Consider the following 57,671-nt stretch of genomic DNA (forward strand, 5'->3'; position numbering starts at 1 on the left):
GATTGCCGCACTCCGGCTCGGGAGGCTATCACGGAGGTACTAGCCGGTTCTGAAGAATGTTCGGTAATGCTCCAGATAATTTTTAGGTAGTTTTGGGTGCTCTCAGAAAGGTCAGCTAAAGACATGTTCTCTAGTTTAAGGCCTCTGGCCCCCCATAAACCTTTAGGCCCTGCCTTGCTTCTATTTTCACCGGAGAGATTTTCTGTATAGTCTGGTCAGGGGTGGGCGGCTAAAGAGGCCATGAACCTTGCTGGCATAGCTAGTGGCTGGGGCCAGCTGATAGGGGGCCTACCCTGTGGCAAGGCGATGCACCCGGTGCAAGAACCTGACCTGAGAGACGGAGATAGAGTGATAGACAGCATTAAAGATATGAAAACCCTGCCCTTGCGGCAGTCTGACTGGCGGAAAGAGCCGGGGGTCCACTACCTGGTGGCCCTTGACGTGGATGGGACCTTGGTTAACCACGATGGGAAGATGAGTGAAGCCGTCAAAGAAGCGACCAGACAGGTAGCTGAGGCCGGGCACCATGTAGTGATCTCCACCGGCCGCTCCCTAGGCGCTACCCTGCCTATTGCTCAGCTCATAGGCCTTGATAGGGGTTATACCGTATGCTCCAATGGGGCTGTTACTGTGAGCATAGATCCAGGGGCAGAGGGGGGCTATCGGGTCGTTAACAAGGTCAGTTTTGATCCTTCCTCAGCCATTACAACCATCAAGGAGCGTCTGCCTCAGGCATCTTTGGCTTTGGAGGCCCCCGACGGCACCGTTTATGCTACTGATAATTTTGAAGACTGGTCCTTTGGGGTTAAGACCACTAAAGTAAGCCGTACCCAGATGGCCGCTATGGACTCAGCGGTGCGCGTAGTTGTTTGTTCACCTGAGGACACTCCCGCCGATTTTAAGGAAGTCATTAGCAACCTGGGCCTCAGCGGGGTCAATTACGCTGTAGGTTGGAGCGCCTGGCTAGATATCTCTCCAGAAGATGTCTCTAAGGCAACAGCCCTCGAAGAGATCAGGCAAGGATTGGGCGTCAAGCCAGAGCACACCATCGCTATTGGCGACGGCCTCAACGACCGCGAAATGATTCAATGGGCTGCCCGTGGTGTGGCTATGGGTCAGGCCCTGCCAGAGGTCGCGGAGCTCGCTACAGATGTGACTTTATCGGTCTATGACGATGGCGTGGTGCCTATCATCCGGGAGCTACTCTAAGAGAGAAAATGCAGTGCTTTACCCGGAGCATACGGTGGAACCATGACCCTCAAAAGTGGGTAAAACTGTCCAGAAGAAAAAGTCGGTTGACCTGACAAGCTAGGTCGTTCTAGCGTCTGGGCCGCTGGTGGGTTCCCTGCGGGGCACGGTTGAGTTCATCCATGAGCTCGGCAAGCAGTACGCGGGAGGCCAACTCCTCATGCCAGTAGGCCCTGACCAGGGTCTTACTGACCGCCTGGGAACTGATACCGAGCGCTGCCGCTACTGCCTTCTGCTGGCCACGTACCCCGGGCACAATCAGGTCAAGAACACGCCACTCTGCTTCGGTGCGGGCCGCTGCCACCCGGTAGAGCAGACGCAGGAGGCCGGTTACCCGGTCGGCGCGGACGGCGGAATCACCGGCGGCGTGCAGACAAATACCGCGCGGTGGTGCACCGGTCTGTGCCTGCTCAACGGCTGACCGCGACAGGCTCAAAGCGGGCCCCGAACACTCCGGGGTACTTACCGCCCCCAGGGCGGCGGCAAACCGGGGCTGGGCTAGCTCACCGACACCAATACCCACCCAAAAACTCGCCTGACGCGCCCCCAAGAGGGCAGCGGCTAGAGAATCCTCGCTGGTGGCAAATGCGCCCTGTAGCTCATCCGGGTAGGTCTGAGTAAACGCTACTGCCGGGTGCAACTGATCAAGGCGGGACTCCAAGGCGGCCAAGTCAGCATGTTTCGAACGTGCAATAAAGGTCAGTACAAACACAATTCTAAGTATGCCCTACTGACAGCCCTATAGGGGGTTAGTTTTTGTCCCAAAAAAGGGTTTCAGCATCCACTCCGGCAAGAAAGAGTTCTTCTTCTAGCGGCCGCCGGCACTCTATCGGCAGGCAAATGCTGCTACAGGTCAGATCATAGCCCATATAGGCGACCATCCGATCAAAACCGGTTCGCTCCCGCGCCAGTTCGCGGCACAGACGGACTATCTGTTTAAGGTCAGGGGCAGAGCCAAAGACCCAGAAGGAGGTATTACTGGTCAGCTGGAAAAGCCCGAGCGGCTGATTACCGCCAGGGGTTTCCCGCACCCTCACCCAACCACCGGCAGGGTCTGGCTCACCGCCCCCCTCGTAGGGGGCAAGCGGGTCAATAGACCAAGCTCTAGAGCGTTCTAGCCAATCTGGTAGCTGGGGCATATAGAGGGTGTCATCGCAGCCTGCACCCCAGCTCGCGGCATTGAAAGCCCTAGCGTACATGGCAGACCAGAACTCACTACTGGCGCAATCCACGCCCACACTGTTGAGCTGGTCAGCCTTGCTGGGAAGATCGAACTGTTCGGCGGCGACGCTAAAGTTTTCGGGATTGGTCATAGAGAGATCAGCCAGGTAGGCCTGGTCCCAATAGGTGGGCCTGGTCCTGTAGCCTTGCTCGATGAGGCGCTCGTTAATGCGGTGCAGGTAGCGGGCTTCCCCCAGGGCCACGGTCTGACCCTCGAAGTGGAAGATGTAGGGGCCGCGTTTACGGCTGGTGGGTTTGAGGTTCACGTTAACTCCCGGTGGATGAGAAATCGGTCGTAGAAGCAGGCGGCGGAAGCGCAGGCAGGGATTGGGCAGCCTGTTCAAGTCGAATGAAAGCGCCGAGCTGGGCCAGGGATTCTGGGCTGGCAGGTAAGAAGTCGGTAAAACGGTCGGAGCAGACCACCACAGCCGCCCACATGCCACGGGACAGAGCGACATTCAACCTATTGGGCGAGAGCAGGAAGTCTGTTCCGCGGGGGCTATCCCCGGCACTGGATGCTGCCATCGACATAATCACCACAGGTGCCTCCTGGCCTTGGAACTTATCGACTGTACCCACACGGACACCCTTGCCTTCTGCGTCAGTTAATCCTGACTCAACCAGAGCAGAACGAATCATATCTACCTGTGCGTTGTAGGCGGCAACAACAATGATGTCCTCGGGTTCTAAGGGGCCTGCCTGCTCTGGTTTCTGACGGTTAGGGGTCCACATCTGCCCCATAAAACTTCGCGCCAGAGAAATAACTTCGGCTGTTTCCTCGGGCGAGAAAGTGGAGTTTCCGCTGTGTTCCACAGTGCGCAGGTAGACTCCAGGTGCCCAACCGTCCAGGTGACGCTGTTCCCCCACGGGTGCAGAAATCAGCTTACCCTCGTAGGAAAGTTCAGATACCGGGGCGCAGAGAGCCGGGTGCATGCGCCAGCTCATATCCAAGAAATAACCGAACTCAGCAGGTAACACGGACCGGCCTGCAGAGAGCCAGCCCAGGGCTGACTCGTCCACGGGGTAGGGGTGGGCACCCTGGGTCACCTGGGGGAGCTGGGCAGGGTCCCCCAGGAGCAAAAGGTTCTTAGCGGACCGGGCCACCGCCAGGGTATTGGCCAGTGAGTACTGGCCGGCTTCATCAATGACCAGCAGGTCAAGACTTTCCCCACGGAACTTACGGTCGGAGGCAAAGTCCCAGGCTGTGCCGCCAAAAATTCGGCCTCCGGGTTCGTCCATAAACCGAGTGACGTCCGCATTACTGACCTCCCGCCAGGGAAAGTCGGGGGTCTGGCTCTTACCCGCACCCTTGGCTACCGCATCGGGGTCAACCTGACCATTCTTGATACAGCCCAGGAGCATGTTCTCTACCACCGCGTGGGACTGGGCCACAATGCCCACCTTCCAGCCGGAGTCCACCAGCCTGCCGATCACATGTGACCCCACAAAGGTCTTACCCGAACCGGGCGGTCCCTGCACCGCCAGATAGGACCGCTTAAGCCGGCTCACTGCCCGGTAGATAGCCTGCGCCCCCGCCAGAGAGCCGTGGCTCTCCACGAACTCACTGGGCTGAGGTAGCTCACCACCGCCGGTCAGGCGGGGTGGGGTCCGCAGGATCAGGTCGGTACCCGCTGACTGCGGTAGCTCGGGCAAAGACCGTGCAGTCCGCAAGGCAAGCTCAGCTAGCGACTGCTCCTGAGCACGTGTAGGAATAGGCTGGCCAGGAGTAATCGCCAAGGGAAGCTGAGCATAAGGACTGGCAGCTTCCTCCCCAAAACCCCGTAGGGTTTCCCGTACCGTCAGCTTTACCAGGTGCGGCTGACCGGCCTGTTCCTCGGGAATTTCCGCAAGCTCCACAATCTCGGTATTAAATGCTCCCGCCCGTTCTGGCTCAACCGGCAGAACCCCCTCATGCAGAGCCGCATAGGTCAGAGCCTGCTGACGAGCCTCCACCTCCAGGAAAGGGGGAAAGGGACGCGCGTACATAGCAAACAGGTTACTGTTGCCCACCTTGACCGAAGACCCCGGAGCCAACCTTGCCACCCCGCTGAGCACACGCGAAACCGACCTGGCACCTTCGGGCTTATGCCAGTCACTCACGACAGACAGCCTGCCCAGCAGAAGAATGTCTCGGGTATCTTCCCAATCCTCCAGCGGGGCCGTGAGCCGGTTAAAGTGATCCCACCAAAACTGGCGGCGCTCGCGGCGGTGGTAGCCGGTCGCGGCGGCCACCATCGCGATAGCTTGCCTGGTGCCCTCTAACTGGGTGCCTTCTACCTGGCCCCCAGAATCAACAGCCTGTACAAACCGGCGGAGTTCGCGCTCTTCTGCGCTTTCATCTTCAGCTCGCCCAGCCTGCACCAGGAGGTCATTAACATCAACCAGGGGAGCAGGTTGGGCTATCTCCTGATCAACGGAGCGGCCCGCCAGTCCAAGGAGCCAGGCCCGCAACTGGAGTAGAGAGAGGCCGGTGCGGTAGGAATCACGAGACAGAGCGGCCTCCATCGCTGATACCCGCTCAACCTGACCATCGGCCTGCGCCTGACAGTAGTCGGCATAGACGGTAGCGGGTATGTCGAGTTTCTCTTCTAGTCCGCTCAGGTAGAGCGGTTCCAGCGCTGCCAGGTCGGATGTCCCGGTGCTGACCCGCATAGCCCGCCGCATGACCTCGGACAGATCCACCAGCACGTTCTCCCGTTGGAGGTCGGTCAGGTAAGCCTCCCCGGAACCGTGCAGGGACACGAGTTCTTGGAGGGTAGCCAAGGTAGAAGCGCCAAAATAGTAGACCCTCAGCCCGGGGTGGAGCTGACGCTGGTGGTGAATCATGCTGAGGGCATCGGTCAGCAGACGGTTTTCCGCTGACCTGCTCTGCGCCCAGAAATGGCTAAAACTGGGTTGCTCACCGGGATCTTCTGGCAGATGAACTGCCGCAAAAGAATAGGTGAGCCCCCACATCAGCACCGGGTTTGTAGCCTGCTCGTCGCGCCAGAAAGGATCGCTACGGAGGGATATAAAGAGATCTCCTGCGCTGGCACGGGGAAGCAGCCGCAGAGCCTGGCGAGGGAGAAGCTTGTAGGTGACCTCATCTTCGACACCATTACGGCGGAAAGTGGCTCGACCATCGGGTTGGGCTACCCCCGTTTGAAGAGCCGCCTGCTCCGCATAGCGGCGCACAAAGCCGGGGAGCTGCTTATTGCCGGCCAAAGTCGCCAGCTCATCGATGGTGGTGATACCGCACCTCTCATAGATGGCTTGCCGAGTGCGGGGGTTCATACCGGCGGTCAGGAGCATATCTCGGTGAAGACGCACCATTTCTAAGCAAATATCGCACCGCCCGCACCGGCTCAGAGCTGGCCCCAACCCTTGAGTCTGCCAGCTCACCGGAGCCTGGCCCTCTAGTCGATGGGCGGCGGTGAGGGACTGAAAGCGCTCTCGCTTCTCCTCAAAGACAGGGGTTATAGTTGCCAGCTCGTGCAGAGATTCAACACCGTTGCCCAGAATCAAGGAAACCTGAGGGTCAAGGCTTATACCCTCACGGTGGAGCTGGTCTGCATAGGCAGCTAGCTGAAGGAGGGCGGGCACACGGGCAGTACGAGCCAGTTTGCTATCAACTACACGATAGGTACCGTTTTCTTGTTTAACCAGAAAGTCTGCTCGCCCGTGGAACTCCCCATCAAAGAAAGAAGCCTGGAAGACCACATCTGCACCTGCATGCAGGGCCATGAGGGTCTCATCTCGCTTGGCCTGCAGATCTTGCCTGCTGTAGCTGGTAGGTGGCTCAACCTGATAGACACCGCTCCCTGTCAGCTCGTTCCAGGGGCCATACTGGTTAAGGAAGTCTGCCAGCACTCTTTCTTCATGGGCTTGGCCAAGGGCGGCGGCGCGGGATCGCTGTATATTTTCGCTTATCTCTATACGGGGAAGCCGGCCAAGTGCCTGATCGAGAGCGTAGAGAGTAGCAAACTGGCATTGGGCAGATAGAACTATATCTGTGGCTGAGTAGATGAGGTCTTGCCCGACAGGTTCAAGCCGCGCCTCTTGCTCTGCATAGGTAGTTTCTGAGTCAATAAAGAACATCTTGCTCCTTGGGTTTCCTGTACCCAAGGCTAGCAAGGGTGGCTGACAGTTTAAGCGTCTGGGTGCCATCAAAAGGTTCGGACCAATGCTATAAACATGGAACACTTGTTCTAATAATTTACTAATTGGTATCGAACATAAACTTAGAGACAATAACTCCTTTTATCAAACGGGATAAACACGTAATCCCTTGAATGGCTATGTCCTGCGCCACGAATCAATGCTTTCGGGCACCCTGTGGGTTGAATTGGGGGTGCCTTTATTTTGTTAAGCAGTTGTTGAAGGGGGAAATATTGATTGTGCGGAGCTTCGATGTTCTCGCATGTCAAGGGCTTATTGGCCTGCTTGAGAGGTGAGGTTTTGTATAGTCGCCACGCGGAAGTAGCTTTAATTTTTTGGTTAATTACCGTCTGCCAGGAATATATGTATAACTGCAGATTATTAGGCCCTGAAAAGGCAAAATACTCTCCAGGAGTCTTCTTCTGCGATTGGGGAGCTCTGAATGATTATGGTTCTAGACTCAAAAAATCATGTGAAAAGAGTAAAAATCAGGTCACGATTCTATAAAGTTGTGTTCAGAAAATTTATCTGCTCACTCATTGCACAAGAAAAAGGAGCCAGCATGAAGAGTCTTCTTAAAACTGCACGCGCAGTTCGGCCCACTCGTCGACAGGCTGCAATCCTTACTCTCTCCGGCCTGGCTGCCGGCTCTGCCATGACTTCTGCCTCAGCCGCTGCTTCAGATATCCGTAGAGTATCTCACGACCGGCTTGCTGCCGATCAGCAGACCCTACTCGACCTTATTAACGCCTACCGTGCCCAGTATGGGCTAGCTCCGGTTAAGCACTCGGCGACCGTGGCAGGAGTTATGGAAGGCGAGGCAATCCGCCAGTTCAAAGCGGGTTACTTCTCCCACGGTACCGAATTTATTTACAATGCTAAGGTTCAGGGCTATAGCTTCGTTCGTGAGGTTATTGCCCTCTCCTACAATGACGACCTCAACCAGCTCCTGAACTTCTGGAAGAGCTCTCCCCCTCACCGCGCTGCCATCCTATCCCCCTACGCAAACGTCATCGGTATTGGCTTCTGCTACGGCTACGGCAGCTCACTGCCTTGGCGTGTACTGGGCAATGTGGGTATCTACCGCTACGAATCAGGCCGCGGCCCCAACGACTACGTTTCTACCATCACCGCCGCTGAACCGGTAGGGCCAGTACCCGAACCGACTGAAGACAGTAGCTTGGTTAAGGGTGTCATTGGGCAGTACTACTACCAGCACGGTGGGGAAGGTGCTTTTGGGCAACCGCTAGGTGAGCAGTTCGGTTCAGTAGGTGGGGGCCTCATTCAGAACTTCTCCAAGCACCAAACCATCTACTGGTCCCCCCAGTACGGAGCCCAGCACGTCTACTGGCCCGGTGCGATTGGTAATAAGTTTGCCCGCAACCGGTACGAATTTAACTGGGGCTACCCCATGAACTCTGAGTACAGCTACATGGGCAGTATGCGTCAAGATTTTGCGCGCGGAGGTTACGTGACTTCTGTCTACTGGACCCCGCGTACAGGAGCACGTGCAATTGCTGGTCGGGGGGCAATCTCTCGTCGTTGGTATGCCATGGGCGGCCCTAGCGTTTTAGGTTTCCCTGTTACCGACGAGACTCGCTGGGCCGATGGGGTAGTTCGCGTCACCTTTGAAAGCGGTACTACCATCAACTGGACCTGGCGCAGCGGAACCTGGGTGAGCTAAGACCGGAACGGCCAAGGAATAAAACCCGCACCTAGACAAGTAGGTGCGGGTTTTTGTCTAGCGGTCGGTGAGTGTAGCGGCAAATCGGTCTATCGTGCTCTTAGCGGCTCTTGTATCGTCAAGATCGTTCATGATGACGGAGAAGACCAGCACCCGCCCTGAGCCGGTGACGGTGTAACCGGTGAGTGAGAGCACGCTGTTGAGTGTGCCCGTCTTTGCTCTCACCAGGCCGCGGCCGGCGACCTCATCGGCATCGTTGAACCGGGTAGCCAGGCCTAGCGTTCCGCTATAGCCTGCAACGGGGAGCCCTTCAAGGGCAAGGCGTTCGGAAGCGCTACCTATGACCGCCCGCAGGGCTAGCTGGGTGAGCAGGTCGCTGCTGACCCGGTTATTCATGGAGAGGCCGCTGATATCTTTTTGGGTGTATGAGGTGGGTAAACCAGCTTCAGCCAGAATAGTTCTAACGGCATCAATGGCACCTCGGGTAGAGCCGTCACCGCCTGTGACTACCGAGAGATTACGGCCCAGGTTTTCAGCCAGGCTGTTATCCGATTCCAGCATCATATGCGCTGACTGCTCAGCTAGGGTAGCTGATTCCACCGCTGCCAATTCTGTTCCTTGAAGGTGTTCCTCGGTGGTGAACCCGGCCGTAAAGCTCAGCCCTTCTGCCTGGCCCAGCCGGTTCAGGGCTGCTATGAAGCTCTGGTGGACCTCTGCGGGGGCATTCTTGGGGCGGTTGGTGCTGGCGGCTGAGCCGTCTGCTGTGGGGGAGTAGTGGGAGTAAAAAGCCAGGGGTGTCACGGCACTGATAAAACCTGACTCAATATCCTCTTGGGCCCACTCACTGTTAAAGGAGTCCCCAGCAAAGACCCCTATATCAAGGTTGACAGCCAAGCTCTGCTTGGTGGTTCCTTGAGCCTTGAGGGCATCGATAGTGCGCTGGGCGAGAGTCTCAATGCCGGCGTGACCGACAACAGCGGTTGGGGTTGATTCGCCGGGAACCAGGAGACTGTCACCGCCGGAGACCAGTGTTAGGGTAGCGGGGTCGTTGAGCTCAACAGAGGTTTTGAGGCGAGCTTGGGGCGCGGTTGCCAGGACGGCATAGTCCACCAGGAGCTTCATATTCGATGCGGGGATACGAGATGCATGGGCATCGCGACTGTAGAGTACCTGCCCACTTTCGGCATCAACTACCTGGGCTGAGACTGTTCCTTGGCCTAACGAACCCAGAACCTGGTCAATATCGGCCTTTAGAGTCGCAGTATCTACGGGGGTGCCAGCCGATACCGCTTCAAGAGCGGGTTGGGTGCTCTCAAGGGTGGGGGCTAGGGCCTGCTGCTGAAGACGGTCAGCCTCCTGCCAGCGGGGGAGCGCCCACATGCCCGCTGCGCTGCAACCGGCAATCAGCATACCGGTCAGTGCCCAAGCCAGAAGCGGGCGTTGGCGAGAAGCAGTCATATAACCTCCGTATGTATCGGTCCCTTAGCGCAGATGCGTGTCCTCTATATAGGTTATATGTAGCGGGCGTAAGCTACCGGCTGGCTTGCCCGGCCTGCTATGACAAACCGTTCCCGCGTAATACGGGTGACACCAGCGCGCCTATCAGGGGAAAAACACTGAGCATGCCTGTTCTCGGATAGACTAATAAGCTGGACCGGCCGCTCTTATGCGGACCTTTGTACACCACTCAACCAGGAGGTTCCCCTTGGAACTCGATGTCACTATTGAAATTAACCGTGGTTCCCGCGTCAAGTACGAAATTGACCACGAAACCGGCCGTCTGCGTCTGGACCGCGTACTGTTCACCTCCATGCAGTACCCCACCGCCTACGGCTACTTTGAGAACACCCTCGGTGAAGACGGCGACCCGCTGGATGCCATGGTCATTCTCGATGTTGACCTTGTTCCCGGCGTACTGGTTGAAGCACGCCCCATCGGTGTCTTCCGTATGACCGACGAGGCCGGTGGCGACGATAAGGTTCTGTGTGTACCCGCTGACAAGCGCTATGACCATATTCAGGAAGTCGGCGATGTTGCCGACCAGCTCAAGGACGAAATCAAGCACTTCTTTGAGCGCTACAAGGACCTGGAACCCGGCAAGTGGGTTAAGGGTGAGGGCTGGGAAGACCGTGCCTTTGCCGAGAAGCTGGTTGCAGAAGCCCAGGAGCGCTTCAAGCAGGAAGGCCACTAAGGCCTCTCTGTCTCTTACAGGGGAAACCCTAGAAGAGCCAAGGTTAAAGACCTAGATATTCAAGCCCATTGTGAGCCCAGGGGGACTGGCCACAATGGGCTTGATGTTTATGCGGTGAAATCAACCCGGTAAAGTGGGTTCTCATGAAGGCATCATCTAGCCCCGCTAAGCTCCCCGTCAATCTCTCTCTGGCCCACAAGGTCGCTGGTTTCCTGGCCCCGGCTGGCCCCCGCGCCCAGGCCCAGGCCAAGCGTAAGGCCGTCGAAGAAATGCGGTACGCGGCGGTAGCAGCTGTAGACCATGTGTACGCCATTACCGGCCTTGAGGCGGCCGCCAACCTGCACGATTCTGAGGTCCTGGTCCTTGACCGCCCCACCTGGGTTAAAGCTAATACCCAATCCTTTGACGTGATGCTGGGCCTGATTGCCCAGGAGGTACTGGGGGAGCGGCTATCCCGTCTATCGACTCTTGAACAGGCCTTCACTGAGACCGGTGGAGCAGCCGAGCTAGGTGGCGTCTTGGCTTTTCTTTCGACCCGTGTGCTGGGCCAGTACGACCCCTTTGCCGCTCTTGCCGGGCACGGGCCAAGCGGCGGCCGCCTGATGATCGTAGCGCCCAACCTGATGATGCTGGAAAAAGAGCTGAACCTTGACCCGGCAGATTTTAGGCTCTGGGTTGCTCTGCACGAGCAGACCCACCGGGTTCAGTTTGCCGCCGCCCCCTGGCTCCGCGACTATCTGCTCAACCTCATTCACCAGCTGGGGCATGAGCTGGGCCAAGCGACCGATAACCTGCCCGAGCGGATTGCCTCCGCCGCCACCGGCACGGTGCGTAGCATGAAAGAACACCAGGCCCCTGGGGAAGGCAAGGAACCCCGCCCCGCCGGGGCCACCCTGCTTCTGAGCGACCGGGGGCGTGAGCTCATGGAGGCAGTAACCGGTGTGATGAGCCTGATGGAAGGCCATGCCAATGTGGTGATGGACTCGGTCGATGCCAGCATCGTCCCCAGCGTCAAGACAATTCGCCGCCGCTTTGAACAGCGGAGCAAGAACCAGGGTTTCTTCCCGCGTTTTATGAGCAAACTTCTGGGTATGGATGCCAAGCTGGCCCAGTACAAGAACGGGCAGAAGTTTGTGCAGGCTCTTGTTGACCGGGTGGGTATGGACAGCTTCAACCGTATCTGGGAGGGCCCCGAGAACCTGCCCACGGTCAAAGAAATTCATGAGCCTATGCTCTGGGTTGAGCGGGTCCTTGGGCAGGAGACTAAGGCTGATGGCCAAGATGCGTAAGAGCCGCCTGAACCCGGTGGTGGGGGCCGCCCGCCGCGAAGTGGCCCGCGTCCTCGACAGTATTTTTGGTGTAGGCACAGTTGCACCCACCGGTAGTGCACCGTCTACCGGCACTGAAAACGCCCCCCTTATCCTTGCCGCTGTGAGTGGTGGCCCCGACTCCTTGGCTCTGGCTAGCCTGCTGGCGCATTTCAACCGGCGGGGCGATATCCGGGTGGGGGCTATCGTGGTAGATCACCAGCTTCAAGCCGGCTCAGCGGAGGTCGCCGCAGACACCGCCCAGACACTAACAGGTATGGGCTTGAACCCGGTACTGGTGCGTACCGTTCAGGTAGCAGAGAGTAAGGAAGGCCCCGAGATGGCCGCCCGCCTAGCCCGCTACGGCGCCTTTAAAGAGGCTGCCGCTGAAACCGGCGCTGGGGCCATAGCCCTGGGGCATACTCTCGACGATCAGGCTGAAACTGTTTTGCTGGGTCTAGCCCGGGGCTCCGGAACCCGTTCCCTGGCGGGTATGCCTGTCTGGCGGCAGGACGGAGGCACCGGCTACCTGCGCCCCCTGCTGGCCCTGCGCCGGGCAGATATCGATCAGATTTGCCGGGCTGAGGGGCTAGAACCCTGGAATGACCCCACCAACATAGACCAGAGTTTGATGCGGGCTAAGGTACGGCACAGTATTCTGCCCTACCTTGAAGAGCACCTGGGCGGTGGTGTTGCCCTTTCCCTGGCGCGAACCGCCGCAATCACCGGTGCAGATAGCAACTACCTGGACCGGGCCGCCCGCCAGGCCCTGGATAGCGTACTGGTGAGAGCAGAGGAACTAGCGCCTACCCCCCAAGAACTTGCCCAGCGGCTAGCACCGGCACTGGCTGCGCCCCTAGACGGCTCCCACCGGTGTGTCTTCCTTGACCGGGCTAGTCTGGCCGATCTGCACCCAGCCCTGCGTACCCGCGTCCTAGCCCTGGCTCTGGCGCAGGCTGGGGGTCAGTCCGTTAGTTTTGAGCGCTTGGCCGCCCTAGAAACCTTCACCCGGGAACATTCTGTGGCAGGGCCACTCCAGCTCCCTGGCCACGTTAAGGCTTATCGCCGCCGCCCCGGCCTTACCCTCAAGCGGGGACGACAAGAAATAAACCTCAAGAAAACCGGCCTCATCGTTTTACTCAACACCGCCCCATAAACCATACTTAAGAGTGAACGTATGCCTTACCCAATCCCCACGGTAGGGTACTTTCCTCTTTTACCCCAGCAGAAAGATCAACTGTGGACGCACTCGATGTACAGAAAGACATTAAGCACGTTCTCTTCACCAAAGAAGAGATCGACGCCAAAATCAAGGAGCTAGCCGCTCAGATTGATAAGGACTACCAAGGGCGGGACGTCCTGCTTGTTGGCGTGCTTAAGGGTGCCATTATGGTAGTTGCTGATCTTTCGCGCGCCCTCAAAGCTCACTACACCATGGACTGGATGGCAGTCTCCTCCTACGGTTCGGGCACCAAGTCCTCCGGTGTGGTCCGTATTCTCAAAGATCTGGATACCGACTTGACCGGCCGCGATGTGCTTATCGTTGAGGACATCATCGACTCGGGCCTAACCCTCAAATGGCTCCAACAGAACCTGGTCTCTCGCGGCGCTTCCTCCGTGGAAATCTGCACTCTGCTCCGCAAGCCCAAGAGCGTGAAGACCGACGTTGAGGTCAAGTACGTTGGCTGGGATATCGAACCTGAGTTCGTGGTGGGTTATGGCCTGGACTTTGCCGAGTGTTACCGCAACCTTGATTGCATCGTAACCCTGGCACCCCACGTCTACTCCTAAGAGCTAAGGGGAGCTTCAGGTCAGGGGCGGAGGCTCACACTCCGCCCCTGACCTGTACCCGGGAGCTTGCCCCCTTTAGCCCTGAGGTGAAAAATCAGAACTAGGGAGCAAGCAGCCGGTAAGTTTAGGTACATTAGATAGGTCTGAGGCTCACTGCACCCAAAAACCGGGGTGCAGAGCAACCAAAGTTGCGGGGGGATTCAAGCAACCCCCGCACCATCATGTGTGGAAGGCGCGGCTGTGCAGAAAACGGATAACACCCCTGACCCCAAGCAAAAGGGGTTCTTCGGCAAGCTCATTTCTGGGCCCTGGTTCTGGGTTCTCATGGCTTTGCTGATCGCTGTTCCTATGCTGTTTGCCAATTCCATGGCAGCATCATCGCGCGTTGACACCAACGTTGGTATTGGCCTGCTGAATGACCACAAGGTAGTCAGCGCCAAAATTTATGACGGCGACCAGCGCGTTGACCTGGAACTCAAAGATGACTACGTCAATGCTGCTGGTGATAATCAGGGTAAGTCGGTGAGCTTCTACTATGTTGCCCCCCGAGCCGCAGATGTCATTACAGCTATGGATGATGCCTCACTTGAGTCCTACACCGACCAGCCGGTGCAGACTAACTGGTTTACCTCCACACTCTACATGATTCTGCCCTTTGTCATCATGGTGGGCCTTTTCTGGCTCATCATGTCCCGTATGGGCGGCGGCAGCTCACAGATTATGAACTTCTCCAAGTCGCGCGCTAAGAAGTTCAACAAAGATAACCCCACCGTCCGCTTCGCCGATGTCGCAGGCGTGGACGAGGCCCTGGCCGAACTCGAAGAGGTCCGCGAATTCCTGGCCGAACCCGAGAAGTTTACCCGCCTGGGTGCAAAAATCCCCAAGGGCGTTCTGCTCTACGGCCCTCCCGGTACCGGTAAGACCCTGCTCGCTAAAGCAGTTGCGGGCGAAGCCGGTGTGCCCTTCTACTCCATCTCCGGCTCCGACTTCGTTGAAATGTTCGTGGGTGTGGGTGCCTCGCGTGTGCGGGACCTTTTCAAGGAAGCCAAGACCAACAAGGCCGCCATTATCTTTGTGGACGAAATCGACGCTGTAGGCCGCCAGCGCGGCATCGGCATGGGTGGCGGTAACGACGAGCGTGAGCAGACCCTCAACCAGCTCCTAGTTGAGATGGACGGTTTCGACGGTAGCTCCAACATCATCGTTATTGCGGCAACCAACCGCCCCGACGTTCTTGACCCCGCCCTGTTGCGCCCTGGCCGTTTCGACCGCCAGGTAGGGGTTGACGCCCCCGACCTTAAGGGTCGCCAGCGAATCCTGGAAGTGCACGCCGCAGGTAAGCCTATCGACCGCCGCGTAGAGCTGGCCTCCGTCGCTAAGCGCACACCCGGCTTCACCGGTGCAGACCTGGCAAACGTCATGAACGAAGCCGCCCTGCTTACCGCCCGCGACGGCGGGAACGTCATTGACGAGCGCGCCATCGACGAGGCCATTGACCGTGTCATGGCTGGCCCCCAGCGATCCTCACGCATCATGAAGGAGCACGAACGCAAGGTCACCGCCTACCACGAAGGCGGCCACGCCCTGGTCGCGGCGGCCCTACGTAACTCAGCCCCGGTCACCAAGATTACGATTCTTCCCCGTGGCCGTGCCCTGGGCTACACCATGGTCATGCCCCAGGACGACAAGTACTCCACCACTCGCAACGAGCTACTGGATCAGATGGCCTACGCTATGGGTGGCCGTGCAGCCGAAGAAATTGTCTTCCACGACCCCTCCACCGGCGCCTCCAACGACATTCAGAAGGCCACTGATACCGCCCGCAAGATGGTCACCGAATACGGTATGAGCACCAAGGTAGGCTCCGTGCGCCTGGTCGCCAAGGAATCCGACCCCTTCCTGGGTGGTGGCTCCGGTGGCGGCAACCAGCACTCCGACCAGCTGGCCTTTACCGTTGACCAGGAGGTTCACGACCTGCTCTCTATGGCTCACGATGAGGCCCACGAAATCCTCATGGAGAACCGTGACGTGCTGGATACCCTGGCTTACGCCCTACTCGAGCGCGAAACCCTGCTAGAGAACGAAATCGCCGAAATCTTCAAGGATGTCCGCAAGCGCCCCGAGCGCGCCCAGTGGCTGTCCAAGGAGAACCGCGAAATCTCAACTCTCCCCCCGGTCCTGGCCCCGAGCGAACGTGAAGCCGCCGAGCAGGCTAAGGCAGAGAACACCCCTGAGCAGGGCGAAACTGCTGAGCCCGCAGACCAGCAGGGTATCGTTCAGCAGCCCGTAGTTGACCCTATGGGACCCGGCAACCCGCACCCCGGTGCCGCTGGCCCCGACGGCAACCCAGATATCGACCCCTTGGGTGGCAATCGCTCATGGCAGTAGACCAACCGCGTATTGAAGCTGCCGTCCGTGAAATCCTCCTTGCCATCGGTGAGGATCCTGAGCGTGATGGCCTGCTTGAAACCCCGGCACGCGTGGCTAGGGCCTACGAGGAAATGTTCTCCGGCCTGCACCAGGATGCCGGTCAGCTCCTGAGCACCACTTTCGATATCGACCATTCCGAGCTGGTCCTGGTCAAGGACATTCCTTTCTACTCCACCTGCGAGCACCACCTGGTTCCTTTCTACGGGACCGCCCACATCGGCTATATTCCCGGTGGCGACGGTAAAGTTACCGGCCTGTCTAAGCTGGCCCGCCTGGTCGATCTGTACGCCAAGCGCCCGCAGGTACAGGAGCGGCTGACAACTCAGGTCATTGAGGCACTGGTTGAACACCTGAACCCCGCCGGGGCTATCGTAGTTATGCAGGCTGAGCACATGTGCATGTCCATGCGTGGGGTGCGCAAGCCTGGCGCTAAGACCGTGACAAGTGCGGTGCGCGGTGCTCTACGTGACCCTGCCACTCGTGCTGAGGCGATGAGTTTAATGAACGCTTCGTAGGCTTTTATAGAGCTCAATACCGTTCCTGCCAACACCCTTAAACGCCAGCCCCGAGCCAGTTGGCGGGAACGGTATTGAGCTTGAGACGGCACCACCCCCCCACACCCTTATAGACCAGCCCCGAGCCAGTTAGCGGCTATAGCAAGCCCTCGTAACTTAGCCCAAGTAGCATTGAACCAGGCACCGGTGATAGAGCCGGTGCCTTTCTTTCTGCTTTTAGACCGGGCGCACAGTGTTACGCTGAAACCATGACTCTTCCCCACGCCCACGGCTCCTTTGAGAACCTGCCCACTGACCGCACCCTGATTATGGGGATTCTTAACGTAACCCCCGATTCTTTCTCGGACGGGGGGCTTTACGACGACCCCGCCGCCGCTGTTGGCCACGCCCGCAAACTGGTAGCCCAGGGGGCAGACATCATCGATATTGGCGGTGAATCGACCCGCCCCGGCGCTATTCGTGTACCTCTGGCCGAGGAACAGCGCCGCGTCCTACCTGTGGTCGAAGCCCTGGTTGCCGAGGGCATTGTCATATCCGTGGACACCCTCAACCCCGAGACCGCACGAGCTGCCGTTGAAGCCGGTGCGCATATCATCAACGATGTTGCGGGCATGAGCCTGCGTGAGGATATGGTGTCCACCGTAGCCGAATTGGGTGTGCCCTACATTCTGATGCACGCGCGCGGCACCTCCCAGAACATGGATACCCAAGCCACCTACACCAATGTGGTTGAGGAAGTGCTGGGGGAGCTCTTCGTGCTGCGTGAGCGTCTACTAGCCGGGGGAGTAGCACCAGAGAACATCATTCTTGACCCCGGCCCTGGTTTTGCCAAGCAGGGGGATCAGAACTGGCAGGTTCTAGCGGCCACTGAGCAACTGGCCGAGCAGGGGCACAGGGTACTGGTTGCTGGTTCTCGCAAACGCTTTATCGCCCGCCTTCTGCAGGAACTCGATGCTGCCACAAACGGGCTAGACCTAGAAAAAGTGACCGAACGGTCGGCTACCGAACGGGACATCGCTTCTGCCGCTCTTTCCCTCTTGGCTGCCGATGCTGGTGCCTGGGCTGTACGTGTTCATGATGTGCAGGCAACAGCCGATGCGCTGGCCGTACGAACCGCCTGGTTAGAGGCAACACGAGGTAGCTGAAAGCACAGAATAAGGCCTGACATAGAGTCGTCATATATAAAAATGTATATGTGACTTTAAGCGCTTTAGGGTGGCCTGCGCGCTGGGTGCGGTTAGGTTTATAGCCCTTGAAAAATGGGGCATCTAGCGCCTCTAGGCCTACCTTGTGCAGATCAAGCCCGTCCTCCGGTGCCCTCCCCGCAGGGTGCATAATTGCAGACAAAAGCGCCGGCGCTTTTCTGAGTCGGCGGCTACTTTCGGTGAAAGGTACCCATGCAAGATCAGAGCTCTTCGCGTGCAACTGTTCGGGACTATTCGCGCGCCGACCGTATCACCCTCACCGGCGTCGGTGGAGTGGGCTATCACGGGGTACTTGAGTCAGAGAAACAGACGGGGCAGCCCTTCTTCGTTGATGTCACCATGTTCACCGATTTCACCCGGGCAGCAGCTACCGACGATGTTGCCCACACCGTTAACTACGCAGAAGTAGCGGAGACGATTAGAGCTGTCATCACCGGTGAGTCGCTCGACTTGATTGAGACACTAGCCGAACAGCTGGCCCGAACAATCCTAGAACAGTTCCCTCTGCTCGCTGTTGAACTGACCGTACATAAACCGAAGGCTCCCATCGAAGTGACCTTCGCCGATGTTTCGGTCACGATTTTTAGGGAGAATAATGCCCGTTAAAGCTATCCTTGCCCTGGGGTCAAACCTGGGGGACAGTGAAGAAACTCTGGTGCGGGCTATTGCCGATATCTGCTCCCACGAAAAAATTACCGTTACTAAAATTTCACCTATAGCTATTACAGCGCCTGTGGGTGGGCCAGCAGACCAAGATGACTACGCAAATATGGTTGTTGAGGTTGAAACCTCACTCAGACCCTTCCAACTTTTGGAGTACGCTCAGCAGATTGAGCAGAAGCATCACCGTGTGCGCGATGTCCGCTGGGGGCCTCGCACTCTTGACATAGACATTATTGATATTGCCTCTATTCAGATGGATGATCCTGAGCTGACCTTGCCTCACCCGCGGGCTGCTGAGAGGGCTTTTGTCCTAGAACCCTGGGCTCGTATGGATCCTGATGCGCTTCTGCTGGGAGAACCTGTACGGGATCTAGCTGACCGCGCTGAGGATATTGGGGGGATCCGCGAATTCCATCCTGCCCCGGTGGTGTGCCTATGAGGCTGAGGAGCCGGGCACTTGCCCTCACCTTCGCCCTAGGGGTTTTGACAGGTTCGGTTTTTAACCTCTTGAGCATCAAGATGGGGGGCCGTGAGCTATCCCTACCCGCCCTTATTGTGCTGGTTTGCCTCATTGTAGGCACGGTGGCCCTGTACTGGGGCCGCCAGGTTGCTCAATACAGCCGGGTCGAAACCCGTAATCAGGCAACTAACATGACCCCGCTCTTTGCGGCTCGGGTCGCTGTTTTCGCTCAGGCTATGGCTCTGACCGGGGCGCTCATGATGGGCTGGCAGGTAGCGATTTTGGTCTATCAGTTGGGTTTAACCGGGGCTCGTGCCACCTGGTCACCCCTGGTCGATACTCTGTGTGCCCTAGCCGGTGGGCTCATTCTCTTGGTGTGCGGAATCCTTGTTGAGAACTGGTGCAAGATTCCGCCGAACGACGACGAACCCGGAGGCGGACTAACAGAGGCTGCCCCACAGCCAGGTCCCCTGGGCCGCACTAGCGATAAAACGTAGACTGTAGGGGGAATGGGGTCGGTTTATGGCCCCTTCCGCAGGTTTGACTCTGATGCAACCGAGGCAGAAAAGGGTGGTATAAGCATGGACGATATCTCGTGGACTCAGCCTTCCCCTAACCGGGCAGAGCAAAAGCTCTTCAGCCCGACCTTGCCTCCCTTGGATCTGGACGGCGCTGGCCGGGGTGTTGGTACCTTGCCGGAGGTCTCCTGGAAAGGTGTTTCTACCCGTTATGTTCGGGTGCGTCTGATAGCCCGCCTGATATGGTCTCTTGGGCTGACAGGAGCTGCTTTCTTACCGTTAGTTTTTACCCGGTTTCTGGGCTGGTGGGACTGGCCTCTCTGGCTGTCTTACCTGCTTCCTGCTTTGGTTCTTGCCCTGAACATCTGGCTCACTCTTCTGGTTAAAGGGCAGGTGCTGGCGCTTGGTTACAGCGAACGTCAGGACCACCTGCTGGTGCGGCGGGGCCTGATGTTCCGTTCGGTGACCGCTATACCCTATGGGCGCATCCAGTATATTGATGTGACTTCCGGCCCTATCCTCAACGCCCTGAACCTAGCAAATGTAGAGGTGCGGACTGCGGCCAACAGCACCACCGTCCCCGGGCTAGACCGTAGGATTGCGGAGAACCTACGCGAGGTCCTGACCGACCTGTCCGATGCCAAGATGGTTGGTCTCTAATGGCAGAGTCGCGCACAGAGCATACTGAGCATACAGAGCATACAGAGCAACAGTGCGAGCCTGAACCCGTGAAGCTGGTCTGGCAGCGTGCTCACCCGCTATCCCCTCTGGTGAAGGCCTGGCTGCTTATCTTTATCTTCTTCTTTACCATTGGGCGTCATGCGGTGGAAAGCCTGCTGTCGGGGGAATTTGATGCTGACCCCAGCGCCCGCCTTAAGAGTGGGCCCCCGGACACAGCGCTTTTTGCCTGGACCGCTGTATTTGGCACCTACTGGTATCTTGCGGCCCTGCTGGCTCTCTTTCTAATTTTCTTTATCCCCATGATGAGCCAGTGGTTCTTCTACCGTTTTGCGGTGGATGGGCAGAACCTCTATCTCAAGAGCGGGGCAATTTTCCGCACCGAACGAAAAGCACGGTTGGATAGGGTGCAGTCTATTGACGTCAACCGTCCCTTTGCGGCCCGTCTGCTGGGGCTGGCAGAGCTTAAGTTTGATGTGGCCGATGGTGATTCCTCTGCTCTCAAGGTTGAGTATCTGAGCTACCGCCGTGCCCGTCAGCTTCGCGATGAGCTCTTAGCTCAGGTTGGCTCCCTCAAAGCTCCTGCCCAGACTGTAGCCGGTGAAGCCGCTACTCTCCCTGCGCAGGGGGAGAAGCACCTTTCTGAGCCTTTAGTCCAGCACCTGACCGAGAATTTTATGGGTCTTACAGGTGAGGATGAGCGCCTTATTGTTAAAGTGCCTCTGGGCCGCCTGATTGGTTCCCTGGTTTTTAACTTTGGTTGGGGGCTGGGTCTGCTTATTGGCATAGGCCTAAGCGCATTTATGGTGTCAGCTGACTGGGGTATCGGCACTATCATCACGTCTAATCTTGCTGTGATTCTGGGCGTTTTCGCGGGAGCTTTGAAGCGGTTGAATACCGGCTTTAACTTTTCGCTGTCTACGAGTTCTAGCGGCTTGAAGACCCGTTATGGCCTGTGGGACACCACCACGCAGACCCTGCCGGCCGGTAGGGTCCAGCGCCTGCAGGTGGAGCAACCTTTCCTCTGGCGGTTTTTCGGCTGGTATCGGGTTAGGGTGACGCTGGCGGGTAAAAGCGAATTGGATGAACAGGCTACCGGTGAGCTTTTGCCGGTGGGCACCTTTGACGATGTTCTTGCTATTGTCCAGCTCATTCTGCCTGCTTTGAGCCAGGGTGGAGTATCCATTGGGCATCTGCGTGAAGGCTTGGGCGCTCTTGAGGGCCGTGCTGGTTTTACGGTTTCTCCTGCTTCGGCTCGTGTTTTTGACTGGTTTACTTACCGGTATAACGGTTTCTTGCAGACTCCTGAGTTCTTGCTGGTTCGTTCGGGTCGGTGGCATCGGCGGTTTGGCATGGTGCCTCATAGGAAAATCCAGGGGGTTGCTTTGCGGCAGGGGCCCTGGCAAAGGCGTCTAGGTCTTGCCCACCTAGAGGTGTCGGTGGCGGGGAGTGCCTTAGGGACACGCGTATCTCACCTTGATGCAGAGGTCGCGCGATCCTTGCTGGTTCGTCAATCCCAGCTTGCTGTGCTTGAGCGCATGTAGAGTGTATATTCATGAGCGAACAATCCTTACTTATGGATCGGGCGGCCAAGTCATACCGCGATAACTTCATTTTTTCGGAGATATCCGTGACCTTTGAGCCGGGTACCTACTCCACTCTGGTCGGCCCCAACGGTTCGGGTAAATCGACCTTTATGAGTTGCCTGCTTCAGCAGGAAGAATTGACTGAGGGGCATGTGGTCCTGGATGGACAGCCTATTACTTCAGCTTCTCCAGAGTTTCGCCTGCAGGTTTTTGGTATCAATGATTCTGTGGGTTGGCTACCCGGAGTGACGGTGGGCCAGCACCTTGAGATGATTGCCTCCCAGGGGCCTGCTCTTGCCCAGGAGCTGGGGTTTGACCCTGCACAACTGCTGAGCGCGCGTGATGCCCTCGAAGAGCTAGGTGTACCCCAAGCCTACGACAGGGAGGCCTTCACCCTAAGCTCTGGCCAGGAACAGCGTTCTAAACTGGCCTCCTTGCTGGTGCGTCCAGCCCGCTATTACTTCCTGGACGAGCCAGAAAAACGCCTTGATAGGCGGGGTATTGAGTGGGTGGCCGCCTGGGCACAGGAACAAACCGCCCAAGGCCGGGCTGTCTGCCTAGCTACCCACGAACCCAGCCTTAATATGCTCCCCGGAACCCGTAAGCTCACCTTCCCCCTGCTCTTAGATGAGTCCCATGAAAACTAAAATCACCGACAGGTTTGTTGATCTCTATAACCTAAGCTTTTACCTGCTGGTGATGCTAGCGCTGGTGGGCTCAATCTCGTACGCCCTCAAACAGCTCAGGGGCCACTACCTCTACTTCACGCTCGATGACGCTCAGGCTCCCGGCTTTTTCCTGGGTGCCCTGCTTATAGTGGTGGCCGCCTTCGTGACCGTTCTGGGCTTACTAGGCCCGGTAGCTTACTCACCCTCCCAGCTTTTCTGGCGCTATTCCGGTCTTATCCCTGCCAGCAAGAACCCCTGGAAACAACCTGCCATGTGGGGTGCCCTGGGGCTATGGGCGCTGGTAGTGACATCATTTGCCATCATTTTTACGCCCCTAACACCCCCGCAGCTCTGTGCAGTGCTAACTGCGGCCTGCCTGTATGGTGCTGTGCTGGTTCACGGAGCAATCGGTGTTCAGGCCAGCGGGCACTGGCGGCTACTGGCAGGCTGGGGCGTTCTAGCTTTAGTAACCGGTCTGGGACTGGTCCTTGCGACCACCTGTGATTTACTACCCGGCTACGACCCCACAAGTACGGCCCAGCTCTGCGCGGCGGGAATCTTGGGTAGCGGCTTTCTGGGCGCGCTGGCCTATGGTCTTGCCGGTACCAGAACGAACCTGACCTGGTACGCCCTCACCAGCGCTTACGGGCGTAGCGCTATCCTCTTTCAGGGGCTCCGCAACCTGGGCGGGGCAGACGGCTACCGCTACTACGGCTCCCAGAGTGTACGGTTCAGAAGGCGGGTGCTCTCGGCTCGCCCACTCCTACTGTCTTTGGCTGCTTTAGCTGATAGCACCGGCCCTTTCTTCCTCATCCTTGTTCTCACCATTCCCTTCGCTATCCTGGGTGGAGTTGCCCTGGGGCAGGCTGGTGCCAGTGTGGTGATTGCAGTTGGGGCCTGGATGGTGGCAAGCCTCTACCGCTGGCTGACCCGCGAGTGGGCGGCCAACCTTCCCCTGCGCGGCTGGCTCTCAGCGCCCTACTTTTCTACCGTCCTGGGCTTTGCCGGAGGAGCCACCCTTGCGGCTTCCTGCTATGTTCTGGTGATGGCTCTGATCTTCCAGCTGCCGCTACTTTCTGCCCTGACCGGTTTTATCTTTGGCCTAGCTACCGCACTCGGTGAACACAACCCACCCTTGACCTATAACTACGACCTGGTCATAACCCTGCCCGAGGGGCTGGTTATCCCTATTGAACCGGCCTCTGCACTTTTCCGTGTGATGCTGGAGATTCTCTCGGTAAGTCTGCTTTTAGGGATTGGTAAGCCTTGGGCTGTTCTTATCCCGCTAGGTATTCTGGGTTCTCGCCTCTACGAGCACTACCGCAAGGGCCACCCCGCACACTAGACTTCGGCAGGTAGACTGGGCAGGTCAGTGTCATCGGCAGAAAGAAAGACCATGAACAGCCCCATTAGACCGGCCCGCCTCAAGATCGGTCTTATCAGCGCCGGCAAAGTCGGTGCGGTACTGGGCGCGGCACTGCGGTCAGCCGGCCACACCATCGCCGGCCTTCACGCGGTTTCTGAAGCCTCCCGCACCCGGGCCGATGCCCTGCTTCCCGGGGTTCCCGTGCTGACCGTCCCCGAAATTATCGAGCAGAGCGAAGTAATCCTGCTAGCAGTTCCCGATGATGCCCTCCCCGGCCTTGTCACAGGAATAGCCCAGACAGACGGTTGGCGTAGCGGCCAAATCCTGATTCACACCTCGGGCCGCCACGGTACAAACGTCCTGGCCCCGGCAACAGCCCAGGGCGCTATCGGTCTTGCCATTCACCCGGCCATGACCTTTACCGGGCTTTCCCTTGACCTGGCGCGGCTGAACTCCACCAGCTTCGGGGTGACTGGCCCAGCCCCCTTCCTTCCCATTGCCCAGGCGCTCGCCGTTGAGATGGGTGGGGAACCCGTCATCATTGCTGAGGGGGACCGGCCGCTCTACCACGCGGCCTTAGCCCACGGCGCTAATCACCTGGTAACAGTCACCGGCCAGGCACTCCAAATTCTGAGTTCTATAGGTATTGAAAATCCCGCCCGCTACATTGAGCCGCTCCTGAGGGCCTCCCTGGATAACGCTCTTGCCTCGGGGGAGAACGCCCTGACTGGCCCAGTAGTTCGGGGTGACGCTCATACCGTTGCGGCACATGCCCAGACTTTGGCAAACTATGCCCTGGAAGAAGGCGCAGAAGATATTCCTACTGCCTACCTTGCCCTAGCCAAGGCGACTGCCCAGAGAGCATACACTCGCGGGGCACTAACTCAAGAGCAGTACCATAGTGTCTTGAGCGCACTTGCCGGGTAAACTGGGAGAGCGCAAAAAACCGAAAGGAAACCTCGCCACCGTGACGAGCCAAATCCCCATCGCACACACTATCTCCGATCTCGCCCGTGAAATGCTTCTTTCTATGACCACGGCAACAGCACAGGTTGAGAAAAATGGAGCCGCAAAGTCTAAGAAGAAACTCAGCGTTGGCTACGTAGCCACCATGGGGGCCCTCCATGAGGGGCACGCCACCCTGATTCGTCGTGCCCGTGAACAGAACGATCTTGTTGTTCTCTCGATTTTTGTGAACCCCCTTCAGTTCGGTCCCGGTGAAGATTTTGAGCATTACCCTAGGACCCTTCAAGCAGATGCTGAGCTAGCCGCTCAGGCAGGGGTTGACGTAATTTTCGCTCCTCAGGTAGAAGATATCTACCCCGGCGGCAATCCGAAAATTACCGTCTCGTCGGGCAAGCTGGGCACCCTCTTTGAGGGGAAAACCCGCCCCGGGCACTTCGACGGTGCCTTGACTGTTGTCAATAAGTTCTTCAATATCCTTAAGCCCATGGTGGGGCAGGCTACCCTCAACGCCTACTTTGGGCAGAAGGACGCCCAGCAGCTGGCTCTGATACAGCGCATGGTCAAAGATTTCAACCACGAGGTTGTTATTAAGCCTGTGCCGATTGTTCGTGCCGATGACGGTTTGGCGCTATCCTCCCGAAATCAGTACCTGAGCGCCGAAGAACGCGAATCTGCTCTGGTGCTCTCCCGCACTCTGGCTACCCTGCGTGAGCAGTACATCACCGGGGCTTTCTCTCCGGAGCAGGTTGAGCGGGCCCGCCAAACGATTGATAAGACCGACGGTGTCCGCCTGGACTACCTCGAAGTAGTCGATACTGACACCTTTGAGGCCCCCCTTGATGAGAGCGGACGTGTCCTAGCGCTCGTAGCTGCCTACGTAGGCAATACCCGCCTCATCGATAACATGGAAATCAACTAAGAATCTTTTATCATCAACCTCAGAACAGGTACATCATTGACTGAACAGGGCAAGACCCCCGCAGAGACCAAGGCCGTAGAGAACGCCGCCTCGGAGCAGATGCAGATCCGTCTCGACAAGCGCGCGAAGCTGCTAGAAAGTGGCCGTGAAGCCTACCCGGTAGGTGTTCCCGTTACCCACACCATTACCGAGATTCGTGAAAAGTACGATGGAACTCTTGAAGCTGACCAGACGACCGGCGATATTGTCGGTATCGCTGGGCGCGTAGTGTTCGTGCGTAATACCGGCAAGCTGTGCTTTGCTTCCCTACAGCAGGGTAACGGCACTCGTATTCAGGCCATGATTTCGCTGGCTGGTGTGGGTGAAGAAGCCCTGGCTGATTGGAAGGCTCTGGTTGACCTGGGTGACCATGTGTTTGTTCAGGGTGAAGTTATTTCATCTCGCCGTGGTGAGCTTTCGGTCATGGCCGACAGTTGGCAGATGGCTTCTAAGGCTTTGCGCCCCATGCCCAACCTGCATTCTGACCTCAACGAAGAGACTCGTGTCCGCCAGCGCTACCTGGATTTGATGGTGCGTGATGAGGCCCGCGAGCTGGTCATTAAGCGCGCCAAGATTACTCAGACTGTCCGTAACGTGCTGAATAACCACGGCTATATTGAGCTGGAAACTCCGATCCTGCAGCTGATTCACGGTGGTGCGGCAGCGCGTCCCTTTGAGACTCATCTGAATGCTTTTGATCAGCCCATGACCCTGCGTATTGCTACCGAACTCTTCCTCAAGCGCGCCGAAGTCGGTGGCCTAGAACGTGTCTACGAGATTGGCCGTGTATTCCGTAACGAGGGCGTGGACTCCACTCACAGCCCTGAGTTCACAACCCTGGAATGCTATGAGGCTTATGCTGACCAGTTCGTTATGGCCAAGCGTATGCAGGAAATGATTATAGCCTGCGCTGATGCTGTGGGTGTGCACCAGATTGAGACTGAAGCTGGAACCATTGACCTGACCGCTGAGTGGAAGTGGCTGGGTGTCTACCCCGGTCTGTCCGAGGCAGTGGGGGTTGAGATTACTCCTGCAACGAGCGCTGAGGAACTGCGCGCAATCGCGGAGAAGCACTCCGTTGCGGTTGATCCTAAGTGGGATGCCGAGAAGTTAGTCGTGGAGCTCTTCGGTGAGATCGTTGAACCCACCCTGCTGAACCCCACCTTTGTCTATGACTACCCGCCCAGCGCACAGCCTCTGGCCCGTCAGCATCGCTCTGAAAGCAACCTGATTGAAGCGTGGGATCTCATTATCGGTGGCATGGAGCGCGGCACGGCCTTCTCTGAGCTCATTGACCCCGTGATTCAGCGTGAACGCCTCACTGAGCAGTCTAAGCTAGCCGCTGGCGGAGATGACGAAGCCATGCAGCTTGATGAGGACTTCCTGCGTGCCCTGGAGTACGGTGCCCCTCCCATGGGTGGCCTAGGCTTGGGCATTGATCGTTTGATTATGCTCTTTACCGGTGTTGGTATTCGTGAAACTATTCTCTTCCCTTTGATGAAACCCGAAGCTGAATAAGTGAAAAGTAGCCTCTGATTTTTGGCCCGCTCAGCAAAGGCTGGGCGGGCTTTACTCTTGGGTTCTAGGGTAGAGTTCTAGGGTAGATTACCGGGGCTTAAAGAGAGCGAAAGGTTAGAACAGTGGATTTTCTTATTGGGCTAGTGCCCTCCACCTGTGCTGGGGTAGCGCTTTATTTTATTTTGCGGTGGATGAGCCGAGCTGACCGAACAGAAAGAGCCGCGCAGCGTGATATTCAAAAGGATGCTGAGCAGTGGTATCAGTCAGTAAAAAGCTCTGATGGGGCTAGGAATCCTTTTGGCTCCGAAGATTCTTAATAATTTTTTTGAGGGAAACCCGAGATAAGAATCTGGGCTTTATTTCCTATTTGGTGCAATGATATGTATTATTTATTATTAGTCATCGAGGGTGGCTAACTTCGTTACACACCCCACAGCCCAACCAAAGATTTATTAGTCTTTACTTAGGTACCCGAAGTAGCGGAGTGTATATTCCCTTCATCACCTCATCAAAAGGAGAAAACAATGGCTCAGAAGGTCAAGATTATTCTTGAAGACGATCTCGACGGTGGCCCCGCAGACGAAACCGTACGTTTCGGTCTCGACGGTGGTCAGTTCGAAATTGACCTTTCCAGCGCTAACGCTGCCCGCCTGCGCGATGCCATCCGTCCGTTCGCCGCTAAGGCCCGCCGTGCAAATGGTGCTCAGCGCACCGCTGGCCGTCCGGCTGGTTCACGTACCACCCCCAAGCGCAATCCCGAAATTGCTGAGATTCGCAAGTGGGCGCAGGAGAACGGTCATAACGTTTCTAGCCGTGGACGTATTCACCAGGATATCCAGGATGCTTACTACGCTGCTAAGGGTAAAGAAAACAAGTAAATAGTTTCTTTCCCGTTTTTATGGGGCGGAATACCTTAAGGTATTCCGCCCCATTTCTTTACGGGATTCATTGTGTTTACCCATATCAACGCATCTAAATTGGCGACAGGTGTTCATTATTTGTGGGCCTAATGGGGGAGGAGTTTTTTACTTGAAACTTCCTGGGAGTTCTGAGGGAATGTTTTGTGTAAATCCCTGAGGCCGTGAAAGTGCCATTATTATTTTCTAGCGCCCGATACCGCGCAGGGTTTTTGCTCTCTGATTTTTGACGGGTAGGTGTGGGCTTTCGTTCCCTTGTAGGCGAACACCATTCATTCCGTGGCGAACAGGCCCCCACGGGCTAGAGAACACGCGTAATCTTTTGGGTAATAGTAAGTTTCCAAGGAGTGTTCAATGTTTGAACGGTTTACCGACCGCGCCCGTCGAGTGATTGTGCTTGCCCAAGAAGAGGCACGCATGCTCAACCACAATTACATCGGCACCGAACACATTTTGCTCGGTCTGATCCACGAGGGTGAAGGTATCGCTGCCCGTGCTCTTGAATCGCTCGGGGTGAGCCTCGCCGCTGTCCGTGATCAGGTGCAGGACATCATCGGTTCTGGCGCTCAGGCCTCTAGCGGCCATATCCCTTTTACCCCTCGCGCCAAGAAGGTTCTTGAACTCTCCATGCGTGAGGCTATTCAGCTTAACCACGGCTACATCGGCACCGAACACATTCTGCTCGGTATGGTGCGCGCTAATGAGGGTGTAGGCAACCAGATCCTGACCCAGCTGGGGGCTGAGCCTGCCAAGGTTCGCCAGACCGTGATGGACCTGATTGCCGGCTACCCCGGTAACAACAATGGTGAGGGTGGCAAGGAGACCGCTGGCGTTGGTGCCGGTAATTCCCGTGAGGGCACCCCCGCGGGCTCAGCCATCCTTGACCAGTTCGGCCGTAACCTGACTGCCGCTGCTCGTGAGGGCAAGCTTGACCCCGTGATCGGTCGTCATCAGGAGATGGAGAGGGTTATGCAGGTCCTCTCTCGCCGCACCAAGAACAACCCTGTGCTCATTGGTGAGCCGGGTGTAGGCAAGACCGCTGTGGCTGAGGGCCTTGCCCAGGCTATCGTTCACGGTGATGTTCCTGAAACCCTTAAAGACAAACACCTTTATACCCTGGATTTGGGTTCTATGGTTGCGGGTTCACGCTACCGCGGTGACTTTGAAGAGCGCATGAAGAAGGTGCTCAAGGAGATCCGCAACCGTGGTGACATCATTCTCTTTATCGACGAGATTCACACCCTGGTTGGTGCCGGTGCAGCTGAGGGCGCCATAGACGCGGCCTCTATTCTCAAGCCCATGCTGGCCCGAGGTGAGCTACAGACCATCGGTGCTACCACCCTGGATGAGTACCGTAAGCACATTGAGAAGGACCCCGCTCTGGAGCGCCGTTTCCAGCCGATTCAGGTGGATGAACCGTCACCCGAGCTGGCTGTGGAAATCCTTAAGGGCCTGCGCGATAAGTACGAGGCTCACCACCGCGTCACCATTTCCGATGAGGCTATCGAGACCGCTGTTAACCTGGCCCACCGCTATATCTCAGACCGGTTCCTGCCCGATAAGGCTGTTGACCTGATTGACGAGGCCGGCGCCCGCCTGCGTATTAAGCGTATGACCGCACCCCCGGAAATCAAGATCTTGGAAGAGCGTATTGCTAAGCTCCGTGGCGAGAAGGAAGAGGCTATCTCGGCTAACGAGTTCGAGAAGGCCGCTGACCTGCGTGATCAAGAGCAGAAGCTGATTGCCGAGAAGGACGAGAAAGAAAAGGAATGGCGTAAGGCTGGGGATGCCTTTGGTGAGGTAACCCCCGAGGTTATTGCCGATGTCCTAGCCGCCTCAACTGGCGTTCCTGTCTACAAGATTACTGAAGAAGAGTCCGGTCGTCTGCTCAAGATGGAAGACGAGCTACACAAGCGCGTGATTGGCCAGGAGAACGCTATCAAGGCTCTCTCCCGCTCTATCCGCCGTACCCGCGCCGGTCTGAAAGACCCCAAGCGTCCTGGTGGCTCCTTCATTTTTGCAGGCCCCACCGGTGTCGGTAAGACTGAGCTTGCTAAGGCTCTAGCCGAGTTCCTCTTCGGCGACGAGGATGCCCTTATCACTTTGGACATGTCGGAGTACCAGGAAAAGCACACCGTTTCCCGTCTCTTCGGCGCCCCTCCCGGCTACGTAGGCTACGAGGAAGGCGGCCAGCTGACCGAGAAGGTCCGCCGCAAGCCTTTCTCTGTTGTGCTCTTTGATGAGGTGGAGAAGGCTCACGCTGACCTCTTCAACTCCCTGCTCCAGATTCTTGAGGACGGCCGCCTGACTGACTCACAAGGTCGCGTGGTGGACTTTAAGAACACTGTCATCATCATGACCACCAACCTTGGTTCTCGTGAGATGGCCCGCCGTGTTCCTGTTGGCTTCCAGCAGGTGGGCGACGACGCAGGCACCTACGAGCGTATGCAGGGCCGGGTCATGGAGTCCCTCAAGGAGCACTTCCGCCCCGAGTTCCTGAACCGCGTCGATGACATCATTGTCTTCCCGCAGCTGTCTGAGTCTGAGATTCTACAGATTGTGGATTTGTTCGTTGCCCGCCTGGCCGTGCGCCTGCGCGAGCAGGATATGTCTATTGAACTGACCGATCAGGCTAAGGCTTTGATGGCCGCTAAGGGCTATGATCCCTCGATGGGTGCCCGCCCCTTGCGTCGTGAGATGCAACGCAACCTGGAGGACCCGCTCTCCGAAAAGATTCTCTTTGGTGAGATCAAGCCCGGTGAGAAGATTACCGTGGACACTGAAGGCGAGGGCGACCTGGCTAAGTTCACCTTTAGCTCTGCCCCTTTGGGTGAGCTGGATAGCGACAGCTTTGACCGTGTCTTTAGCGAAGGTGATCAGAAGGCTGACCAGCCTGCCGTTGCCGAGAGCACGGTGGAAGGTGACAGCCAGCTCTAGATTCTTACCTAAGAAGCCGCCCTGCGCCCTGAGAGAGGGGCCAGGGCGGTTTTCGGTCTTGACAGGGAAAAATATATCGAAATATGGCCTAGTGTTGGAGCTGTAACCAAAGCTTGACCAACCTTTCAGCTAGCGCCCAGGTCTTTAAGGACTTGGCCCAAGGCTAGTGGTCAATACTTAAGTCATACGGTTCGACAGAGCCCCTGAAGCAAATGGTCTTAGTGCGTAGGACCGTTCAGGACAAGAAAACTCTTGTGTGTATGTGTGTGTAATGATGTAAATCAGCCCCCTCACCAATAGGTGGAACGGGGGCTGATTTATTTTTAACCTGGCTCATGGGGCAGTAGCCTGGGGGTATGACTTCTTTCCGTGTACGCCGGGCTACCGTGGACGATGTGGCAAATATTCAGGCGCTTGTACGCCCCCTAGCTCTTGAGGGTATCCTCCTTGATAAGGAGGACGTTGCCTACTACGAGGCAATCCAGGAGTTTGTGGTGGCGGAGACCGAAGACGGGCAGATGCTCGGCTGCGGTGCGCTCCATGTGATCTGGCGAAACCTTGCTGAAGTGAGGACTTTAGCAACCGACCCCGCTGCCCGGGGCAGGGGAGTGGGTGCTGCTTTGGTCTCAAATCTGCTAGAGCGTGCCCGGGATTTGGGTGTGGAGAGTGTCTTCTGTTTGACCTTTGAGGTGGACTTCTTTGGGCGATTGGGCTTTAGGGTGATGGAGAACCAGGAAGAGCTTGATCCAGAAACCTACATGCAGCTCCTGCGTTCACACGATGAGGGTGTGGCTGAGTTCTTGGACCTGGCTCGGGTCAAGCCCAATACTCTGGGCAATACCCGCATGATTATCTCCCTCTGAGCCAAGACCTATCAAAATGTTGGCCGCAGCAGTCAGCAAATGACTCGAAGGTATAGAAAGTTTCTTCTGACTTCTGTACTCAACTGCTAGTACTGGCAGGGGTGGCTGTCTCTGTTCCCGGTTCTTAGCAACCTAGAGCGATATCAAGCCCCCGCTGTGTTCCTTGGCGAGACCATCAGCGACTAGCCCCAAGTAGCACCGTTCTATCTGCTCAGAGGTGGGGGAGAGCTTCTGTAATTTTTCTACGGCAGGAACCAGCTCGGTGGGCACCACAAAATCAAGCTGGCCCGGTGCAGTGAGTAAACGCGAGGGAACCGGGGCTAGGGCCGCACGGAGTACACCCAGCATGGCACCCCGCAACTGGCGGTCGGTCCCAGCCCAGGCCTGACCCTTAGGCTGGTAGTCAGCCTCCGGTTTTCCTGCGGCCACCCAGGCACAAGCATCAGCCACGGGGCAGGAAGCGCAATCCGGTGACTTAGCAGTGCAGATAAGAGCACCCAACTCCATCACCGATACATTCCACAGGCAAGAAGTAGGGGTATCAGCGGGCATGAGCTCGTCGGCTAGCCGGGTTTCAGCTGCCGTGAGAGAAGGCCCCGGTAAAGCTCTACCCGAGACCAAGCGGGCGTGAACCCTGCGGATATTGGTGTCAATCACCGTAGCCCGGTTGCCAAAAGCAAACACAGAAATAGCCGCCGCCGTATAGGAACCCACACCGGGAAGGTCAAGCAGCTCATCATAGGTGCTGGGTACCTGGCCTCCGTGGCGCTCAACAATAGCCTGAGCGGCAGCGTGCAGACGCAAAGCGCGGCGCGGGTAGCCCAGACGCCCCCAAGCGCGTACTGCCTCCGCGGAATCCTCAGCCGCCAAATCAGCAGGGGTGGGCCAGCGATCCAGCCATACTTCCCAGACCGGCAGTACCCGCTTGACAGGGGTCTGCTGCAGCATAAATTCGCTGACCATGACCTCCCAGGAAGAGTTCTCACCGGTGCGCCAGGGCAAATCACGCCGGTTCTCTAAGTACCAGGAATTGATGCGGGCATGAAGAGCGTTGAGGTCCTGTGGAGCTAAACCGCTCAGAGGCAGAGTAAAAGACACCCCAACACTCTAAAACACGATTGACTTAACCCCCTAATAGGGGCTTAAAAGCTCCTATCTTGGCGTAGAAGACGGTAGTCTAGAGATATGTCTGTTAAAGTTGATTCACCGGTAGAAGAGGTTTCACCCGAAATCTACCGCCGCCGCCGCATTGTCGCCCTGCTCGTTCTTGTTTTTATCCTGCTCCTGATTATCGGGCTCATCAGCCTGCTGGCCGGTCGCGGAAAGAACACCGAGAGCGCCTCAACCGCCGCTAGCGCTTCTACCAGCGCCGCAGCCTTTAGCGATTTTAGCGAGCGTCCTAGCGAATCAGCATCTGCTTCTGAGAGCGCAAAATCGGACGAAAGCTCCGCTTCTGAAAGCGCCAAAGCCGATGACAGCTCAGCATCAGATGAAGCCAGCAAGAAGGCAGAGGAAGAGTCTGATCAGGAGTCAGCTAAGCCCTCTGATGAAGCCAGTGAGGACGCTGAAGCCACACCTTCTGCTGAACCCAGCGAGGCCCCCGCTGTAGCAGCTGCCTGCACCGCAGCAGACCTACAGGTCAGCATCACCTCTGATAGCCCAACCTACGCCGCAGGCCAGAACCCCGCACTCGCTGTAACCTACACCAACACATCAGGTAACCCCTGCATCGTTACCGGTGGCGCTAACAACGTAGATGTCAACATCACCTCCGGCCCCGCCCAGGTCTACAACTACGCTCAGTGCTACGCTAACCCCGTTGCAGACGCCGAAGTCGCGGCCGGTGCCACCAACACCACCCCGCTGACCTGGAACCGCTCACTGAATGTCCTCGGTTGCAACACCACCGCAACCATCCAGCCCGGCCACTACTGGGCAACCGCAAGTGTCAACGGTGTAGCCTCACAGCCCATCCGCATCATCGTCACCGGCTAAACCCTAAGGGTTTTCTCTTCCGGTGCCCCGGCATACTCTGCCGGGGCACCGGTCTTTAAGGCAGGAAACAGTCGGGTGCACTAAAATAGGTGGGGTGCTAACGGTTTATAGTGATTCCCTGCTGAAAACAATCGCCCAGATTGCCCCCGGTACGGAGCTACGCGAGGGGCTCGAACGTATCCTACGCGGTCGTACCGGTGCCCTCATCGTGCTGGGCAATGACAAGACCGTTGCCCACATGTCCTCAGGCGGCTTCGCCATCAACACCGAATTCTCGGCAACCCGCGTGCGCGAACTCGCCAAAATGGACGGTGCCATCATCTGCGACCGCGACGCCTCAACCCTATTAGCAGCAGGGGTCCAGCTCCTACCCGACCCCTCTATCGACACCAACGAATCCGGCACCCGCCACCGCACCGCCGAACGAGTCGCCAAACAAACAGGATTCCCCGTTATCGCAGTCAGCGCCTCCATGTCACTGATCTCGGTCTACACCGAAGGAATCCGCTACACGGTCGAAGACGCCCAATCTCTGATGAGCCGCGCCAACCAGGCCATCAGAACCCTCGACAGCTACACCGAACGCCTAGAACAGGTGCTCCACCAGCTTTCCTCCCTCGAAATCGAAGCCAACGTAACCCTGCGCGACGTAGCCAGCACCCTCCAGCGTATGGAAATGGTGCGACGCATCGCAGTAGAAGCCGGGCACTATGTTGTAGAACTGGGCGATGTAGGCCGACTGGTCGCCCTCCAGCTCGAAGAACTAGCCACCCACGACCTGCCCGAAAGCTGGGTCGTGCTCCGTGACTACCTGCCCGCAGACATCACCCCCGAAGAGCTCCAAAAAGCCGTAGCTGCCCTGCAAGAACTCAACGACAAAGAAATCGTTGACTTACTCGTTATCGCCCGCACCGTGGGACTTGGCGAAGAACTCAGCGCCTCCCTACACCCCCACGGACACCGCCTACTAGCAGGCATCAAAACAATGCCCGGAGCTGTCGCAGACCGCCTAGTAGACCGCTTTGACGGCCTCCAATCCCTCATGGCCGCCAGCCTCGATGACCTACGCGCCGTAGAAGGAATCGGGGAACAAAGAGCACGCGTCATCCGCGAATCACTCTCCCGCATGGCAGAAAGCTCCCTGCTCGAACGGTTCATGTAGGTCCCCACCCCGCACCGGTCAGCCGGTAGCTAAGTCACACCTAAAATGTCAGCCCCCGGCTTTATGCTGTGACTATGGCTACCCGAAAAAACACCCGCTCCCGCTCCACCAACGCCTACCGGTGCACCGAATGCGGCTGGACCACCGCTAAATGGGTAGGCCGCTGCGGCGAATGCCAGTCCTGGGGCACCGTCGAAGAAGCCGCCACCGGTGCCATCGCCGCCAAAACCACCGTAGCCTCCAGCGTCCAAACCCCCGCACAACCCATCGGGGCAGTCGACTCCACCGTCGCCCAATATATGAGCACCTGCAACCCCGAATTCGACAGGGTCCTCGGCGGCGGGCTCGTCCCCGGCGCAGTCATCCTCATGGCTGGTGAACCCGGCGTCGGTAAATCCACCCTCCTACTCGATGTAGCTGCCACCTTCGCCCGCGGCAAAGCCACCGGCAAAGCACACAACGTCCTCTACATCACCGGCGAAGAATCCGCCGCCCAGGTCAAACTCCGCGCCGACCGCATCGGCGCACTCGCCGACACCCTCTACCTCACCAGCGAAACAGACCTCGGCACAGCCCTCGCCCACATCGAACAGGTTAGCCCTGACCTGCTCATCATTGACTCCGTGCAAACCCTAGCCTCCACAGACGTTGAGGGGAGCGCAGGCGGCGTAACCCAGGTGCGAGAAGTCGCCGCCAGCATCATCGCCGCCGCCAAACGCCGCAACATGTGCACTCTCCTGGTCGGGCACGTCACCAAAGAAGGCACCATCGCAGGCCCCCGCCTCCTAGAACACCTGGTCGATGTCGTCTGCCAATTCGAAGGCGACAAACACTCCCACATCCGCATGCTCCGCGCCATCAAAAACCGCTTCGGCCCCACCGACGAAGTCGGCTGCTTCGACATGCACGAAGACGGCATAGCACCCGTCACCGATCCCTCCGGCCTCTTCGTCTCCCGCACCCCCCACCCGGTGGCCGGAACCTGCGTCACTGTCACCATGGAAGGCCGCCGCCCCCTCCTAGCAGAAGTCCAAGCCCTCCTCGACCAAAGCGCAACACCCCAGCCCCGCCGAGCAACCAGCGGCCTAGATAGCTCCCGCATCTCTATGCTGCTCGCCGTCCTCCAAAAACGAGCCGGCTTCAACGTGGGAAAACTCGACTGCTACATCTCAACCGTCGGCGGCGCCAAAATATCTGAGCCCTCCGCAGACCTCGCATGCGTCATAGCCCTCGCCTCAGCCGCCCAAGACAAACCACTCCCACGCAAACTCGCCGTCTTCGGAGAAGTGGGCCTAGCCGGTGAAGTCAGAGCCGTACCGGGCATCCGCCAGCGCATTGCCGAAGTAGGACGCCTGGGCTTCACCCACGTCATTGTTCCTGCCTCCCCAGCAGGCGTGGGCCAAGTACCCGCCGGAGTATCGGTGCGCGAAGTGGCATTGCTGGGGGAGGCTCTAGCCCTGCTCTTTCCCAACGCTGGGAATTAGTTATCGTGATATTCTGCCCAGTACTGGTGCCTGCCAAGATCCCTTAAACGCCAGCCCCGAGCCAGTTGGCAGGGACTTACACTGGGCTTTGCTCGGTATCATGCCCGCTAACTTCCCTTAAACGCCAGCCCCGAGCCAGTTAGCGGGCACGATACCGAGCTGGGCAACTGCCCTAGAAGACCAGCCCCGCATCAGCTAGCGGGCACGATACCGAGCTGGGGAACCTACTTCTCAGTCTCAATATTCTGCTCAATAAGGGCTAGCTGCTGGGTATTTAGCTCCTGCTGTTTCTCCACGCGGGCAAGGCCAGCCGTCAGCTCTGGAGCCACCTTCACAGTTGCCTGTGGCCCCGTAGGCTCCTGCCCACCAGACCGTGCAGAAGCCCGGTCCTTAGCCCGCAAAACAATAGTAAGCTGTTGCGTATCGGCCCGGTGCTTTTCCTCAACCAAGGGCTGCTGAGCCGATTTCAAGGGGCTAGGCTGAACCGGAATCATACTGGTAGTCGGAGCGTGCTCAGTCATAGAATCACCCAGCGGAACCAGCATAGACTCCGCCTCCGCATGAGTCAGCCCCGAGGCCTCCAAAAGATCCACCACCAGCGGGCGCAACATTAAAACCAGGGCTTCCGCCTCCATACTCTGAACACCCATCATGTGGGGCTCTAACCGCCCCGCTAAGAGCGACAAATTCTGGCGTGCCTGCATCATGCAGGCTGAACGGGTTTTAGCCTCCGGCGCAGACATACCTTCACCCAAAATCCCGATAGCATCACCAATGTGGGTAAGGGCCTGGGCAATTGAGCTAATTGCCCGGTGCGAAATCTGCACGTTATTAATGGTCGAAGCCATACGACGATTAAGCACCCGGGTATTACGGATCGCATAGTCAATCTTGCTTAGAACCTGACTATAGCCTTCCAGCTCTTTCATGTGTGAGCGACCGGTCCAGGCCAACTGAGCCATCCCCTTAGAGGTAATAATGTCCTTCTCACAGGTGGTATAGAGAGGCTGAAGCCTACGGGCACTACCCAGTGCATACCAGGCCTCCTTACCGTCATAATGCTCCATTGCCGTCCCAGCATCACGGAAAACAGAGGCAAAAGCACTCATCAACTTGCGGGCGTTCTCACGCGGAGTTCTGCGCGGATCCTTAGGGAAGAGAAACATCAACAAGAAAGCGCACAAGCCACCCACAATCCCGTCAAGACTGCGGCCAAAAGGCCCGTCCGCATTAGGTGGTAGCAAGACAACCAGGCAAGACTGCAAACCCATCTGAATAGTAAAAAGAATCCCGTTATCCAAGAACCGGGCCAACATAATCGACAGGAACATCACTAAGCCAGCCTGCCAAATCCCTTGACCCAGAACTATCATCATGAGGTCACCCATCAAAATACCCAGCGTCACCCCAAAAGAAACCTCAAGGATACGGCGGGCATGAGTAGCACCCGTGATATAGCCCAGCGACACAATTGCAGCGGTCGCGGCAAAAATTGGTTGCCTATGGCCCAGAACTTGCTCAGCAAAGAGATAAGCGCCAATACCAGAGACCACAATCTGAAGGGACTGGAAGAACCCCTCCCTCATACGAATCACACCCAGGCGACCCCGGTGCGCTGCCTTCTTCCTGATGACACTAACCTGCTGACCAAAACACATGCCTACCATTCTAGTAGGAGCCCATCACCACCCCACCTTCCCAGTCTTAACGCCCACTGTGCGCCCTCTGTTCACCCACCGTTTACTCAGTGCTAGCCCACCTGCTACCTAAGCTCCCTAAAGTCATAGACGTTAGATACCTGACCAACTGTTCAACGGTTGTCGGCCCCACCCAAACACGGTCGGCACAAGAGAGCACACAAACAAAGGATCCTCATACCGTGAAGGCTAAGTCACTCGCTCGCTGGAGCTCACTTGCATTTGTTGGCGCACTCGCCCTCACCGCTTGCGGCTCAGATAACGCAACCGGAACCGGCTCCAGCGCCGGTGGTAGCTCGTCCTCCCTCCCCTCAAGCGCCCTGACCGGTGTTGGCGCATCCTCACAGCAGGCAGCCATCACAGCCTGGGAAACCGGCTTCGCCAACATCGGCGGTACCGTCCAGTACTCACCCGATGGCTCCGGTGCTGGCCGCGAGGCCTTTCTGGCTGGTGGCGCCGCTTTCGCAGGCTCCGACCGTGCCCTCAAGACCGAAGAGTGGGAAAAATCCAAGGAAGTCTGCGGCCCCGACGGCGCAATCAACATCCCGGTCTACATCTCACCCGTTGCTATTGCCTTCAACCTGCCCGGCATTGACTCCCTCAACCTCGATGGCGAAACCATGGCCAAAATTTTCAAGGGTGAAATCACCACCTGGAAGGATGCAGCTATCGCCTCCCAGAACGAGGGCGTCACCCTGCCCGACACCAAGATCACCGTGGTACACCGCTCCGATGACTCCGGTACCACCGAGAACTTCACCGAATACCTGCAAGCCGCCTCCAACGGCGCCTGGGACGTAGAAGCAGACGGTAACTGGCCCTCCCAGTACTCCGGTGAATCTAACAAGGGCACCTCCGGTGTTGTCTCCACCACCTCATCTACCGAGGGCGCTATCACCTACGCTGATGCCTCCGCTATCGGCAACCTCGGCAAGGTAAACGTCAAGGTCGGTGATGATTACGTTGAGCTCTCCGCAGAGACTGCCGCAAAAGCCGTTGAACTTTCAGAGCGGGTAGGCGGCATGAACAAGAACGACATGGCAATCCAGGTCAACCGCACCCCCGAAGACCCCACGGCCTACCCCGTAGTCCTGGTCTCCTACCATATCGTCTGCTCCGGCTACTCAGATGAGGACAAGGCAAGCCTAGTCAAGGCCTACGAGAGCTACGTCGTCAGCGAGCAGGGCCAGAAGGATGCTGCAGACGCAGCCTCATCTGCCCCTCTGACATCGGCACTGAGCACTGATGCCCAGAAGGCAGTCGAGTCCATCACCGTTACTAAGTAACTCTCACCCCGCCAACGGTGCGGCTAGTTGTGATAACTAGCCGCACCGTCTCGAGTAAGACAAGGCCAAAGGCTCAAATCAATTACTATGTCAACTACTGAAGTATCGCAGCATGGCCCAGCAGGTGGCCGCGCGAAAACTCAAGACCTGCCCGCTGTCGGCAACCCAGCGGCCGACAAAATTTTCTCGGGTATTTCCCTGGGTGCGGGTGTCCTAATCCTAGTCGTTCTTGCAGCTGTTGCTATCTTCCTGGTGGCTCAGGCTCTACCGGTCTTCACCTCTGACCCGGCTGAACTGCCCAGCGGTAGTTTTGTTCAGTACATCGGGCCGCTGGCCATCGGTACACTGATTGCCTCGGCTATCGCCCTACTCCTTGCCACCCCTATCGGTATTGGTGTAGCGCTCTTTATCTCCCACTACGCCCCGCGTAAGCTGGCCCAGAGCATCGGCTACGTCATTGACCTGCTAGCAGCTATCCCCTCTGTTATCTTCGGTGCCTGGGGCGCCTCGGTGCTAGCGCCCAAGATTGTTCCTTTCTACGACTGGCTAGCAACCTACTGTGGTTTCCTGCCCATCTTTGCCGGTCCCGCCTCGCAGACCGGTAAAACCATCCTGACCGCGGGCATCGTGCTGGGCATCATGATTCTGCCCATCATCACCTCCATGTGCCGTGAAATTTTTGTTCAGACCCCGCTCCTGCAACAGGAAGCCGCCCTGGGGCTAGGTGCAACTCGCTGGGAAATGATACGGATGACGGTCCTTCCTTTTGCCCGCGGCGGCATCATCTCATCGGTCATGCTAGCCCTAGGCCGCGCCCTGGGCGAAACCATGGCTGTGACCCTGGTACTAGCCTCCGGCCCACTGACCGCTTCACTCATCACCTCAGGTAACCAAACCTTCGCCTCGGAAATCGCCCTGAACTTCCCCGAAGCCTACGGGCTACGCATGTCAGAGCTGATTGCCGCCGGTATGGTGCTCTTCGTCATCACCCTCATGGTCAATATCATGGCCCGCATGATTGTGTCCCGCTACAAGGACTTCTCAGGAGCTAACTAATGTCTGTAGCTAGCAGCAAATCCCGCTTTACCAGCCGCCAGGCCCCCCGCTGGCTTGCTCCGGCTGTTGGTCTGGGCGCTCTTATCCTGGGCGCTGCAGCCAGCTCCCTCATGGGTTTCTCCATAGCAACCTTCGCTGTTTTCTCCGGGCTCATCTTTGTCCTGGCCGGGCCACTAGCCCTAGGCTCCATTGAAGGCAAACGAAAGGGGCAGGACGCCTTTGCCAGCTACCTGGTCTATGGCACCTTCCTTCTAGCTCTGCTGCCCCTGGTGTCGGTTCTCTACACCGTACTCGCCCGGGGCATCCCCGGCCTCTCCGGTAACTTCCTGAGTACATCCATGAAGGGCGTCACCGGCGTCCACGACAACGCGGCAGCCGAGGGCACCGGACCGGTACTGGGCGGTATCTACCACGCCATCCTTGGCACCTTAGAGATCACCCTGCTTGCCACCGTGATCTCTGTGCCGATTGGCCTACTAACCGCTATCTACCTGGTTGAATACGGCCAGGGTAAATGGTTGTCCAAAGCAATTACCTTCTTCGTGGACGTTATGACGGGTATCCCCTCAATCGTGGCCGGTCTTTTTGCCGCCTCTTTCTTCGCACTTATCTCGGGTGACCCTATGAACCGTATGGGTCTGGTCGCTGCGGTAGCGCTATCGGTGCTCATGATTCCCACCGTAGTTCGTAACGCCGAAGAAATGCTCCGAATCGTGCCCAACGAACTGCGTGAAGCGGCCTACGCGCTGGGCGTGCGTAAATGGCGAACCATCATGAAAGTCGTCATCCCTACCGCAATCTCAGGTATCGCATCCGGTGTCACCCTGGCTATCGCCCGAGTTATCGGTGAAACCGCCCCGATTCTGGTAACCGCAGGCTTCGTCACCTCCATCAACTGGAACGCCCTGGGCGGCTGGATGGCCACACTACCCACCTACATCTACTACCAGATCATGTCACCGACCAGCCCCACCGCAGCCGGAGTTTCCGAGACCCGCGCCTGGGCGGCGGCACTGATTCTGATTCTGATTGTGATGATCCTGAACCTAACAGCCCGCCTTATCGCCAAATTCTTCGCCCCCAAGACCGGGCGCTAAGCACCCGGCCCGAGCGGCCTCCCTCTTTAGAGACTTCATCTTGAAAAAGGAAAACACATGTCAAAGCGTATCGACGTTGAAAACCTGAACGTGTACTACGGTGACTTTCTCGCGGTAGAAGATATCACCATGGCCATTGAGCCACGAACAGTGACCGCCTTCATCGGCCCCTCCGGCTGTGGCAAGTCAACCTTCCTGCGTACCCTCAACCGCATGCACGAAGTTATCCCCGGCGCCCGGGTCGAAGGCAAGGTCCTGCTCGACGGGGACGACCTCTACGGCAAGGGAGTAGACCCCGTGACCGTGCGCTCGCAGATCGGCATGGTTTTCCAGCGGCCTAACCCCTTCCCCACCATGTCAATCCGTGAAAACGTCTTAGCAGGGGTCAGGCTCAACAACCGCAAAATTTCTAGGAGTGACGCCGATGAGCTGGTTGAGAGCTCGTTGCGCGGTGCTAACCTCTGGAAGGAGGTTAAGGATCGTCTAGATAAGCCGGGTTCCGGCCTGTCGGGCGGCCAGCAGCAGCGCCTGTGCATTGCCCGCTCCATAGCGGTCAAACCTGATGTAATCCTGATGGACGAGCCCTGCTCCGCCCTGGACCCTATCTCTACACTGGCCGTGGAGGATCTTATCAATGAGCTGAAAGAAGAGTTCACCGTGGTGATCGTGACCCACAATATGCAGCAGGCCGCTCGCGTCTCAGACAAGACCGCCTTCTTCAATATTGCGGGAACGGGTAAACCGGGCAAGCTCATTGAATATGCCCCCACCCAGGAAATCTTCAACAACCCCCGAGAAAAGTCCACCGAGGATTACGTCTCAGGCCGTTTCGGCTAAAAAATAAAAGAAGCCCAGCTCCCAGACGGGAGCTGGGTTCCTTTTTACTCTCCGCGCATCTTGCGGCGTACCCAGCCGCGTAGAGTGGCGTTTTCTTCTGCCTCAATCAGAGAATCAGCCAGCTCCGCGTTCCTACGCTCGAGTTCATCGGCGCGGGCTTGGGCACGGTCGCGCTGGAGCAGACGCTGGTAGTCCCAGGAAAGCGCTCGGTCACTTTCAGCGCGAGCTAGGGAGGCTGCCAGCGAAATCTCGGCAATATCGTCACGAACCAGCAGATTAGTGAGATTCCATTCACCGGTAAAAAGCGTGGGAGTACTGTCTAGATTTTGGATAGTTGGGGCCAGATGGTTGCTCTTGTGGGTTAAGACAGTGGATACGGCATCCCACCACTGAGCTGAGAAAGCACTCAGGCGGTTTGTGCGTGCTTGCAGGCTTGCAGAAAGCTCAGGGCGTAGCTGAACTACCTCGTGCAGTGCCTCAAGGGGGGCTGCTGAGTTTAAGAGGGCCAGGGGTATAGCGTAGTTCTCTGCACCGTACTGGCTCATCATTCCTCGTACCCGCATGTCGGTAAAAGCATCGGGTAGCAGGGCTACGAAAGGAATACCCGCTGAGAGGGAAAATACCCCGGGGTGGTAGCGGGTCGAAAAACCGATGTAAGCTCCCCTGTGTACCTGGACGGCGTCGTCTGCATGGACGACCGGTAGCTCAATGGGGTTCGAGAACATGTGTGAGGCAATCTCTCGGTGAACCGCTACATCGCCCTGTTGCTCCTGCTGGGGCTGGCCCATATGGGGCAGGAAGACGGTGCCTAGGCCGTACTGGCGGTGCATATCGTCCAGGATCTGACCGATTATCCGGGACTGCCCGGAGTTCAAGCCGTTGAAGGTGGCACAGATATAGTTCTCGGGCAAATCAACAATCGGGCGTCCGGGTAGGGAGCGGTGCTTATGTTGGTAGAAAGTAGCGTCATCTGCAATGAGGTTAGCTTTAAGACCGCGGGACAGGGCCCAGCTGTAGGAGCTAGATTCGCGCAGGCCAACGAGCTGGGCTATATCGAGCATCTCGTGCAGAACCTTTGCATCGGCTTCGGTAAGAACCGGTCCCAGAGACTGACCCGAAATAACCAGGGGTATTTGATAGGCCTGAGCGATCAGAGCATAGGCAACCCGCTCGTAGAGTAGCCAGCCATAGGTGGAGTTCATATTGCCGCCACCAGCTATAACTATGCCGTCTACTGCTGATACATTGTGCACAAAATCTGTGATTTCTGACCGTGCTGGTGCACCTGCTAAATGAGCGCGGAGCTCAGCAATATAAAGCTCACGTTCAGCAGGGGGCCAGGGTACCTGCAGGGTTGCCATATAGTCGCTTGCGGACCCAATATATTGCCTGGAATGTTCGACGTCACGGGTTGCGATGACAACATCGAACCCCCGCCGGGTAAGTTCCGCGGACACTGTAATGCCCATAGCCTCGTCGCCCACATGGTACTGAACCTGCCCTAGATCGGCGAGCACAAGAATACGTGGCATGGTTAACGGTTTCCTTTCACCAGACGAGTCAGGCGTGATTTGAGGGAGAGCGCCCGCTCGATGCGGTTAAGCTGCTCTGCGGTGGCACGACTTGTTTCTTCTAACCGGTCCAGCTTGCTGTTGATAGCTGCCAGCTCGTCAAGGACGCTGTTGGTCAAGTCAATGTTATGCCCTACTCTGCCATCGACTTGATTTGCTAGGTGTGCCTGGAAGAGATAGGAGCCTAGCCGACCCTGCTGTGAGAGGTCTTCGCGGATAGCCCGCGCACGTACCCGTCCGTCGAAAATGTTATGGAGTATCTGGCCTGCGTAGACACTGTTGGCGTTAGAACCGTCTGCTTGGGGCCTTTTGGACCAGTGAGCGAGGTTCTGGTCGATAAAGTGTACCGGGTAGCGGGAGGCTACCCGGATATTGAACTCCCAGTCTCCGGTCACGGGTAAGGATTCGTCGTAGTAGCCTAGCTCTTCGTGCAGACTCCGGCGGTAGAGGATAGAGATGGGGACAGCTCGGTTGATACGCATGAGGTCTTGAATCGTGATGTCGTTGAGGAAGCCCCAGAAAGGTCTTGACTCGATGAATTCTAAGGTGCCCTGATCGGTGATACGTTCAAAATATTCATCAGTGCGTACGGTGACTAACTGCCCGTCGGTTTCTTCCAGGGCCGCTACGGTAGTTTCCAGGAAAGTTGGTTCCCAGAGGTCATCATCGTCATGAATGGCTATATAGGTCGATTCTGTGGCTTTGATGCCCAGATTAGATGCGGCCTCCATACCCTTTGATGAGCCTGTATGAAGGATCTGGATTCCTGAGAGGCCCTGAGCTTGTGCTACCAGTTGTTCTACGACTTCACGGTCACCACCGTCGTTAACGATAGCTACCGTGTAGTCCGTGTAGGTTTGTTCGGCGATGTTGGCTAGAGCTCTCCTCAGAAAGAGCGGTCGATCTTTGGTGCGAACGATAATTGCAACTTTTGGCATGGCACTTTCAGACTGTTTGGGGCGAGGTTCTCTTCCCAATATAGCGAATGGTGGCTGACTCCGCGATGTCGGGGTTTGCCCCTGTTTGTGGGGAAAGACCCTGAGCTAAAGCAGGGGCGAGAGAGCCAGGAGCAAAACTGCTGAGAGTATGAAGCAGGCCGGCAGAGTGATGACCCATGTGAAAATAATGCGCACAACAATTTTGAGACGCACCGCTGCGAACCGCTGGTTAACCCCGGAGCCCAGAACTGCCGATGCTGATAGGTGGGAGGACGATACCGGAGTGTTCAGGAAGAACTGCAGAAGCACGAGCGCTAAAGCGGTGGAGCTTTGGGCGATAGCCCCTCGCAGGGGGTCGACTCTGACCATCTGGTGAGCGAAGGTGTAGCCGATACGGGAGCTTCCGCGGGCCGTGCCCAGGCCCAACACCATGGCCAGGAAAATCGCCGATATAACGTAGGTCGTCGGAGCGACATCCAGCCCTGCCGAGAGGAGTAGAACCGCGTATATCACCACAGCTCGCTGCCCTGTTTGCACGCCGTGCACCAGGGATATAAGGGAGTTCGCCAGGGACAGGATAATACGGGAGAACCTGTTGACGGTGGCGGGGTAGGTGCCTTGAAGTAACCCGTAGAAAGGGAAAACAGCGGCCCAGGAGAAACAGAAAAGGACAAGGGGAACCAGGATCAGGGGAATGATGAGGAAGGTGGTGAGCGGTTCAGAAAAGGGGTTAAAACGGCCAAGCCCTACTGTTTGTGCCGCCCAGGCAGCCCCCGCAAGGCCACTGATGAGTGCGTGGGTTGAGGACGAGGGCATACGGAACCACCAGGTGATGAGCCCCCACATGACTGCGGCGGTGAGGGTTGCCAGGATCATGCCCAGGCCGGTCTTGCCCTGGGGAACAGTAAGCCAGTGTGTTGTCACCGATCCCAGAGCAAGGCCGGTGAGGGCCATGCCTAGAAAGTTAAAGAGGGCGCTAGTGCGTAAAGCTACCTTGGGTGTGAGTGCTCGTGTCTTGACGGGGATCGCTGTTGCGTTGGGAGCATCGTGAAAACCTGTCACAAAGGTGAAGCCGATGAGGGCTATACAGCTAAGGGCGAAGAGAAGCAGGGTCACTAGGATTCCTGAACGATGATACGACCGATTTCTGTGGCGACGGTGCGCATGGCTTCGGAGGCTTCAACCAATTTATGGATAAACCGCCTGGTTTGCAGATAGCGACTCTGCTTGTAGCGGCCCTGGATATCGGCATCGTACTCCTCTGCGATTCTTACGGCCTGTTTGGTGATGCGGAGCATGGTTATCCAGTAGTTGTCCATATCGCGCAGGGTGCTGAGTTTGGGGATGATGCCTGTGGTGAGTACGGCCTGACGCTGAATGAGGTCAAGAAGGGTCGCGGCCTTAGGAGAGAATCTGACAATGCCGTAGAGGTGAAGAATATTTGCGGCGGAGGTGAGCTTTTCAACGGCGGTGTTGAGAGAAACAGCGAGTGCGTAGATATCTTCGCGGGCAATAGGTGTGGAGAAGGAGCTACGGACCGCTGTCATGGTTGCTAGAAGCATGTCGAGTGTTTCAGCTTCGTGGGTGAGTGTTCTTTCGAGCAGTTCGGGGTAGCGGTCTTCGGGGGAACCCACCATTTCGGAGAGCAGGGCAGCGGAAGCTGAGACCTGTTCGGAGAGGCCGGCAAGGGCTTTTAGCGAAGTGTTTTCTTGGGGGAACATGCGCTGGAGCATTTGCCGTTTCTCCTGATGATGCTGTCTGGTCTGCTTGTGCTTATGGTACCGCCAGAAAGTTAACAAATGCTGGGGTGGCGCTACCCTTGGGCACGCAAAAGCCGGACAGCCAGCCCAAGAGGGTGGTGCCCGGCCTAAGCCGTATGAAAGTTGAGGGATGCCAGGCTGGGAGCGCCTCTCGGCGGTAGGCCGCTCGAAGCGGCTAAAGATTTGGAGCCCGGGGCTACCTTAGCAGCCTGACATCTTGTAATACATCTTTCTCCTCTGCGGTGCCTCTGTCAAGCTGTGTACGGGGTCTTTGTGGGGCCTCTAGTGAAAGCAGAAGCGGCCGCTTAGTGCAAGTTCTTCTCTCCTGTGTCACCAGTGTGTGGCGGGGGCTAAATATTTGGGTAATAAGCTGGGTTACTATTGACTAAGAATGTGATGTACGACATTGTTATTGTACGCTCGCACTTTTACACACCGTGAATCACTGATTCAAAGGAATCCTTCAATGAATGAAAAATACACACCCAAGAAGGTAGCTCGCGCCAGCGTGGCATCTGTCCTGGGCTTGGGTATGGCCCTAACTTTGGGTCTGCCCGCAGCAAGTGCCCTAGAAGATGCCCGGCTCTTCCAGGGCTCGGTAGACGATATGGTGCAATCTGGCCATCAGATTGGCGACCAGGTTATTAGTCCCTCCATGCAGGCCGCTGAAGGCCAGGTGAGCGTCTTCGTCCAGTTCCGCGGTAAGGGAGCTTACGAGAGTACTCAGCCGGACTCTGTTCTGCAGGGTGAGCAGGCAACTGCCGTTGATGCTCAGGCGCAGGTGCAGGCTATTGCCGCAGCTGTTGAAAAGCAGGGTCAGTCAGCTGCAGCTGCCGCAGGTGCAGATGTTATTTACACTGCCCACAACACCGTACGCGGTGTTGCCTTGCGCGGTGACGCCGCTAAGATTCGTGAGCTTGCCTCGCGTAGTGATGTAGTTAAGATTTCCCCCATCGTTGCCAAGTACCCTTCAAATGCCGGCTCAGCCATTGATACCAAGGCCATTGCCTCCTGGCAACAGACCGGTTTCACCGGTGAAGGTGTCAAGATCGCTGTGATCGATACCGGTATCGATTACACCCACACCCAGTTTGGTGGTCCCGGTACCGGCGAGGCTTACGCTAAGGCTTCAGCTTCGAGCGAGATGCCAGCGGCAGATTCTGGCCTCTACGACCCCGAGAAATTTATTGGCGGTTATGACCTAGCTGGTGATGACTACGGCAGTAAAACTCGCGTCCCTCAGCCAGACGGTAACCCCCTAGACTGCAAGGCCGCCGGTCACGGTACCCACGTTGCTGGCACTGCAGCTGGTTACGCGGTCAACCCCGACGGTAGCACCTTCAAGGGTGACTACACCAAGATCACAGAAGACCAGATGCGCGATATGAAGATCGGTGCTGGCACCGCTCCCGGTGCTCAACTTGTTGGGCTGCGTGTCTTTGGCTGTGAGGGCTCAACCGATCTGACGGGCCTGGCTCTTGACCGAGCATTGGACCCTAACGGCGACGGTAAATACGATGACCGTGTTGATGTGGTCAACATGTCACTGGGCTCCGACTTTGGTGCCATTGATGACCCTGAGAACGCCATGGTTGATGCTCTGACCCGCTATGGAATTCTAAGCGTTGTCGCCGCCGGTAACTCATCAGCAGCTAAGGGTAATGGGGACACCTACTCTGTCTCCGGTAACCCAGCAAACGCTGTATCCGCACTGGCGGTAGCCAACTCGATTGGTTCGACTACCTATGTGGATAAGGCAGAGGTAACGGCTCCTAGCGACCTTGCTGGCCAGGTAAAGGGCTCCTACTCGGTTAGTTTCGATTATGCCGCTGCTTCTGAGGAAGAGCTTAGCGGCACCGTTGTCGCAGCGCCCGAGAATAACAAGTTTGCCTGTGACGCATTCCCCGCAGGCACTGATTTCGGTGGCAAATGGGTCTTTATTGATTGGACCGATAACTTCGAGACCTTCCCCTGCGGCTCTAAGGTCCGTTTCGACAACCTAGAGAAGGCAGGAGCCAAGGGCGTTGTCCTGGCTTCTAACCTGGAGATCGAAAATATCGGCATTGCCGGTAACGCAACAATCCCCGGTATCCGCCTCAGCAAGAGTGATGCCGAGAAAGTTCGCCCGGCAGCCCAGGCCGGCAACCTAAAAATTAAGCTCCAAAGCGACTGGGTGGGTTCTCTGGTTGTAGACTCAGAGCAGTTTGACCGGGTCAATGAATCCTCAGGTAGGGGCGTTCACGGCTCCCAGGGCTTCACCAAGCCCGATGTTGCCGCCCCCGGTACCAACATTGGCTCAGCAGCCGTGGGTAGCGGTAACGGTAAGGCTATTTTCACCGGAACTTCAATGGCTAGCCCCCACGTAGCCGGTATCGCCGCTCTGGTCTACCAGGCTCACCAGAACTACTCAGCTCCCCAGGTCAAGGCCGCGATCATGAACTCTGCTGTTCACGACCTGAAAACCGCTGACGGTGCTGTCCAGTCCGTTGAGCGTGTAGGCTCCGGCCGCGTTGATGCTCTCCAGGCCGTCAACCAGAATGTGCTGGTCTATAACTCAGACACCCCCGCGCAGGTTTCCGAGAGCTTTGGTGTGGTTGAGGTCCTCCCCACGGCCGGTGTTCAGAGCTACACCCGCGACCTGACCGTAGAAAACTACGACTCAGTAGCTCACACCTACGCACTGTCCTTCGAGGCTTCCTCAAAGACTCCCGGTGTCACTGTCTCTACCCCCGGTAGTGTCACCGTTCAGCCCGGCCAGAAGGCACAGGTAACTGTGACTGTGACTGTTGATCCTGCTCAGCTGGCTAAGACACTGGACCCGGCAAGTAGAGCTGAACAGCTTGATTTTGCCCGCCAGTATCTGAGCATTGAGTCAGGTCGCCTGCTCCTGACTGAAGGTGATCAGCAGACCCGCCTACCTATTCAGATCGCTCCTAAGCCTGTTGCTGATATGAAGGCTGCATCCTCAAGCATTGAATTTGCTAACGATGCAAGCCAAGCAAAGATCGACCTTGAAGGTAGCCCTGTAGATCAGGGCGGTTACACCTCCCTGGTTGGTGCCTATCAGCTGGGCGCTAAGAGCGACCGTATTCAGAGCTCACGTCTTGGTGCTCTGACCAGCCAGCGCGTTGACCTGCAGTACGTGGGCGCTTACAGCAACGTTCCTGAGCTCGAGGCCTCCGGCGGAGATGTAGCCAAGGACGGCATCATGACCATCGGCCTTTCAACCTGGGCTAACTGGGAAAACCTCACTCCGACTACAGCAGTAGAAGTGGGAATCGATCTGGACGGTGATAACCGTGCTGACTACGTTGTGATGACACAGCGCCTCCCCGGCCTGGACTATCCGCTGGTTTACACCACCGGCTACGATAAGGGTCAGCTGACTCTGCTGGATGTTCAGCCCCTTAACGGAGCCTTAGGTGATGTTGACACCAACACCTTCGATAGCAACGTCATGGCGCTACCTGTTAAACTGTCGGCTATTGGTTTGGATGAAGCTAAGGCCAAGAACCTGCGCTACTCTGTCTCTACCTACTCCTGGTACGAACCATCCACCGTGGACCAGACCGACTGGATTAGCTACAACCCCTACTCACCTGAGCTCACTTTCTCTGGTAAGAGCTCAGATGCTCAGGGCCTGTTTGTCGATGCACCCGATGCCGACATCACTGTAGGCCGCCAGGGTCCCGGTAGCGCTACAAACAATGAGGCCTTGCTCCTGCACTTCCACAACGCCAGCGGTGACCTAACCGGCACCAAGAGCGGTGAAGATGGCGCTAAGGCTGAGGTCCTCAACGTTACCGAGACTAGCCCCTCCGTTGTTGAGGGCAAGCCCCGTTTCACCGATGTGAAGCCCGGCGACCAGTTCTACAAGGAAATCTCTTGGCTGGCTGACCAGAAGATCACCACCGGTTACCCCGATGGCACTTTCCGCCCGCTGAACAAGGTTGAGCGCGGCGCTATGGCAGCCTTCTTCTACCGTATGGCTGGTTCACCCCAGTACACCGCACCCAGCGAATCACCTTTCTCTGATGTACCTACCAGCCATCAGTTCTACAAGGAAATTGCCTGGATGCACGATATGGGTATCACCACCGGTTATCCCGATGGCACCTTCCGCCCCCAGGCTAACGTCAACCGTGACGCTATGGCAGCCTTCTTCTACCGCATGGCCGGGGAACCTGCCTACGCGGCACCGGCTGATTCTAAGTTCAGCGATGTGAAGCCCGGCGACCAGTTCTACAAGGAAATCTCCTGGCTGAACTCGGTTGGCATCACCACCGGCTGGGAGGACGGTAGCTTCCGCCCCGTCACCCCGATTGCCCGTGATGCTATGGCAGCCTTCATCTACCGTTACGACCAGAACGTAGTAAGCCGCTAAGGCCGCCTAGGGGCTAGCCGGTAAAACTTTTACCGGCACCCCCAGCAGGTAGATAGGTGAGGGGTCCCGGCCCGCTAGAAATAGTGGACCGGGGCCCTTTGCCGTGCCCAGAAAGTAAGCCAGGCAGAAGCTATTGCCAGCAAGGTAGGGCGAACGGCTAGTCGAGGGTGCCCGCCCGCCAGAGCGCAGCGGCTTCTTCAAGTTCCCCTGCCGTACCCAGGAGCTTGCGGGCCGCGGTGCGGAGCCGCTGAGCTCGGCTTGCCCCTTCGGCTTTGACCTCGGGGGAGGGCAGATGGAGAGGATCTGCGCTGTGCCTGTGACCGTGGTCGGTAAGCGACTGTCCGTGCCTTAGTTCTAGGGCAATATCGTCCTGCCCCAAGGAGAGCACCCGGCAAAAAGCGGCAAAGCGTTCCAGCGCTATATCAAAATCACCGGTATAGGCACCGGCCAGAATGGCATCAACGGTGGAGCAGATTTCTTCGGCAGTCGGAGGTGAGGGCACACCAGCGAGGGCCTGGGCCAGGTAGTTGGAGTGCATACCGCGCTCGTAGTAGTAGCTCATGAGCTGAGCGTTTGCGCGGATGATGCCGCGTAGGGCGTAGATACGCCAGAGGGCCCCTGCCACCGTCACGGGTGCAGCTCGTGCCCAGAGCTGGGCGACCGCTTCGATGCCGAACTCGTCGGTAAAGTGCACCAGCCGTTTGGTGACGGAGGGGTCTTCGTTAGCCCGGCCGCGGGCAAGAAGAGCGCGGGCGGAGGCTTGGGCGGCGGCTGTGAGGTCTTCTGGGCTGGTGTCGCCTTGGAGGCGCTCGAATTTTTCGGTGGAGAACTTGACGGGGCGGTGAAAGCGGGCGGCTGACATAGCTGCTAGTTTAGCCCTAGTTGCTGGGTGCCTGCCGAGCGGGTGGCCCAGCAGGTGAATAAGGTTTTGTGGGTACGGTGCTCAGCGTGTATAGTGGTAAGCGCTGAGTTCGTCTCAGTGGAGCGCCTTTAGCTCAGTTGGTAGAGCATCGGACTTTTAATCCGTGGGTCGTGGGTTCGAGCCCCACAGGGCGCACAGCTAAAGTCTCGTTAGGTTTTTCTAGCGAGACTTTTTGTTTCAGTCCTTGCAGAACCAATACAATATGCTCATGGAGCAGGAAAAGATTGAAGACCGTCTACTGAGCAAAAGCAAAGAAGCTTTTGCGCTGGCAATTGAGCTATATAACCGCCCCACACTGAGATATCACGCAGAAACGTGCTCGATCTTCCTCTGCAATGCGTGGGAACTGATGCTCAAAGCCTACCTGGTGAGGGAGAACGGGGAGGAATCCATCTATTACCCTGATGGGCGTACTATTTCGTTGGTGGAAGCTTTGAAGAAAGTTGATACCAACGATAAGAGCCCTCTGCGGGTTAACATGACGGAAGTTATCAGATTCAGAAATCTCAATACACACTTTGTCACTGATGAATATGAGATTTTTATTGGTCCTTTTCTGCAGGTTGCTGTAACAAACTACGCAGATAAGCTTCTTGAATTGCACGGAGAATCCGTCAGCGACCTTATCCCAGAGAACCATTTAGCGCTTGCTGTCCGCCGCGGGATGATCGAGCCTGAGACAATCCGAGCAAAGTACAGCCCGAATGTTGCTGAACAACTGCTCAGGATGAGCTCGTTGGCTTCAAATGCAGCCGGTAGCGAGAAAGACGGTAAGGTCGCGGCTATCTATGAGACGAGCTTCCGCCTTGTCCGTAAGGCCAAAGACGCAGATCTTAACGTGTATATTGATAAAGATGCGCAACAAGGAATCACCATAGTCAAGGATGTTAAAGATACCGCTAGCTACTACCCCTATACAGCCAACGGGCTTCTATCTGAGGTGAATAAACGTCTAAAGGCTCGGAAGATTCAGCTAGGTTACAGACAACAAACTTGCGAGTCGATTAATCGGTACCATCTTCAGAATTTTATTAAAGCTTTTCAGCTTAAAGGTAATGAGAAGTTCACCTATGACCGAAAAGCTCGTAATGAGACTAATTCATCGTGGGTTTATTCTCAGGCGGCAGCGGAGTTCATCATCTCAAAACTAGCGGAGAATCCAACAGAAATTTTGGATCAGATTTCTTTGCGCGTTAGGCAAAGACAATAGAAAAATTAGAGACACCGTCCCCAGGAGCAAAGGAATTCTCGGGCCGTAAGCCCTACTCCTATTCAGGAACCCAGCTGTACCCTTCTCAGGACGGTGTCTGACTCCAGACTACATTTTTACTTCGCGAGTGGCAACTGAGTGAAATGAACACCATAAACTTCTTAGTCATGGGTCGAGCCCCACAGGTCGCACAACTAAAACCCACCCCACTAGGTAAAACTAGGGAGATGGGGTTTTGTTGTAGGGTCAGGAAAAGCCCCAGGTCTCGATAAACTTTCGAAATTCAGACCAAGTAAGCACCCAACACAGCCGCATTATTCGGATCCTCAGAAAGCCGCTGAATATAGTAAGCCGCCGTGATGTCAGTAGACGAGTGCCCTAGCTGAGCGCTCGCATCTTACAGGCTAGATGTACGAGCAAGCAATGTCGCCACCGTCTTACGGAAGATATGAGGGAGCACCGGATAATCTACCCCTCCAGTCTGTAGGTGGGCGATTTTTCGGTGAGCTAACTGCAACGCAAGAGCGTAAAAAGCGCCTGCTTAAGCTACTCAAAAGGCGACGGAAAGCGGTAGCGGAGTTATTGCTTGTTGGGGCAGATGGTAAAAACGTTCTCAACAAGTTCAACCCAGGCATCAAGTGAGATACTGGGGTTTATGTCAAGTGCAATATCTCTCATGTCCTCTTCGCTGGGGGCGTCAGTCATGGTGTATATCGTGTTTCCTTCCCAGTACAAGGGGGAGGAGGGCGAGAACTTTCTGCAGGTGAACTTGCGGGTGAAGATGTAGGGTGCTAGGCATCTGCCTCTAAACTCTGCGGAGCGTGAGACGCTGGGGAACTCCGTACTGTATTGCCAGTCTCTCCAGGCTTGCCAGAAGGCGCTGTCAAAGTTAGTCTTCGATAGTTTCAGCACTGGATCTTCGCCGGTTAGATCGGTATTGATCATACCCAGGGCAAAACCTGCTGAGATGTGGTTGTATTGCATGTCTTTGGATAGCAATTTTTATCCTCCTGGTGTCTTGATGTAGCTCTGGTAGTTATCTTACGGTTGTGGCCATCTATTTCTAGGGTGCTTTCTTAGGTGCTTTTTTCTGGCTGTCCTTTGGGGTGGTGACAGGTCTCGATAAACTCTCGAAATTCAACGATAAATAACGGGTGTTCAGTGAGTAATTGGTGTTCCTGAAATCTCTTATTTCTCCTAGTTAAAAGGTTTTTAGAGAGTAATAAGTGTCACTAGGGGAAACGTGAAACTTGCAATCTGTGGGTCGTGGGTTCGAGCCCCACAGGGCGCACAGCTAAACCCCGGTCTTCCTAGGAAGACCGGGGTTTTCTTATGCTTGGGCTGGTAGTGCGCCTGTTCCTGGAGCTAGTTAGCTTTCAACACGCATTTTAGCGCTCCACGGGGCGTACCCCGGCGGGGTCTTCTGCCCCGTACTCAGCCCAGGAACCATCGTAGACGGCAATCTGCTGGTAGCCAGAAACATAGGCGGCTAGGGCATCCACGCAGGCGGTGACACCGGAACCGCAGGTGAAAATCAGTAGCTCTTTGCCATCGGCAACCTCATCGACAGCCTTTTTAACTTCATCGGGCTGACGGAACCTGCCCCGTTCATCGAGCAGGCTGGTGAAAGGTAGGTTGACAGAGCCGGGGATATGCCCGGCCCGTAAACCGGGGCGCGGTTCCGGCGCCTTGCCGGCAAAACGCTCAGCGCTGCGGGCATCAATAACCTGTGCTGAATCGTGACCCGCCATGGCCTTGGTGGTCAGGGCATCCACGAAAATCTCTCGGTCTTCTGCAAGGAAAGAGCCAGGGACGAAGGGGCCACGATCTAGAGGGAGCTGTTGGTAGCCAGCTTCTACCCAGGCGGGTAGGCCGCCGTCCAGAACAGCCACGTTGTCAAAACCCATGGCCACAAACATGAACCAACCACGGGCGGCAGAGAACATGCCCTGCCTGTCATAGACCACCAAAGCTGAGTCCTTGTTAATTCCCAGAGCCCGTGCCCTGTCTTCAAACTCGGGTGCACTGAGCATGGTGTGAACGCCTTGGGAGGCGCTGAATTGACCGTCAATATCGAAAGCGCGGGCACCGGGGATCCCCTCGCTTGCTCCTGCAAAGTCACCGACCGACGCGTCCAGAACAATCAGGTTAGGTGCCGTTAGATGAGCGGCAAGCCACTGTGCCCCTACGATAGGGAAGGTCAGCTTAAGAGGTGCAGTCGCTACAGACATAGTGTTCCTTTGCTCAGTGGAAAATCCTAGGGACCATACTACCGCCCCGAAAAGATAAAACCGTGGACTAGACTTTAATCCAGCAATTCCGCAACCCCCTTAGGCGTGCCAGAGTAAGAGAGCACGTCAGCACCAGTAGAAAGCCAATAGATGCCTATTCAGCACCCCAGCCATATTACCGTTCTGACTACCGGGGGGACCGTGGATAAAATCTACTCCCTAGAGGGGGAACTTATTATTGGCCCGCCCAGCGTTCCCGAGCTCCTGGGCCCTGTGCTCAGCGACATCAACTTCACGGTACAGAGTGTGCTGAAACTCGACAGCCTGGACATGACCGATCGGGACCGCGCAGTTCTTGCCTCCGCTCTCGAAGCGGTAGAGACCCAGCACGTCATGATCACCCACGGTACGGACACTATGCCCGAGACTGCTCGCTACCTGCAAGCGAACAAAAAGGCACAGGGCAAGGTCGTTGTGCTCACCGGGGCCATGCAACCGGCTTCTATGCGGGCCTCTGACGCCAGCTTCAACCTGGGGTCAGCGGTAACTGCCCTGGGGCTTTTAGAGCCTGGTATCTACATTGCTATGAGCGGGCGAATCTTCCCCGCGACCACAGTCCTTAAAGATAAGGCGCGGGGAATCTTCACCCAGGGTAACTAAACCCTACCGGGGGCGTGGCCTAGACAGCCCGGCCCGGTGTCAGAATATTGTTGGGGTCCAGTGCCGCCTTAATGGCGCGCTGGGCCGCAAGAGTAGCCGGGCTGAGCTGTTCGAGCATGCCCTGCATCTTCAGAGAGCCGATGCCGTGTTCACCGGTGACGGTACCGCCTAATTTGAGCGCTTCAAGGCCGATTCTGTCTAAGAGTTCGTGGGCCTGTGCCTGGCCTTCCTCCCCATCTGCTGAGTAGACAGCCGGGTGTAGGTTGCCGTCCCCTGCATGGGCAGAGATTGTGACTTTACGGCCGTACTCGGCTTCTAGCTCCCGGATTTTTGCTACGAAGAGGGAGAGCTTCTCTAGCGGTACGCCAGTGTCACCAAAGACCAGGTAGCCCTCTGCAATGGTGGCTGAATGAACCAGTCTGCGGGTTTCCATGAGATCTAGCCCGGGTAGAGCTGCAGTCTCAATCGCACCACCCTGAGCACACCGCTGTGCAAAGGCCTGAGCCTGTTCTAGGGCACGTGGCCCGGTGGTTTTACCCATGACGATAGCGGCCTTCGGAATGGTCAGACCCCTGCTGTGGTGCTTCTCAATCATGGTCGCTGTCTCGGCATCTACAAGTTCCAGGCTTTCGGGCTTCTCCTGGCTGGAGGCAATGGCGATGATGGTATCCGTGGCCTCTTCAAACGAATCAAAGTGTGCGGAGAAGGTTGCTGGCTCTCCCTCAGGAACAGGCTTGAGCCGGACCGTCGCCTGGGTAATAACACCCAGGGTGCCCTCCGAACCCACAAAGAGCTGGGTCAGGTTAAGGCCGGTGACATTTTTAGCTGTACGGGCACCGGTATGAATGACACTGCCGTCGGCAAGAACTACTTCAAGGGCTACAACCGAGTCAGCGGTAACACCGTGAGCAAGACAGCGCAGTCCGCCGGCGTTGGTGGCAATGTTACCGCCTACCGTTGAGATAGCCGCCGATGCCGGGTCCGGCGGGAAGAAGAGCCCGTGTTCCTGGGCGGCCCTATCTAGATCAGCTGTAATGACACCTGCCCCAACTACCGCCAGGCGGGCCAGCGGGTCAAGAGACAGGGAAGTCATTTTTTCCACCGAAAGCACCAGGCCGCCGGCGTAAGCAACTGCCCCACCCGCTAGCCCGCTACCGGCACCGCGGACCGATACCTTAACCCCGTGCCGGTTGGCCCAGGCCAGGGCGGTAGAAACATCCTGGGTGGACTCAGCCAGCAGGACGGCCAGCGGTAGCTCGGGTGTGGCTTCGGAGTCATCTTCCGGGTAGCGGTCAAAGTCAGTTGGGTCAGTGAGTACAGTACAGGAAACGGACTGAACTAATTCTTGGAGTAGTGCGGACATCTTTGTTCTTTCTCTCTTGGAGCTATATCACTCTTAGTGTAGGTTCTAAGAGGAAGCTTGTGCGCATATCCAGACCTTTATGACATGGTCCGGCCTAGCCCCTCGGTGCAGGTGCCGCCAGAGAATAAGGGAACAAGCAGAAAAGGAAGCTAAGGAGCAGACTCGATGTCAGATCAGCCTAACTACACCTA

The 57,671-nt window shown here is 56.9% G+C and carries 47 protein-coding genes, 1 tRNA gene and 1 pseudogene (1 of these 49 running past the window's edge); 34 read left to right on the top strand and 15 right to left on the bottom strand.

Translation table 11 applies throughout. The features are described from left to right. A pseudogene (locus ACN080_RS04005) lies at positions 1-125 on the bottom strand (metal-dependent transcriptional regulator); the annotation flags it as partial. Between the two features lie 244 nt (positions 126-369). On the opposite strand from ACN080_RS04005, the gene ACN080_RS04010 reads away from it, so the two are divergent. Beyond that, positions 370-1,209: an HAD family hydrolase gene (locus ACN080_RS04010; RefSeq protein ID WP_419113105.1), complete on the top strand. Its 840-nt coding sequence runs from the start codon at positions 370-372 to the stop codon at positions 1,207-1,209. Between the two features lie 109 nt (positions 1,210-1,318). On the opposite strand, the gene ACN080_RS04015 is transcribed toward ACN080_RS04010, so the two are convergent. From ACN080_RS04015 to ACN080_RS04025, 3 genes are read right to left on the bottom strand one after another with little or no spacing between them, the layout of a single operon-like run. Then, entirely contained in the window at positions 1,319-1,960 is a 642-nt protein-coding gene (locus ACN080_RS04015) for a recombinase RecJ (RefSeq protein WP_419113106.1), read from the bottom strand. Between the two features lie 37 nt (positions 1,961-1,997). Further along, positions 1,998-2,735: a hypothetical protein gene (locus ACN080_RS04020; protein WP_419113107.1), complete on the bottom strand. Its 738-nt coding sequence runs from the start codon at positions 2,733-2,735 to the stop codon at positions 1,998-2,000. A 1-nt stretch (position 2,736) separates the two neighbouring features. Then, positions 2,737-6,546 (bottom strand): AAA domain-containing protein, encoded by a 3,810-nt coding sequence (locus ACN080_RS04025; protein ID WP_419113108.1) that lies wholly within the window; start codon positions 6,544-6,546, stop codon positions 2,737-2,739. A gap of 622 nt (positions 6,547-7,168) precedes the next feature. Here ACN080_RS04025 and ACN080_RS04030 point away from each other — a divergent pair. Next, a complete protein-coding gene (locus ACN080_RS04030) occupies positions 7,169-8,290 on the top strand; it encodes a CAP domain-containing protein (protein ID WP_419104156.1) in 1,122 nt (373 codons plus the stop codon). 57 nt (positions 8,291-8,347) lie between these two features. Here the strand turns inward: ACN080_RS04030 and dacB are convergent, their stop codons facing one another. After that, the gene (dacB, locus tag ACN080_RS04035; RefSeq protein WP_419104157.1) at positions 8,348-9,748 is read right to left on the bottom strand and encodes a D-alanyl-D-alanine carboxypeptidase/D-alanyl-D-alanine-endopeptidase; all 1,401 of its coding nucleotides are present in this window, start codon (positions 9,746-9,748) and stop codon (positions 8,348-8,350) included. A gap of 208 nt (positions 9,749-9,956) precedes the next feature. Here dacB and ppa point away from each other — a divergent pair, with 208 nt between their 5' ends. From ppa to ACN080_RS04135, 20 genes are all read left to right on the top strand, one after another. Further along, on the top strand, positions 9,957-10,481 hold the full coding sequence (gene ppa, locus ACN080_RS04040; protein WP_419104158.1) for an inorganic diphosphatase: 525 nt from the start codon (positions 9,957-9,959) through the stop codon (positions 10,479-10,481). Between the two features lie 143 nt (positions 10,482-10,624). Continuing rightward, a complete protein-coding gene (locus tag ACN080_RS04045; protein ID WP_419104159.1) occupies positions 10,625-11,770 on the top strand; it encodes a zinc-dependent metalloprotease in 1,146 nt (381 codons plus the stop codon). After that, positions 11,754-12,944 (top strand): tRNA lysidine(34) synthetase TilS, encoded by a 1,191-nt coding sequence (gene tilS, locus ACN080_RS04050; RefSeq protein ID WP_419104160.1) that lies wholly within the window; start codon positions 11,754-11,756, stop codon positions 12,942-12,944. Before ACN080_RS04045 ends, tilS begins: the two co-directional genes overlap by 17 nt. 83 nt (positions 12,945-13,027) lie before the next feature. After that, complete coding sequence (gene hpt / locus ACN080_RS04055) at positions 13,028-13,579, top strand: hypoxanthine phosphoribosyltransferase (protein WP_419113109.1); 552 nt, start codon at positions 13,028-13,030, stop codon at positions 13,577-13,579. Positions 13,580-13,819: 240 nt separating this feature from the next. Then, positions 13,820-15,967 (top strand): ATP-dependent zinc metalloprotease FtsH, encoded by a 2,148-nt coding sequence (gene ftsH, locus ACN080_RS04060; RefSeq protein WP_419104161.1) that lies wholly within the window; start codon positions 13,820-13,822, stop codon positions 15,965-15,967. Continuing rightward, positions 15,958-16,524, top strand: a complete 567-nt coding sequence (gene folE / locus ACN080_RS04065; protein WP_419099012.1) for a GTP cyclohydrolase I FolE — start codon at positions 15,958-15,960, stop codon at positions 16,522-16,524. Before ftsH ends, folE begins: the two co-directional genes overlap by 10 nt. A 248-nt stretch (positions 16,525-16,772) precedes the next feature. Continuing rightward, positions 16,773-17,669 carry a dihydropteroate synthase gene (gene folP / locus ACN080_RS04070; protein WP_419104162.1) on the top strand — a complete coding sequence of 299 codons (897 nt, stop codon included), beginning with the start codon at positions 16,773-16,775 and terminating at the stop codon, positions 17,667-17,669. Positions 17,670-17,921: 252 nt separating this feature from the next. Further along, positions 17,922-18,335 carry a dihydroneopterin aldolase gene (gene folB / locus ACN080_RS04075; RefSeq protein WP_419099014.1) on the top strand — a complete coding sequence of 138 codons (414 nt, stop codon included), beginning with the start codon at positions 17,922-17,924 and terminating at the stop codon, positions 18,333-18,335. Beyond that, positions 18,325-18,831, top strand: a complete 507-nt coding sequence (gene folK, locus ACN080_RS04080; RefSeq protein ID WP_419099015.1) for a 2-amino-4-hydroxy-6-hydroxymethyldihydropteridine diphosphokinase — start codon at positions 18,325-18,327, stop codon at positions 18,829-18,831. Before folB ends, folK begins: the two co-directional genes overlap by 11 nt. 44 nt (positions 18,832-18,875) lie before the next feature. Further along, complete coding sequence (locus ACN080_RS04085) at positions 18,876-19,349, top strand: DUF3180 domain-containing protein (protein ID WP_419104163.1); 474 nt, start codon at positions 18,876-18,878, stop codon at positions 19,347-19,349. Positions 19,350-19,361: 12 nt separating this feature from the next. Beyond that, on the top strand, positions 19,362-20,030 hold the full coding sequence (locus tag ACN080_RS04090; RefSeq protein ID WP_419104164.1) for a PH domain-containing protein: 669 nt from the start codon (positions 19,362-19,364) through the stop codon (positions 20,028-20,030). Next, entirely contained in the window at positions 20,030-21,592 is a 1,563-nt protein-coding gene (locus tag ACN080_RS04095; RefSeq protein WP_419104165.1) for a PH domain-containing protein, read from the top strand. Before ACN080_RS04090 ends, ACN080_RS04095 begins: the two co-directional genes overlap by 1 nt. Positions 21,593-21,603: 11 nt before the next feature. Continuing rightward, complete coding sequence (locus ACN080_RS04100; protein WP_419104166.1) at positions 21,604-22,281, top strand: ABC transporter ATP-binding protein; 678 nt, start codon at positions 21,604-21,606, stop codon at positions 22,279-22,281. Further along, complete coding sequence (locus tag ACN080_RS04105; protein ID WP_419113110.1) at positions 22,271-23,647, top strand: hypothetical protein; 1,377 nt, start codon at positions 22,271-22,273, stop codon at positions 23,645-23,647. Before ACN080_RS04100 ends, ACN080_RS04105 begins: the two co-directional genes overlap by 11 nt. A gap of 51 nt (positions 23,648-23,698) precedes the next feature. Further along, positions 23,699-24,595 (top strand): Rossmann-like and DUF2520 domain-containing protein, encoded by an 897-nt coding sequence (locus tag ACN080_RS04110; RefSeq protein WP_419099021.1) that lies wholly within the window; start codon positions 23,699-23,701, stop codon positions 24,593-24,595. Between the two features lie 91 nt (positions 24,596-24,686). Further along, on the top strand, positions 24,687-25,553 hold the full coding sequence (gene panC, locus ACN080_RS04115) for a pantoate--beta-alanine ligase (RefSeq protein ID WP_419099441.1): 867 nt from the start codon (positions 24,687-24,689) through the stop codon (positions 25,551-25,553). 99 nt (positions 25,554-25,652) lie between these two features. Further along, positions 25,653-27,110 carry a lysine--tRNA ligase gene (lysS, locus tag ACN080_RS04120; RefSeq protein ID WP_419113135.1) on the top strand — a complete coding sequence of 486 codons (1,458 nt, stop codon included), beginning with the start codon at positions 25,653-25,655 and terminating at the stop codon, positions 27,108-27,110. A gap of 524 nt (positions 27,111-27,634) precedes the next feature. Beyond that, positions 27,635-27,988, top strand: a complete 354-nt coding sequence (locus ACN080_RS04125; RefSeq protein WP_419099022.1) for a histone-like nucleoid-structuring protein Lsr2 — start codon at positions 27,635-27,637, stop codon at positions 27,986-27,988. Positions 27,989-28,381: 393 nt separating this feature from the next. Continuing rightward, positions 28,382-30,964, top strand: coding sequence for an ATP-dependent Clp protease ATP-binding subunit (locus ACN080_RS04130; RefSeq protein WP_419110936.1), 2,583 nt, complete (start codon positions 28,382-28,384; stop codon positions 30,962-30,964). Between the two features lie 356 nt (positions 30,965-31,320). After that, positions 31,321-31,827: an amino-acid N-acetyltransferase gene (locus ACN080_RS04135; protein WP_419099024.1), complete on the top strand. Its 507-nt coding sequence runs from the start codon at positions 31,321-31,323 to the stop codon at positions 31,825-31,827. Positions 31,828-31,959: 132 nt separating this feature from the next. Here the strand turns inward: ACN080_RS04135 and ACN080_RS04140 are convergent, their stop codons facing one another. Continuing rightward, positions 31,960-32,925: an A/G-specific adenine glycosylase gene (locus tag ACN080_RS04140; RefSeq protein WP_419113111.1), complete on the bottom strand. Its 966-nt coding sequence runs from the start codon at positions 32,923-32,925 to the stop codon at positions 31,960-31,962. 87 nt (positions 32,926-33,012) lie between these two features. Between ACN080_RS04140 and ACN080_RS04145 the strand changes: the two genes are divergently transcribed. The 3 genes from ACN080_RS04145 (at position 33,013) to radA (ending at position 36,468) form a co-directional block, all read left to right on the top strand. Continuing rightward, positions 33,013-33,822 (top strand): hypothetical protein, encoded by an 810-nt coding sequence (locus ACN080_RS04145; RefSeq protein WP_419113112.1) that lies wholly within the window; start codon positions 33,013-33,015, stop codon positions 33,820-33,822. 94 nt (positions 33,823-33,916) lie between these two features. Continuing rightward, positions 33,917-34,984, top strand: a complete 1,068-nt coding sequence (gene disA / locus ACN080_RS04150) for a DNA integrity scanning diadenylate cyclase DisA (protein WP_419099027.1) — start codon at positions 33,917-33,919, stop codon at positions 34,982-34,984. 74 nt (positions 34,985-35,058) lie between these two features. Further along, positions 35,059-36,468 carry a DNA repair protein RadA gene (gene radA / locus ACN080_RS04155; protein WP_419113113.1) on the top strand — a complete coding sequence of 470 codons (1,410 nt, stop codon included), beginning with the start codon at positions 35,059-35,061 and terminating at the stop codon, positions 36,466-36,468. A gap of 224 nt (positions 36,469-36,692) precedes the next feature. Here the strand turns inward: radA and ACN080_RS04160 are convergent, their stop codons facing one another. Next, on the bottom strand, positions 36,693-38,126 hold the full coding sequence (locus tag ACN080_RS04160) for an FUSC family protein (protein ID WP_419113114.1): 1,434 nt from the start codon (positions 38,124-38,126) through the stop codon (positions 36,693-36,695). 221 nt (positions 38,127-38,347) lie between these two features. On the opposite strand from ACN080_RS04160, the gene pstS reads away from it, so the two are divergent. The 4 genes from pstS (at position 38,348) to pstB (ending at position 42,441) form a co-directional block, all read left to right on the top strand. Continuing rightward, entirely contained in the window at positions 38,348-39,451 is a 1,104-nt protein-coding gene (gene pstS, locus ACN080_RS04165; RefSeq protein ID WP_419111710.1) for a phosphate ABC transporter substrate-binding protein PstS, read from the top strand. Between the two features lie 87 nt (positions 39,452-39,538). Further along, positions 39,539-40,507 (top strand): phosphate ABC transporter permease subunit PstC, encoded by a 969-nt coding sequence (gene pstC / locus ACN080_RS04170; RefSeq protein ID WP_419099031.1) that lies wholly within the window; start codon positions 39,539-39,541, stop codon positions 40,505-40,507. Continuing rightward, positions 40,507-41,604 carry a phosphate ABC transporter permease PstA gene (gene pstA, locus ACN080_RS04175; RefSeq protein ID WP_419113115.1) on the top strand — a complete coding sequence of 366 codons (1,098 nt, stop codon included), beginning with the start codon at positions 40,507-40,509 and terminating at the stop codon, positions 41,602-41,604. The genes pstC and pstA overlap by 1 nt, the downstream gene beginning before the upstream one ends. Positions 41,605-41,661: 57 nt before the next feature. Beyond that, a complete protein-coding gene (pstB, locus tag ACN080_RS04180) occupies positions 41,662-42,441 on the top strand; it encodes a phosphate ABC transporter ATP-binding protein PstB (protein WP_419099033.1) in 780 nt (259 codons plus the stop codon). Between the two features lie 44 nt (positions 42,442-42,485). Here pstB and ACN080_RS04185 read toward each other — a convergent pair whose 3' ends face one another. The 4 genes from ACN080_RS04185 to ACN080_RS04200 form a co-directional block, all read right to left on the bottom strand. Further along, entirely contained in the window at positions 42,486-43,973 is a 1,488-nt protein-coding gene (locus ACN080_RS04185; protein ID WP_419104174.1) for a polysaccharide pyruvyl transferase family protein, read from the bottom strand. Between the two features lie 2 nt (positions 43,974-43,975). Further along, positions 43,976-44,950, bottom strand: a complete 975-nt coding sequence (locus ACN080_RS04190) for a glycosyltransferase family 2 protein (protein ID WP_419113116.1) — start codon at positions 44,948-44,950, stop codon at positions 43,976-43,978. Positions 44,951-45,055: 105 nt separating this feature from the next. After that, on the bottom strand, positions 45,056-46,066 hold the full coding sequence (locus ACN080_RS04195) for an inorganic phosphate transporter (protein ID WP_419111706.1): 1,011 nt from the start codon (positions 46,064-46,066) through the stop codon (positions 45,056-45,058). After that, positions 46,066-46,683 (bottom strand): DUF47 domain-containing protein, encoded by a 618-nt coding sequence (locus ACN080_RS04200; protein ID WP_419099037.1) that lies wholly within the window; start codon positions 46,681-46,683, stop codon positions 46,066-46,068. The genes ACN080_RS04195 and ACN080_RS04200 overlap by 1 nt, the downstream gene beginning before the upstream one ends. A 493-nt stretch (positions 46,684-47,176) precedes the next feature. On the opposite strand from ACN080_RS04200, the gene ACN080_RS04205 reads away from it, so the two are divergent. Next, positions 47,177-51,094 (top strand): S8 family serine peptidase, encoded by a 3,918-nt coding sequence (locus ACN080_RS04205; protein ID WP_419113117.1) that lies wholly within the window; start codon positions 47,177-47,179, stop codon positions 51,092-51,094. Between the two features lie 157 nt (positions 51,095-51,251). Here the strand turns inward: ACN080_RS04205 and ACN080_RS04210 are convergent, their stop codons facing one another. Beyond that, positions 51,252-51,956 (bottom strand): histone acetyltransferase, encoded by a 705-nt coding sequence (locus ACN080_RS04210; protein WP_419113118.1) that lies wholly within the window; start codon positions 51,954-51,956, stop codon positions 51,252-51,254. 122 nt (positions 51,957-52,078) lie between these two features. On the opposite strand from ACN080_RS04210, the gene ACN080_RS04215 reads away from it, so the two are divergent. Both ACN080_RS04215 and ACN080_RS04220 read left to right on the top strand, forming a co-directional pair. Beyond that, positions 52,079-52,151, top strand: a tRNA-Lys gene (locus tag ACN080_RS04215). Positions 52,152-52,224: 73 nt separating this feature from the next. Continuing rightward, a complete protein-coding gene (locus ACN080_RS04220; RefSeq protein WP_419104179.1) occupies positions 52,225-53,226 on the top strand; it encodes a DUF3644 domain-containing protein in 1,002 nt (333 codons plus the stop codon). Positions 53,227-53,805: 579 nt separating this feature from the next. On the opposite strand, the gene ACN080_RS04225 is transcribed toward ACN080_RS04220, so the two are convergent. Continuing rightward, a complete protein-coding gene (locus ACN080_RS04225) occupies positions 53,806-54,225 on the bottom strand; it encodes a hypothetical protein (RefSeq protein ID WP_419113119.1) in 420 nt (139 codons plus the stop codon). A gap of 389 nt (positions 54,226-54,614) precedes the next feature. Continuing rightward, the gene (locus ACN080_RS04230) at positions 54,615-55,457 is read right to left on the bottom strand and encodes a sulfurtransferase (protein WP_419110920.1); all 843 of its coding nucleotides are present in this window, start codon (positions 55,455-55,457) and stop codon (positions 54,615-54,617) included. A 150-nt stretch (positions 55,458-55,607) separates the two neighbouring features. Between ACN080_RS04230 and ACN080_RS04235 the strand changes: the two genes are divergently transcribed. Next, on the top strand, positions 55,608-56,117 hold the full coding sequence (locus tag ACN080_RS04235; protein ID WP_419099044.1) for an asparaginase domain-containing protein: 510 nt from the start codon (positions 55,608-55,610) through the stop codon (positions 56,115-56,117). Between the two features lie 19 nt (positions 56,118-56,136). On the opposite strand, the gene ACN080_RS04240 is transcribed toward ACN080_RS04235, so the two are convergent. Continuing rightward, a complete protein-coding gene (locus ACN080_RS04240) occupies positions 56,137-57,480 on the bottom strand; it encodes an FAD-binding oxidoreductase (RefSeq protein WP_419104182.1) in 1,344 nt (447 codons plus the stop codon). Between the two features lie 165 nt (positions 57,481-57,645). Between ACN080_RS04240 and ACN080_RS04245 the strand changes: the two genes are divergently transcribed. After that, on the top strand, positions 57,646-57,671 hold the beginning of the coding sequence (locus tag ACN080_RS04245) for a hypothetical protein (RefSeq protein ID WP_419113120.1). The gene runs 658 nt beyond the window's last position; the window shows 26 of its 684 coding nt (coding positions 1-26); it begins with the start codon at positions 57,646-57,648; the stop codon falls past the right edge of the window.

The organism is Rothia sp. CCM 9416 (genome assembly GCF_048513535.1).
Lineage (GTDB): Bacteria > Actinomycetota > Actinomycetes > Actinomycetales > Micrococcaceae > Rothia.

Coding starts and splice junctions, on each gene's coding strand:
- ACN080_RS04135 (WP_419099024.1), top strand. CDS start 31,321: ATGACTTCTTTCCGTGTACGCCGGGCTACCGTGGACGATGTGGCAAAT.
- ACN080_RS04220 (WP_419104179.1), top strand. CDS start 52,225: ATGGAGCAGGAAAAGATTGAAGACCGTCTACTGAGCAAAAGCAAAGAA.
- ACN080_RS04160 (WP_419113114.1), bottom strand. CDS start 38,126: ATGTGTTTTGGTCAGCAGGTTAGTGTCATCAGGAAGAAGGCAGCGCAC.
- radA (WP_419113113.1), top strand. CDS start 35,059: ATGGCTACCCGAAAAAACACCCGCTCCCGCTCCACCAACGCCTACCGG.
- ACN080_RS04095 (WP_419104165.1), top strand. CDS start 20,030: ATGGCAGAGTCGCGCACAGAGCATACTGAGCATACAGAGCATACAGAG.
- ACN080_RS04125 (WP_419099022.1), top strand. CDS start 27,635: ATGGCTCAGAAGGTCAAGATTATTCTTGAAGACGATCTCGACGGTGGC.
- ACN080_RS04230 (WP_419110920.1), bottom strand. CDS start 55,457: ATGTCTGTAGCGACTGCACCTCTTAAGCTGACCTTCCCTATCGTAGGG.
- ACN080_RS04130 (WP_419110936.1), top strand. CDS start 28,382: ATGTTTGAACGGTTTACCGACCGCGCCCGTCGAGTGATTGTGCTTGCC.
- tilS (WP_419104160.1), top strand. CDS start 11,754: ATGGCCAAGATGCGTAAGAGCCGCCTGAACCCGGTGGTGGGGGCCGCC.
- ACN080_RS04235 (WP_419099044.1), top strand. CDS start 55,608: ATGCCTATTCAGCACCCCAGCCATATTACCGTTCTGACTACCGGGGGG.
- ACN080_RS04200 (WP_419099037.1), bottom strand. CDS start 46,683: ATGCTCCAGCGCATGTTCCCCCAAGAAAACACTTCGCTAAAAGCCCTT.
- lysS (WP_419113135.1), top strand. CDS start 25,653: ATGCAGATCCGTCTCGACAAGCGCGCGAAGCTGCTAGAAAGTGGCCGT.
- ACN080_RS04045 (WP_419104159.1), top strand. CDS start 10,625: ATGAAGGCATCATCTAGCCCCGCTAAGCTCCCCGTCAATCTCTCTCTG.
- ACN080_RS04090 (WP_419104164.1), top strand. CDS start 19,362: ATGGGGTCGGTTTATGGCCCCTTCCGCAGGTTTGACTCTGATGCAACC.
- ACN080_RS04190 (WP_419113116.1), bottom strand. CDS start 44,950: ATGCCAAAAGTTGCAATTATCGTTCGCACCAAAGATCGACCGCTCTTT.
- ACN080_RS04010 (WP_419113105.1), top strand. CDS start 370: ATGAAAACCCTGCCCTTGCGGCAGTCTGACTGGCGGAAAGAGCCGGGG.
- ppa (WP_419104158.1), top strand. CDS start 9,957: ATGCGGACCTTTGTACACCACTCAACCAGGAGGTTCCCCTTGGAACTC.
- ACN080_RS04145 (WP_419113112.1), top strand. CDS start 33,013: ATGTCTGTTAAAGTTGATTCACCGGTAGAAGAGGTTTCACCCGAAATC.
- pstC (WP_419099031.1), top strand. CDS start 39,539: ATGTCAACTACTGAAGTATCGCAGCATGGCCCAGCAGGTGGCCGCGCG.
- dacB (WP_419104157.1), bottom strand. CDS start 9,748: ATGACTGCTTCTCGCCAACGCCCGCTTCTGGCTTGGGCACTGACCGGT.
- ACN080_RS04205 (WP_419113117.1), top strand. CDS start 47,177: ATGAATGAAAAATACACACCCAAGAAGGTAGCTCGCGCCAGCGTGGCA.
- folE (WP_419099012.1), top strand. CDS start 15,958: ATGGCAGTAGACCAACCGCGTATTGAAGCTGCCGTCCGTGAAATCCTC.
- folB (WP_419099014.1), top strand. CDS start 17,922: ATGCAAGATCAGAGCTCTTCGCGTGCAACTGTTCGGGACTATTCGCGC.
- ACN080_RS04110 (WP_419099021.1), top strand. CDS start 23,699: ATGAACAGCCCCATTAGACCGGCCCGCCTCAAGATCGGTCTTATCAGC.
- ACN080_RS04100 (WP_419104166.1), top strand. CDS start 21,604: ATGAGCGAACAATCCTTACTTATGGATCGGGCGGCCAAGTCATACCGC.
- ACN080_RS04240 (WP_419104182.1), bottom strand. CDS start 57,480: ATGTCCGCACTACTCCAAGAATTAGTTCAGTCCGTTTCCTGTACTGTA.
- folP (WP_419104162.1), top strand. CDS start 16,773: ATGACTCTTCCCCACGCCCACGGCTCCTTTGAGAACCTGCCCACTGAC.
- ACN080_RS04210 (WP_419113118.1), bottom strand. CDS start 51,956: ATGTCAGCCGCCCGCTTTCACCGCCCCGTCAAGTTCTCCACCGAAAAA.
- ACN080_RS04185 (WP_419104174.1), bottom strand. CDS start 43,973: ATGCCACGTATTCTTGTGCTCGCCGATCTAGGGCAGGTTCAGTACCAT.
- ACN080_RS04030 (WP_419104156.1), top strand. CDS start 7,169: ATGAAGAGTCTTCTTAAAACTGCACGCGCAGTTCGGCCCACTCGTCGA.
- pstB (WP_419099033.1), top strand. CDS start 41,662: ATGTCAAAGCGTATCGACGTTGAAAACCTGAACGTGTACTACGGTGAC.
- ACN080_RS04025 (WP_419113108.1), bottom strand. CDS start 6,546: ATGTTCTTTATTGACTCAGAAACTACCTATGCAGAGCAAGAGGCGCGG.
- panC (WP_419099441.1), top strand. CDS start 24,687: ATGCTTCTTTCTATGACCACGGCAACAGCACAGGTTGAGAAAAATGGA.
- ACN080_RS04105 (WP_419113110.1), top strand. CDS start 22,271: ATGAAAACTAAAATCACCGACAGGTTTGTTGATCTCTATAACCTAAGC.
- folK (WP_419099015.1), top strand. CDS start 18,325: ATGCCCGTTAAAGCTATCCTTGCCCTGGGGTCAAACCTGGGGGACAGT.
- pstA (WP_419113115.1), top strand. CDS start 40,507: ATGTCTGTAGCTAGCAGCAAATCCCGCTTTACCAGCCGCCAGGCCCCC.